The organism is Ideonella sp. (assembly GCF_044358605.1).
Lineage (GTDB): Bacteria > Pseudomonadota > Gammaproteobacteria > Burkholderiales > Burkholderiaceae_C > Ideonella.
In genome coordinates this window covers 1-57,671 of record NZ_JBIKNQ010000020.1, presented here as the reverse complement: position 1 = coordinate 57,671, position 57,671 = coordinate 1, and the positions used below count along the sequence as shown (strand labels likewise).

Sequence of the window (57,671 nt, the reverse complement as noted above, 5' to 3'; positions counted from 1 at the left end):
ACCTGGGCCATGAGTTCTTGATCGAGCAGGCCGCCCAGGCCTGCCAACACCTGCTGGTGCTGGGCTATAGCCAGCCCGAGCTGCCGGGCTGCGGGCGGCAGCGGCGTCAACGTTGGTTGGATGCTCGCGTCAACACTCGCTATGCGCATGTGCAGGCCATCGCCATTGACGATGCCTGGGTGCAGCAGCGCTGTGCAGCGGCCGGGTGGCCGCACAGCACCATGCCGCCCAATGACGCGGATGACGCCACCCACCAGCGCTATCTGGTTTGGCTCTTAACGTCGGTGTTGAGCGCTGAGTTTGCCCACACGCTAGATGCCTTGTTTTGCAGCGAGCCCTGGGGCCCCGCATGCGCGGCCATGCTCTCAGCCTCGGTGGGGTCGCTCGTGCAGCCTATGCTGGTGGACGTGGCCCGGGCCGCCCACCCCATCTCCGCCAGCCGCATCCGGGCTGAGCCTGCGGCGCAGGCACATCACCTGGCGCCGGAGGTCTGGGCCGACTGGCTGCCCCGTGTGGTGCTGCTGGGCGGCGAGTCCACCGGCAAGACCACGCTGGCCCAAGCCTTGGCCCAGGCTCTGCACACCGAATGGGTGCCCGAGTTTGGCCGCCACTGGTGGGAGCAGCGCGGCGGCCTCCTGGGGCCAGATGACCTGCTGCACATCGCCCACGAACAATGCCGCTTAGAAGACGACGCGGCGCTGCGCGTGGCCCGCGCGGGCGGGCGCGTGCTGGTCTGCGACACCTCACCCCTGACGACACTGGGCTATGCCGAGCTGGACAACAGCCCCGCCGCCAACGCGCTGCGGCCCTGGGCCATGCGCCCGTATGCATTGACCGTGCTGTGCCAGCCGGACTTTGGCCTGGTGCAAGACGGTACGCGGCGCGACCTGGCCTGGCAGCAGCGGCAACAGGCCTGGACGCAGCAAGCCTTGGCTGAGCGCGGCGTACAGGCCTTGACGGTGAGTGGCAGTGTGGAGGCGCGCGTGGCGGCGGTGCTCGCGGCCCTGCCGCACTCGGGCTAGCATCGGGCCATGTTCCTGCTGCGCTTGATGTCCTCTCTACGGCTTGGCGTCGGCCTGTTGGCGGCGGCGCTGTCGGCCTGCGGCCATATTCTGCCGACCAACGCCCCCGCTGAGGCGCCCGTGCCTGTGGCTGCGCCACCGGCCTCCTTCGACCCGCACTGGGTCCAACTGCCCTCGGGCGACGCCCAGACGCCTTCTCTTCCCGCTTGGTGGTGGCCTGTGGCAGGTGCCCAAGCCAGCCCGCTGGTGGTGGTGCTGCACGGCTGCGGCGGCATGTTCAGTGGGGCAGAGCGCGGCCAAGACCCCGGCAGCGGCGAGCGGGCTTTGTCGTCCCGTTTCAAACACTATGCCGCGCTGCTGCATGCCGAGGGTTGGCAGGTGCTGATCGTGGACTCGCTCACGCCACGCGGCGAGCGCGAGCTGTGCACTCAGCGCATGAGCCAGCGCCGCGTCACCCAAACCCACCGCCGTGCGGATGCCTTGGCCGCCCTGGCTTGGGCCGCGCAACAGCCCGGTGTGGACCCGCTACGCCTTGCGCTGATGGGCTGGTCTCATGGGGGAAGCGCGGTGCTGGCGGCGCTCAACGTGCGGCACCCCGAGGTGCGCCAAAGCCGCGTGCGCCCGGCTGCTGCTGTGGCCTATTACCCCGGCTGCGAAGCCGAACGGCAACGCGGCTTTGAACCCAGTGCGCCCCTGTGGCTGATGCTGGGTGCCGACGACGACTGGACCGCCCCTGAGCCCTGCCTGGCCTTGGCCCGCGAAGCCCAAGGCCCGCATGCCATCCAGCCCCAACTCTTTGCCGGCGCGGTGCACGGCTTTGACAGCAACGCCCCCGTGCGCCTGCGCCGCGATGTGCCCAACGGAACCCGCCCCGGCCAAGGTGTGCACGTGGGCGGGCAGCCAGAGGCCAAGGCCGAATCAGAAAAGATGCTGATTCGAGTCTTGCGCGCCGCAATGGCAGCACATGGGGCAGCACCCTAGCTCGGGTTGAGTCCAGCAATGTATCGCGGTATATTGCGGGCAATATGAACTACGTGCTGGACACCAACATCTTGGTGGCTGCCTTGCGCAGTCCCAATGGTGCATCGGCCGAGCTATTGCGGCGCGGGCTTCTAAGGCAGCTGCCGTTGATCTGCAGCGTGCCGCTGTTCTTGGAGTACGAAGACGTTCTGCTTCGTGCTGAGCAGCTTTCTGCGCTCCTGATTGAGCGTCAACAAGTGCTGAACCTCTTGGATGTTTTGGCGGGTTCGGTGAAACCGGTTGATATCCAGTTTCTATGGCGGCCCCAATTGCGGGACCCCAAGGACGACTTGGTGCTTGAGTTGGCGGTCAATGGACTTGGCCTCGGCAGTGCCGTTGCCATCGTGACCTTCAATCAACGTGACTTTCTGCCCCAGGCCAGCCATTTCGGCATCCAGGTGATCGGCCCCGCCCAGTTCTTTCAAGGAGTGTGAACGATGGGAACTCCCAGCAATTTCGCCCTGCGACTACCCGCCTCGCTGAAGCAAGGTGCCGAGCAGGTGGCGCGGGAAGATGGCACCACATTGAACCAGTTCATCGTCAGTGCCGTGGCAGAAAAGCTGTCTGCCATGCGAACTGCGCAGTACTTTGAAGAGCGAGCCCAGCGCGGCGATCTTCAAGCCGCTTTGACCTTGCTCGGGCGTGCCGGTGGCCTGCCCCCCGTCGAAGAAGATCGCCTGCCTGGTCAGAGCTGAGCGACCCATGCTGCAACTCGCGTTGACAAGCCCGCAAAGCCCCCTGCATACTGGCCTCATGAGCTTCGCTTTGTCGCAACCCCGCGCCCCCCGCTTTGATCTAGCGGCCCACCTGTTTGGTGGTGTGTTTGCGCACGTGTGCGCCGTCGTCACCCTGGTGATGGCCCACCCCCAACCCCCCTCCAGCGCGTAGCGAGCCCGCAGCTTTCCTGGCAGTGACCCTGCCAACTTCCAAGGCCCGCCACCACAGCGGGCCTTTTTATTTGTGTCTCCAAAACCTGAAGGAGCTTTGATGTGAACCCCGCCCGATCTGCCTCAACGTCCGAGATCAGCATCCGCCGCAGCCGTCCAGACGACGCTGCAGCCCTGGCCGCCTATATGGCCGACCCGGCTGTGTTTGGCCAACTGCTGCAACTGCCACACCCCAGCGAGGCGATGTGGCGCGAGCGCCTGTCCACCCCTGCGGTGCCGGGCAGCATGGACATCTCTCTGGTGGCAGAACTGGGCGGCCAAGTGGTGGCCAGTGCGGGCTTGTTTGGCACATCGCCCATGCTGCGGCGCAGGCATGCGATCGGCCTGGGCATCTCGGTGGCCGTGCCCGCCCAAGGCCAGGGCGTGGGTGACGCGCTGATGGCCGCGCTCACCGACTATGCAGACCACTGGACGACCCTGCTGCGCATTGAGCTGACGGTGTTTGCCGACAACGCCCGTGCCATTGCGCTCTACAAGCGTCACGGTTTTGTGGAGGAGGGCCGCTTGCGCGGCTATGCCATCCGCCACGGTGAATATGCCGACTGCCTGGCCATGGCCCGCTGGCGGCCTGAAGCGATGGCGCTGCAGCAGTAAAGCCCGAGCCGCGCTGAGTCGTGGCTCGCGCCCAAACGCCCGCACTGAGGCGCGGCTCTCTGCCATCCATCGGCCCCAGCGCCACCCTGTCGCAGCCCGGCAGACGTGGCGCGCGCTGTCGGCCACACTGCGCGCCACATCAACGCATGGAGGACAACCCCAATGACGCCCACCACCACCGCCCGCCGGGCCACCGCGACGCTGCTGCTGTGCACGGCTGCCGCCTTCAGCGCCGCCCACGCCCAAACGGCCCCACCTGGCGCAGGCAACATCACCGACACGCCCGAAGCCCTGTTCGCCAGCCTCAAAGCCATGGACGACACCGTGTTTGAACAAGGCTTCAACCGCTGCAACATCCCTGCCATGACCAGCGCGCTGCACCCGGACCTGGAGTTCCTGCACGACAAGAGCGGCGCCAGCCGCCACGATGACTTTCTGCAGTCCTTCAGCACCGGCCTGTGCGGGCGGGTGGGCTATCAATCCACCCGCCAACTCATCCCCGGCAGCCTGCAGGTCTTTCCTTTGCGCAACAAAGGCCAGCTCTATGGCGCAGTGCAAATGGGCGAGCACGAGTTCTATGAAACCACCACCGGCCAAGCCCCACGCTATGGCTCACGCGCCCGCTTTGTGCACACCTGGCTGCTGGTGGAGGGGCGGTGGAAGCTGTATCGGGTGTTGAGCTTTGACCACCGGCCCTGACCTTGGCCGCTGGCATACTGTTTTGCATCTCCAGCAAACAGGCCGCCTCCACCATGATCGTCTCTAACCTCGAAACCCTGCCGGGCCAGCACGTCGTCAAACACCTGGGGCTGGCCCAGGGCAGCACCGTCAAAGCCAAGCATGTGGGCAAAGACTTTTTGGCGGGGCTCAAGAACATCGTCGGCGGTGAACTCAAGGCCTATACCGAGCTGATGCAGGACGCCCGCGAAGAAGCCGTGCGCCGCATGGTGGCCGAGGCCACCTCTATGGGGGCCAATGCGGTGCTGAATGTGCGCTTTGCCAGCACCTCCATCACCATGGGGGCGGCCGAGATCCTGGCCTATGGCTCGGCCGTGGTGGTTGAGCCGCTGCCCACCGCCGCCACCGCCGTCACCCCCCAGGCGTGACGCACGGAGCCACCCCATGGAATGGTTGAACTTGGCGCAGTTTGTACTGCCGCTGATCTTGGTGGTGGTGGGTTGGGTGGTGGGCCGCATCTTGGAGCGCCGCCACTATGCCTCCATCCGCCAGCGCGAGCAGGAACTCGCCCATGTGCTCGTGTTCTCCACGCGCCTGCCACCGCCCCAGGGCAGCGGCCACCGCAGCAGCTTGGTCACAGGCAGCGTGGTGGTGTCGTCGGACTACTTCAAAACCTTTATCTCGGGCCTGCGCAACCTGGTGGGCGGCAACTTCAAAGGCTATGAAACCCTGATGGAGCGCGGCCGCCGCGAGGCTCTGCTGCGCCTCAAGGCCGACGCCCTGGCCCAGGGCTCCACCTTGGTCATCGGCCTGCGCTTTGAAAGCTCACGCATTGCCGGCAGCCAAACCCCCTGCATGGAAGTGCTGGCCTATGGCACCGCGCTAAAGGCATAAATAAGCCGCCCCATGCAGCTTGAAAACCGCCCCCCGGCTGAAGGCATCAACGCCGAGCCTGAGCGCCTGGGCTCAGACGCCATGTGGCTGGTGGCGGGCACCTTAGGGCTGCTGCTGGCCCTGGTGCTGGGCCTGCACTATGCCGCCACTTGGCTGGCGCCCAAGGTGCCCTTCAAACACGAAGTGGCCCTGGCCGAGCAACTCTGGGGCCCAAGCCCAGACACCAGCCGCCCGGAGGCTGAGCAGGCTGCCAACAAAGCCCTGCAAGCCTTGGCGGACAGCCTGCGCGCGCCGCTGGGCATTCCGCCCGACATGCCCATCAGCGTACGGGTGGACGACAACAAGGCCATCAACGCCTACGCAACCCTGGGGGGCAGGGTGGTGATCTTCAAAGGCCTGCTCGCCCACCTGCAACGCGAAGATGAGCTGGCCGCGCTGCTGGCCCACGAGATGGCGCACGTCAAACACCGCCACGTGGCCGCCAGCATGGGCCGGGGTGTGGGCATCGCCCTGGTGCTGAGCATTGTGTCGGCCAGCGCCGGCAGCGAGGTGGCAAGCGGCGCCCTGGGCCAAACCACCGGCCTGCTGCTGCAAGGCTACAGCCGCGAACAAGAAACCCAGGCCGACGAAGACGCCGCCCGCGCCGTGGCAGAGCGCTATGGCCACGTGCAAGGCCTGCTGCGCCTCTTTGCTGTGCTGGAGGCCCAAGCCCCCAGTACCCCCAACGCCCCGCAATGGCTGCGCAGCCACCCGCACACCCACAACCGCCAGGCCACGGCGGTGGCGTGGGCTCATGGGCAAGGCGTGGCGGTGCAGGGGGAGGCGGCGGAGGTGCCGCAGGTGGTGAGGGTGTGGGTCGAGCGGTAGCTCGGCGTGTGCTTGAACCTGCGCTTTGCTTTGTGTGACACTGTGCCCATCTGCCCTGCCAAGAAAGGAGCGCACCATGGCTGAATTGACCATTGCCGTGCCAGACGAGCTGGCTCGTTTGGCCCAATGCCGTGCGCTGCAAGAAGGCTCGTCATTGCAGGCCAAGATCGAGGAGATGCTGGCTGAGTATGTGGCGGGAGAGGCACTGCCAGCGAACGAACCCGTTGCAGCGACCCCGTCCGATTGGGTTCAGCGTTTGCGAGCCGCCGTTGATGAGTTTGGCGGTATCGATGATGAAGAGTGGCAGCGCTTGATTCCTCCGAGAGGTGCTGGCCCGCAACGGCCCCCGCCTGACTTCGGCGAGCCGAAGTGAGCAACCAGCCAGCAGCTGGCGGCCATGTGGCGGAGCCCCTTGCCGCCTATTTGGGCACGCGTTTGCTGCTGGATACCAATGTCATTTCCGAATTGCTTCGACCACAGCCTGAACCCCGCGTGCAGGCGTTTCTGAACACACCCGCTCTGCCCTTTGTGCTATGCACGGTGGTTTTGGCGGAGCTCTGGGCTGGCCTCGCACGATTGCCTGACGGACAGCGCAAGCAAGGCCTGAGGCAGCGTAGCGAACAGGTGCTCTCAGAGTGGACGACTTTGGAAGCACCGCTGGCCTTTGACCTTATGGCAGCGCGACGGTATGCGGATTTGCTGGCGCACCGAGAGCTCCTGGGGCACCCAATCAGTCATGAAGATGCGCAAATTGCCGCGATAGCTTATGCCCATCAATGCACGTTGGTGACGCGTAATGTGAGAGATTTCGAGGGCTGCAACATCGTACTGTTGAACCCCTGGCTTTAGTCACCATGTTGGACATGGCGTTCCCTCAGGCTGCGCTCTTGCCTCTTGTTCCTTGTTTTGATTTCACCAACCCCCGGAGCCCCACCTCATCATGCCCATCACCCTCACCTCCGCCGCCTTGCCCGTCTTCAAAACCGCCCTCGCCAACTTGGCCCATTGCCTGAGCAAGGCCGAAGCTAACGCCCACATGCGGCAGTTCAACCCCGATGTGTTCGTGGGCCTGCGTTTTGCGCCGGACATGCTGCCTTTTGCCGCACAGGTGCGCATTGCCTGTGATGCGGCTAAGAACGGCACGGCGCGGTTGAGCGGCTTGGCGGCACCCAAGTTTGCGGACGATGAAACTACGTTTGCGCAATTGCAAGAGCGCATTGCCAAGACCTTGGCCTGGCTGGAGACGGTGCCTGCGGATGCCTTTGATGGGCGCGAGGAGCAGGACGTGACCTTCCCGGTGGGCAGGGAGACCACGCGCACCATGAAGGGCGAGGCCTATGTGAAGCACTGGGCGATCCCCAATGTGTACTTCCATGTGACCACCGCCTATGCGCTGCTGCGCCACAACGGGGTGGACCTGGGCAAGGCGGATTACTTGGCGTGTGCGCAGGCCGAGGCCTGAGGGACAGGGCCTCTCCATGCACAGCGCCAGTTCATCTCCCACGATTCGGCCCTTTGAGGCGGCCGACGAGGCGGCGGTTATCGCCCTGTGGCACCGCTGTGGCTTGGTGCGCGCCTGGAACGACCCGGCCAAGGACATTGCCCGCAAGCTGGCCGTGCAACCCGAGTTGTTTGGGGTGATGGTCGATGAGCGCCCGGGCCACGAGGGGGCGGTGCTGGGCACGGTGATGGCGGGCTACGAGGGCCACCGGGGCTGGATCAACTACCTGGCGGTGGACCCGGCCGCCCAGCGCCACGGCCTGGGCCGCGCGCTGATGAACTGGGCCGAAGCCCGGCTGGCCGAGGCCGGTTGCCCCAAGATCAACCTGCAGGTGCGCGAGGGCAACGAGCCGGTGCTGGGCTTTTACGCCGCCATTGGCTTTACCAATGACGGCGTGGTGAGCTTGGGCAAGCGGCTGGTGAGCGACGAGGGCGAGTCAGGCGCCCGCTCGCACTGAGCCCGCCCACCCCCGTTCGCCCTGAGCTCGTCGGAGGGCCATGACGAGCTCAGCCCGAACCGTTCGGGCGCGCTCAGCGCGCTGTGTCCTCCGATATCTGGAGCAGGGCTCGGGTGTTGCCCACCATCGCCATGAGCTGAATCGGGAAGCCGCCTTCCGGCACCGCAGCAATCACCAGCGAGTTGTCTTCGGGCGTGTAGCGAATCCAGGCGGGTAAGGGGCTGCCGTCGCCCAGGGTCACTTGGATGGGTGTGCTGGACGCGGCCAGCTCGGCGGGCAAGGCCACCACAACGCCCAGGCCCGAGGTGGCCGTCCCCAAGGGGACGGTGATGGCCACCAAGCCCGCTGCGACGTTGGACGGAGCCTGCACCAGCGAAACGCGGACCCCGGCTGAGCTGCCGGTAGTGACCGAACCGGCCCCACTGCCGGACGAACCACCGCCGCTGGCGGCCTCACCCCCCGCACTGCCTGCGCCTCCGCCTGGGCTCTTGACAGGCACCACCGTGCTGATAGGGGCTGGCGGCGGCTGAACAATGGCCCCGGTGCCCGGAGCCGGGCTCACCGGCGGGGCCAACGGCGGTGGGCTGACCGGAGCCGGGCTAGGGGTGGGGCTCGGAGCAGGGCTCGGCGCAGGAGCAGGCGCAGGAGCAGGAGCAGGAGCAGGAGCAGGAGCAGGAGCAGGAGCAGGTGCAGGTGCAGGTGCAGGTGCAGGTGCAGGAGCAGGTGCAGGTGCAGGTGCAGGTGCAGGTGCTGGAGCTGGAGCTGGAGCTGGAGCTGGAGCTGGAGCTGGAGCTGGAGCTGGCGCTGGGCTAGGCGACGGTGCAGGCGAGGGCGCAGGGCTCGGAGCTGGCGCTGGACTAGGCGATGGAGCAGGGCTCGGCGCAGGTGCAGGTGCTGGAACAGGCGCTGGAACAGGCGCTGGAGCTGGAGCTGGAGCTGGAGCTGGGGCTGGCGCTGGGCTAGGCGATGGAGCAGGGCTCGGCGCAGGCGCTGGAGCTGGAGCAGGAGCAGGAGCCGGAGCCGGAGCAGGAGCAGGAGCAGGAGCAGGAGCAGGAGCAGGAGCAGGAGCAGGAGCAGGAGCAGGAGCAGGAGCAGGAGCAGGAGCAGGTGCAGGTGCAGGTGCAGGTGCAGGTGCAGGTGCAGGTGCAGGTGCTGGTGCTGGTGCTGGCGCTGGCGCTGGAGCTGGAGCTGGAGCTGGAGCTGGAGCTGGAGCTGGAGCCGGGCTGGGTGGTGGGTTCACAGGCGCGGCCACCTCGAAGCGCAGGCTGGTGGTCGCGCTGCTGCTGACGACCCCTCGGGCTGCGGACGCGGTAAACAGGTGTTCACCCGAGCTGAAGGCCGACCCAGCCTGCCAGGTCCATTGGCCTTGATCATTGGCTTGAACCTCGCCTACGCTGACGCCGTTGTGGAACACGGTCACTGTTGCCCCTGGGCTGGCTTGTCCCGTCACCACGGGCCACTGAGCCAGCGCGCCGGGGCCCTGGGGGGTGACCGAGCTGAGGCTGATGGGGGCCAAGGCCAAGCGTTGGGCGCTGGAGAGCTGGGCAATTTGAGGGGCCGTCAGCGCCGCCACTTGCGCGCTGCTGAACTGAGCCAGTTGGCTGGTGCTGAGCCCTGCCATTTGGGTGGCCGAGAAGGCCGCCACTTGGCTGCTGGTCAGCGCGCCAATTTGCGCGACAGACAGGCTGGTCATCTGGGTTACCGACAGGCCGCTGAGCTGAGTGGGCGAGAGCGCGGCGACCTGCGTGGTGTTCAGGGCTGCAAGCTGCGCGGTGCTGAGGGCCGCTACGTCGGCGGCACTCACACCAGCGATCTGCCCGCTGGACAAACTGGCCCATTGGGCGGGTGACAGGGCCGCGAGCTGGGCCGTGCTCAGCGCGTCGATCTGGTTGCTGGTCAAGGCGGCGAGCTGTGTGGCTTGCAAGGCAGCCAAGGCGCTGGGGGCCAAGGCGGCCAGTGCGGCATCGGTCAGCGCGGCCAGTTGGCTGGCGCTCAGGTCCGCCAGCTGCACACCGCTGAGGCCCGCTACTTGGACGGCACTGAGGCCGGCGAGCTGTGGCTGGCTCAGGCCCGCCAGCTGCGTGGCCGAGAGCGCCTCAATCTGGCTGGCAGAGAGCGCGCTGATTTGCTGGGCGGTCAGCGCCGCCAGTTGCGCGGCCGACAAAGCGGCCATTTGCGTGGCGGTCAGGGCTGCGCGTTGCGCGTCGGCCAGGCTGCTCAAGTCGGTGGGGCTCAGGCCCCCGATCTGGGTGGTGGACAAGCCTGCCAATTGGGCGGGTGTCAACACGGCAAGCTGTGCGGGGGTCAGCGCATCGATTTGGGCGGCGGACAAGGCACTCAGTTGCGAGGCTTGCAAGCTGGCCAGGGCCGTGGTGGGCATGGCCGCCAAGCCCGCGTCGCTGAGCGCGGCAATCTGTGCGGCGCTGAGGCTGGCCCATTGGCTGTCCGTCCACAGACTGAGTTGTGCCGGGCTGAGGCTGGCCAGTTGGGCACCTTGCAGGCCCGCCAGTTGGCTGGCGCCTAGCGCAGCCCATTGCGTGGACGACAAGGTCGCCAACTGGCTGGCCGTTAAACCTGCGACCTGGGTGACCGACAGGGCCGCCATCTGCGCGGCACTCAAGGCGGCCGTTTGGCTGCTGCTGAGTGCGCCAATTTGATCGGCCGTCAGTCCGCCCACCTGGGCGGTACTGAGGGCCGCCACTTGGCTGGGGCTGAGCGCGGCCAACTGGTTGAGGGTCAGGCTGGCCAAGGCCGCAGGGCTGATGGCGGCCCATTGGGTGGGCGACAGCCCGGCCAAGATGACGGGGTCCACGGCGGCCCATTGGCTGCCCTGCAGCCCGGCAATTTGGGTGGGCGACAGCGTCACCCATTGGCCCGCGCTGAGGCTGGCCAGTTGCGTGCCACTCAGGCCACTCAACTGGCTGGTGCTGAGTTGGCTGAGCTGGCTGTTGCTCAGCAGGGCTACTTGGGCGGGGGTCAGCGCTGCCATTTGGCTGGCGCTCAGGGCGGCCAGTTGGGCGCTGCTCATCCAGGCCAGTTGCTGGCTGCTCATGGCGGCCACTTGCGCGCTGCTGAGTTGTGCGATCTGGGCGGGGCTCAAGGTGGCCCACTCGGCCGAGTTGAGAGCCGCCACCTGGGAGGGGCTCAGCGTGGCGACATCCACCGTGTAGCCCACCGACAGCGCACCGCTGCCGCTGAGGGTGGTGGCCCCGGTGTAGCTCAGTGCGCCCGCCAGCGTCAACGCGCCCGCTCCGGCTTGCTCTAGCGTGCCCGTGCCGGAGATAGCGTTGGTGAAGGTGGTGGCGCTGCCATGGTTGACCACCATGCTGGCGTTGTTGACGATATCGCCCGCCACCGCACCGGTGCTGCCGCCGTTGCCCAGTTGCAGCACGCCGCCGTTGATGGTGGTGGTGCCGGTGTAGGTGTTGTCGGCCAGCAGGCTCAGTCGGCCTGGGCCCTCTTTGGTGAGCGAGCCTGTGCCCAAGGCGATGGGGTCAGCCACCTCGGTGTTGCCACTCCCACCGATGGTGAGTGAGTGGTTGGCGGCGGTGATGGCATCGCCGCTGCTGACGTTGAGGCTGAGCAGGCCCGCATCGCTTTGGATGCGGCTGTCGCTTCCCAGTGTGATGGGGGCGCTGAGGCTGTTGTTGCCGCTCAGGCTGCGCAGGGCCCCGCCGCCGTTTAGGCCGCTGCCGTTGAGGGTGAGGGCCTCCGCAAGGGTCACGCCGCCTTGCAGGGCCAGGGTGGCTCCGCTGGCCACGGTGGTGCCACCCGCACTGCTGCCCAGGGCATTGTTATGGGCGGCTACCAGGGTGCCGCCGCTCACCGTGGTGGCACCGGTGTAGCTGTTGGCACCCGCCAGGGTGGCGGTGCCGGTGCCGCTCTTGGTGAGCGTGGAGGCACCTGTGGCAATGACCCCCTGGATGTTGACATCGCCCGCGCCCGAGAGGCTGAGGTTTTGGTTGCCGCTGATGGCGTTGCCGCTGCCGGGGGCCAGAATCAGACTCCCCGCATCGACGGTGATGGTGGCGGCAGCACCTGTCAGTACCACGGTGCTGGTGAGGGTGTTGTCGCCCGACAGATTGCGCAGCGTGCCGCCTGAGGCAGGGCTGGCCGCGCCCAGGGTGATGGGGGTGGCCAAGCTGATGTCGCCGCTGAGGCCTAGGGTGGCACCGTTGCGGACGGTGGCGCTGCCGCTGCCCAAGGCGCCGTTGTGGGCGGCCACCAGGGTCGCGGTCGTCACGGTGGTGCCGCCGCTGTAAGTGTTGGCTGCGTTGAGGGTGGCGCTGCCCGTGCCCGTTGAGCTGATGTTGAGCGCGCCGCTGCCCAGTTGCAGCGCACCGTTGACCACCAGATCGCCGCCATTCACGGCGATGTTCAGGGCCGTGTTGTTAGCGCTCAGCGCTGGCCCGCTGGTGGGGGCCAGGGTCAGCGTGCCGCTGCTGATGTCGAGGGTGGTGTTGCCACCGGCGGTGATGCTGCCGGTGAGCGTGTTGTTGCCGCCGACATTGCTCAAGGTGGTGGAGCCGGTGGTGGTGATGGCCTCCGCAGAGCTGCCGATATTGAGCAGCTCCAGCCGCGCCCCGGCGGCCAGGGTGGTGCCACCTTGGCTGCTGCCCAGCGCGTTGGCCCCCGAGGCCAGCAGGGTGCCGCCGCTGCCCAGCACCGATGTGGTGCCGGTGTAGCTGTTGTCGCCCGACAGCGTGACTTTGCCGCTGGTGCCGGTGCTCTGGAGGTTGCCACTGCCTGAAATGGCACCCGACAAATTCAGCGCGCTGTCGGTGCGCGCCACAACCAAGGTGCCGTTGTTGACGATGTCGCCCACCACGCCGCCCGTGCTGCCGCCACTGCCCAGTTGCAGCGTGCCTGCGGCAATGGTGGTGCCGCCGCTGTAGCTGTTGTCGGCGTTGAGCACCACGCTGCCGCTGCCGTCTTTGACCAGCGCACCGCTGCCCAATGCCAGCGTGTCAGCCACGGAGACGTTGCCTGCGCCGCCCAGGGTCAGTTGCTGGGTGCTGCCCGTCACGGCTGCGCCACTGGCGACATCCAAGGTCAAGGTGCCGGCATCGCTGCTGATGCGGCTGTCTGCCGCCAGGGTGATGGCACCGCGCACGGTGTTATTGCCCGAGAGGCTGCGCAGTGCGCCTGCCCCGTTGGCCCCGCTGCCGCTCAAGCTCAGCGGCTCGGCCGCCAGCAAGATGCCGCCTTGCAGGCCGAGGGTGGCCCCGTCGGCCACCGTGGTGCCGCTGGCGGTGCTGCCTAAGGCATTGGCATGGGCGGCTGTCAAGGTGCCCGCGCTGATGGTGGTGGCACCGGTAAAGGTGTTGTTGCCCGACAGCACAAGGCTGCCGCTCCCCGCCTTGGTGAGGCTGCCGCTGCCGCTGATGACGCTGCTGGTGCTGAGCGAGCCTGTGGTGTCAAACACCAAGCTGCCGTTGTTGGCCACCGCCCCCGTCAGCGAGCCGCTGCTGCCGCCGTCGCCCACGCGCAGCGTGCCGCCGCTGTTGATGGTGGTGAGGCCGGTGGAGGTGTTGCTGCCGGTCAGCGTGAGGGTGCTGCCAGCGGTCACGTTGAGTGTGCCCGCACCGCTGACGTTGCCGCTCAGAGTCACCGGCGTGCTACGGTTGACGGCCAGGCTGCCGCTGTTGACGATGGCACCCGCCACGCTGCCGGTGGTGCCGCCGTTACCCAGGGTCAGGGTACCCGCACTGACCGTGGTGGTGCCCGTGGCCACAGAGTCGCCCGTGAGCGTGAGATTGCCCGCCCCCGCCTTGGTCAAGCGGTTGGCACTGCCCCATAGCGCACCACTCATGGTGCTGGCTGCGCTGTGGGTCAGGCTGAGGAGACCCGTGCCGTCGAGGGTGACATTGGCACTTTGGGTGATGGCTGCGCCGCTGATGGTCAGGGCGGAGAGCGGGCTGCTGCTGCCCACCGCACCGGTGAGCGTGACGTTGCCGGTGCCTGCATTGACCGTCAGGCTGCGAGGGCTGCTGTCGCTGTCGATGGTGCCGCCCAGGGTGATGGCTTGATTGCTGGTGGACACGGTGGCATTGCCCAGCACGGTCAGCGGGCCGTTGAGTGTCATGGCCCCGGTGCTGCTGAGGGTGCCCCCCAGGCTCGCTGGCCCGGCAAACGTGAAAGCACCCGTCAAGGCCAAGGTGCCTGCGCTTTGCTGCAAAGCACCGGCTTGCAAGCCCGTTGCGCCAATGTTGAGCGTGCCGCCGGTTTGCGCCAGTGTGCCTGTGCCCAGGTTCAGGCCGGTGATGTTGACGGCGGGCTCGCCCCCAGGTGGGTTGAAGGTGATGAGGGTGCCCGAGGGCGCGGAGACCAAGGCCACGTTGCTGCGGTCGGGCACGGCACCGCCGGCCCAGTTGGCGCTGTCGAACCAGTTGCCGCTCAGTCCACCCGTCCATGCCACTGAGGCCAGTTGGGTGATGTTGGCCGTGAGGCCGGTCGGGTTGGTGAGGCTGTAGTTGGACGCGGCCGAGCCACTGAGGCTTAGGTTGCTCACGGTTACAGCTTTGGCCGTGCCCACGTTTTTGTCTGCAAAGCTGGCGCTGTGGCCGCCGCCAAAGCTGACCTGGCCGATGTCACCGGCCAGCACACCGGTGAGCGTGCCGATGCTGCTGAGTGTGGCACTGGCGGTGCCGTCATAGGGCTTGTGCGCCACCGTTGTGCCACTGAGCGTCAAAGGCTTGGGGGTGATGGTCCAGAGCGTGGCGTCTCCGGCCCCCACGATGCTGAAGCTGGCGCTGTTGAAGCTGAGGCCACTGCCGTAGTTCAGCAGGTAACTGCCCACTGAACTGCTGGCGGTCGGCGGGGTGCCGCTCAGCGTGAGTCCACTGACGGTGTAGTCGATGAAAGGGGCTGCGCCCACGCGCAAGCCGCCGCTCGCAGCGGTATAAAAGCCCAGCGTGTAGTCGGGGGTGCTGCCGTAGACGCTGCTGAAGTCGCTGCCCGTTGGGTCATTGAACCGCACGTACAGCGGCACCGAGGCGGCGACCAGCTTGGTGCCCGTCACGCCGCTGTAGTCGCCGGTGAAGCTGCCGCTGCCGATGAGAGCCAGGCTGCCGCTGCCCGCGAGCGCCTTGGCCCAAGTGATATTGCCGTTGGCCACCAGAGTCAGCACCTTGTTGGCCGCGATGGTTTGGCTGCTCCCCCTGGCCGTGAAATTGAGCGAGGTGCCTGCATCGACGCTGACGGTGGCGTCGCCGCTGAGGGTGACGGCCCCGGCGTAGGTGTTCTGACCGGCCACATTGTGAACAATGCCGCCGTCAGCCAAGGTCAGTGCTTCAGCGCCGATGGCCAGGTTGCCACTGCCGCTGCCCAGGCGCAGCACCGCGCCCGTGGCCACGGTAGTACCACCGGCCGTGGTCCCCAGGGCAGTGTCGGATTGAGCATGCAGCACACCGCCGCTGACGGTGGTGGCCCCGGTGTAGGTGTTGTTGCCGGACAGTGTGAGGCTGCCTGCCTCTTGCTTGGTGAGCGTGCCAGTCCCGATAGCCACAGGCCCGCTGATGCTGATGTCGCCTGCGCCGCCTAAGGTCAGTGCAAACGCGCCTGTCACGGCATTGCCGCTGCTGGGTGCCAGGGTTAGAGTGCCCGCATCACTCTTGATGCTGCTGGCGGCCGTTTGCGTGACCGTGCCGGTGAGGGTGTTGTTGCCGCTGGTGCTGCGCACCGCCCCACCGCCACCAACGCCGCTACCGGCGATAGACAGGGCCTCGGCCAGGCTGATGCCGCCGCTGAGCTCCAGCGTGGCACCGCTGGCCACCGTGGTGCCGGCAGCAGTGGTGCCCAGAGCGTCAGAATGGTTCACGCCAACCTTGCCTGCGCTGATGAGCGTGCTGCCGGTGTAGGTGCTGGCACCCGCCAAGTTGAGCGTGCCGGCGCCGTCCTTGGTCAAGACGGTGCCGCTGCCCGTGCCGGCAATCGGTGCCATGACGCTGGTATTGCCCGCACCGCCGACGGTCAGGCCGTTGGTCCCCAAATTGATGGCATTGCCGCTGAGTGCTTGCAGACTCAATGTACCGGCATCGGAATTAATGCGGGCGGCACCTGTGGCGGTGATCAGACCAGTCAGTGTGTTGGTGCCCGACAGATTGCGTATCGCGCCGTCTGACGCGGGGCCCTGGCCGGTGATGTTGATCGCGTTACCGAGCGTGATATTGCCTTGCAGGGCCAGTGAACCACTGGCACTGACGGTGACCAATCCGCTGCCGATGGCAGAGCTATGGGTGGGCACCAATCGCCCACCAGTCACGGTGACGGAAGGCAGGGCGTTTTGGCCCGAGAGCGTGAGCGTACCCGCCCCGGTTTTGCTGAGCACCGCAGAACCGGTCAACGTCATGTCGGAGGCGACCACGGCGTTGCCAGCGCCACTGAGGCCACTGGTGAAGCTCAAAGACGGGGTGCCGCTGGCAGCGCTGATGGTGGCGCTGCTGGCCAGGTTGAGGGTGCTGGTGCTGCTGATGCCGATCGTGCTGTTGCCAGTGAGGTTGATGGGGCCGGTCAGGGTGTTGTTGCCGGAGATGCTGTGCAGGCTGCCTTGGCTGAAGTAACCGTTGCCGGCCAAAGACAGACTGTTGGCCACGGTGATGTTGCCCTGCAGCTCGGCGCTGCCTGTGCCGGTGACGGTGACAGCACCGCTGCCAAAAGCATTGCTATGGCTGGCGATCAAGCGGCCTGAGCCTATGTTCACTGGTCCGCTGAAGCCGCTGTTATCGCCCGATAGGGTGAGCGAGCCATTGCTTGCTGAGCCGACGCTGAGAGTGCCGTTGCCGGACAACTGGCCGGCGTAAGTCCAGAATTGATTGGAGCCCGGCACCACAGACAGCGTGCTGTTGTTAACGATGTTACCGCTGTGTGAGCCCGCCATAGTCAGCGTGCCGGCCGCCACGGTGGTGGTGCCGGTGTAGTTGCGGGCACCGTTCTGAACCAAGGTGCCCGTGCCCCACTTGGTCAGACTCCAACTGCCCCCGCTCTCGCCGATGGCACCGTTCAAGGTCAACGTCGCAGCGCCGCTCGCCCCCAAGCTAGCGTCCCCCGTCAGCGTAATGCTGTTGCCGGCACCCCAGGTGTTGGTGTCAAACACGGCACCGCTGTTGGCAACGCCGTGGCCCGCGATGAGCAGTGCATTTGAGGGCGGGCGGCTGTTCAGGTTCAAGGCCCCGCCGTCGGTGATGGTGATGGCGCCTGAACCCCAAGATGCAGCTGATTGCTCGGACGTGACGATGCCGCCGGCGATGACAAAGCCCCCGAGGCCCAAGCCGGACCCGAGGATGTAGCCCCCGACGGGCATCGATCCGGTGCCCAACTTGGTGAGAATGCCGGTGCCCAGCTGGGCGTCATACAGGGAGAGACTACCGCCGCCCGTGATGGTGAGGTTGGTATTGGAGCCGGTGAAGATGGTGTCCAAGCGTGCCGGGGTGTCGATAAACACCTTGGCATTGCCGACAAGGGAAATGTTTTGTGAAGTGGCGTAGGTGGTTACCAAGTAGCCGCTCAAAACCTGGAATGCCCCAGCGTTATCCACTCCGTCGCCGCTCAGAGTCAGGGTCTCTAAGAAGTTTTGGAACGTGGTGCCTCCACCGTTGAACTGCAAACTGGCCCCATCGCTGACGACCGTGCCATTGGTGCTGCCGCTGGCCGTGCTGCCCAGGGCATTCCAGTGGTTAGCGCGAAGCGTGCCTTCGGTGATTCGGGTGATCCCGGTGTAGTTGTTGCTGGCACTGAGCACCAAGCTACCCGTGCCTGATTTGGTGAGACCACCACTGCCCGAGACCGCGCCTGATTGCGTGAGGGTCGCGGCGCTGCCGACGTTGACCATCGCACTGCCACTCAAGGCGAGGGTGCCGGTGTGGGAGGCGCTCCCAGAATTGTTGGACAGAGTGCCTGAGACGGTGAAGGCCTCAGCACCAATGCTTAAGCCCCCAAGGTCTAGCGTGGCCCCGGCGCTGACTGTGGTGCCGCTGCCCGTGCCCCCCAAGGCGCTGGTATGCCCCAGCGCCAAGGTGCCACCTGAAAGTGTGGTGCTACCGGTATAAGTGTTGGCACCCGTCAGTGTCAGTGTGCCTGAGCCTTGCTTGTTGAGACTGCCACTGCCTGAAAGTACGCCGCTGTAGCTGCCGCTGCCGGCCAGGTCCAGCACGAGCGCGCCACTGGCACCGATGCTGATGTTGCCGCTGCCGCTGATGGCCCCGCCCGCAATCAAGGTGAGCGTGCGGCTTGATGGGATCGTCACACTGTCACTGACCACGATGTCACCATCGCCCACCGCCGGGGCACCGGCATAGCCTGCCCCACTGGCGCTGCTGGTCAGAATGCTGATGTTGGCACCGCTCAGCGCTGTGCTGAGCTGGGCGCCGGTGAGCTGGCCGCCGTTGGGGGCGATCAGGTAGTCATACGGGTCCAGCAGCCACAGGCCCGCACCGCCCTGAGCGTCGCGGGTGTCGACGCGCAGGCTGGCGGCGGTGGACAGCCGAGCGCCCGAGGTTTCGACCCGGCCACCGCGGCCTTGGCCCGCACCACGGGCGGCGATCTCGCCCGCCGCTTGGGTCAGGCCGTCTTCGGCCTTCAGGTCACTCCACAACACGGCTTCGCCGCCCGAGCCCTCGCGAGTGGCGGAGACATCGATGCGCGCGCCTTCGGCCATCGTCACTTGGCGGGCTTGGGCCATGTTGCCGCTGCCTTGCCAGCCCCCGCCCACGTGAACGGTGCCACCGCCCGTGGCACCAGTGGCCGTGGTCACGCTGGTGCTGGCCAGGCTGATGTCGTCGCCTTCTAGGACGATGCGCCCGCCTTGGTTCAGCAGGCTGGAGGCGTTGAGCTCGCCGCTGCTGCGGATCACACCTGCTTGCAAACGGCTGGCTCCGCTGGCCGACAGAATGATCAGGCCGTCGGGGGCCAGCACCGCGTGGCCGTTGTCCACCAGCGTGGCAATGGCCGACGGCGTGGTTTGAAGGCTGGCTAAGCGCTTGTCGCCCTCAAAGCGCAGGGAGATGGTCTCACCACTCGCCATGGCCACCGTGCCGGCTTGGGCCAAGACCACGCCTTGATTGCGAACTTCGGGGGCTAGCAGGGCGATGTAGCCACCGAGGCTGCTGCGCAAGTCGCCTTGGTTGACCACGGCCCCGGTGCTGCCAGCGCGCTGCAACTCGGTGCGCCCTGCCATGAAGGCGCTGTCGTCGATGCGGTGGGTGGTGGCCAGCAAGCCGCCCACATCGACGCGGGCGCTGCGGCCGAACAGCACGCCGTCGGGGTTGCTGATGAAGACCTGGCCAGGGGCGCTGATCTGTCCCAAGATGGTGCTTTGCCCGCCACCCAATACCCGGTTCAGCGTGACGGACTGGGCCGACGGCTGTTCAAAGCGGAGACTGGCCTGCTGGCCGAGGTTGAAGGTGTCCCAGTTCAGCACCGCGCGGTGGCTGGTTTGTTGAATGGTGAGGCTGGTGGCATGGGGGGCCTTGATGACGGTGGCCTGACCCGCCACCACCTGAGCCCCTGTAGGCAGGGTGAGTGGGTCAATGGCCGAGAGCGCTTCAGCCCAGGCCGAGGAAGGGCCGAAGGCCGCCATGAGGGCCGCCGCCACCGCTGCACTGAGGCGTGTCGCCCGCCCCGACTTGCCACGACCACGGGCGGTTTCAGGCACGGCCTGCCAACGTTGTTGGCGGGTATTCCAGACTAGGCGGTAGATGTGGTTCAAGCTGTGCATGGTGGTGGGGATCGGTCAATGGGGAGAGGCGAGGAAAGAGCGGTGTCGAAGAAGATGACTCTTGTCCTGGTATCGACATTGCCTCGCCGTGGTTGAGGGGTTTCTGCGCCGCGGCGGCCTGATGCGCCAACCTCAGAAGCTGAGGGTGGCGCTGAACCAGGCTTGAATCGCTCGGCGTGAGCCATCTTGATAGGCACCGCTGGCCGATGGGCTCGGGTGCTGGCCGATGCGGCGTGCCACGGTTGCCTGGAGCTGTGCCGAGGGCAGGGGTGTCCAGATGGCATAGGCACCGGCACCGCTGAGCCCGTAGTTGTTGGGCGCGCCTGTGTCGAGCAAGCTCTGGCCGCTGGGCGACAAGGGTTGGGCATAGACGCGGATGCGGCCGGTGTCATAGAAGCCGGCCAGCACCCATTGGTCGGTGAGGCGGCGTCGAAACTCCACGCGCACCAACTGCCCGCTGGAGCCACTGGCTTCGTTGGCCGGGTAAGCGCGCACGCCCGAGAGCCCGCCCAGGCTCATGCGCTCGGCAGAGTCGAGGTTGCGAGCGCTGTACTGGGCGGACGCACTGATGAAGAGGCTGGCGTCGCCCGGCAGGTTTTGCTGGCGCGTGAGCTGCACATTCCAACGCTGATAGCGCCCTGCGGTGCGGGCCGAGACTGCATCAGCCGCTTGGTTGGGAGACCCAGCGAGATCGATCTGGCCTGCGGTGGCGCTCACGGCGGCGCTGTTGGCCCCGCCGCCCCATCGGTTATCGAACAGATTGCCCGACAGCTCGGCTTGCAGGCTGCGGCCACCATAGTGTGAGCTGACACTGCCTGCGGCACTGTTGTGGTAGCGCTTGGACTCGCCCATGAGGCTGACATTCAGGTTGGCCATGCGGCTGCGCAGCACGGGCCAGGTGGCCGACCCGCCCACGGTGCTGGAGCGACCACGGGCCTGGAGTCCCGCGAAGTCGGCGCTGATGACGCGGTAGTCCACTTGTGAGGCCCAGGCCTGCACACGCTGGCCACCCGGCCCCAGGGGCAGGCCGTAGCCCAGGCGTAGATAGCGGCTGCCCTCAGACACCAAGGCGTTGAGCTGGGCTTGGTCGCCCCAGCCGAGAGGGCTGTTGAGTGAGAGTTGCAGGGTGACGCGCTCAGCGCCTACTGAGCGGCTCCCGGCGTTGTCCAATTGCGCGCTGCCCGACAGCAGCACATCGTCGGCCACTTCTAGCACCAGCTCGGTGTCGCCAGGGCGCTCACCAGGGGCTAGGCTGCCGGTGACGGCCACGCCCGGCAGGTCGTCCATCAGAAGCAGCGCGCGGTTCATGGCATCGGTGTCCAGAAGCTCACCGGGTCGCAATTGGGCCGCCGCAAAGTCCAGCAATTGTTGGGGCCGCACCCGCTCAGGGAGCTTGCCACCCATGCGGGTGGCGGCAAAGCGGGCCTCCTGGATGTGGATGGTGAGCACACCGTCGGTCACATCTTGTCGCCCCAATCGGGTGGTGGCCATGCGGCCGTAGCGCTGGTAGGTGGCTGCGACGCGCTCAGCGGCTGATTGCAGCCCGGCCAGGTCCAAAGGGGTGTTGAGCCAAGGGAGTAGGGCGGCCTGCAAGATCTCGTCGCTCAGCGCCGTTTGACCATGCAGCACAAAAGAGCGAATCACCACGCTGGCGGCCCCGGGGCGCGGCGGCGGTGGCCCGTCCAGCTCGGTGGGCAGGGGTTGGCGAGTGGTCTCTGTGGGCCTGCTGCTGTCGAGCTGCCGGGTCACACTGCCAGCATCGGGCAGGGTTGGGGCCACTGAGGGGCTGTTGCTCTGCGCACCGGCGGCCACAGGCAGTGCCAGCAGCAGCGCTTGACACCATCTCAAGCCATTCGGCGAGCGGTGGTTATGGATGGCGCTAACGGATGAGCGCAGTCGCTGCGGCGTGTCGGCTTCTGGGGGGGGCATCATAGGTGGCGGCTCGCTAGGCGGTTGTTGAGTAGGCGAACGCCTGCCGCTCGGCCAAAACGAAGCGGCAGGCAAACGACACCATTGTGAACCCGCCCAGGGCTCAACCATCGCCGAATAAAGTCCTCAGTCATAGGGCATTTTCTGAACCAGCCTTGGGTGACAGGGGCCGACGAGGAGAGGCGAGCTCCGTCGGCCTTGCCTGATCAGGCGAAGCTGTCCGCCATCAGCGCTTTGAACCAGGTGTTCATCTGGTCAAAGTTGTCGCCGCTCCAGCCGATGGACGCGCCCGAGGCGTTGGCCACGGGGGTCATCAGGCGGGTCACCGGGTCGTACTGGAATACCGCCTCCAGCCATGAGGCTTGGGTCATGGTGATGGTGGAGAAGCAAGCCGAGTTGGTGACGGGCGCTGGGTCGGGTTGCTCGCCCGCAAAGGCGCGCACGATGGCGTCTGCACAGACCTTGGCCTCTTGGTTGGCAATGTGGCCGGCCTTGGGCTGGGTGGTTGCGCTGCTGTCGCCAATGATGTGCACGCCAGGGCTGACGGTGCTTTCGTAGTTGAGCACGCTGACGCCTGCAAAGCGGCCTTCGGTGGCGTTGGCCAGGCCGGTGGCGGCCACGATGGGGCCGCAACGCTGGCGCGGGATCAGGTTGATCACGTTGCCGCTGACCGGGCCGGTGGTGGTTTGCAGTGTCATGCTGGCGGCGTCGGCCGAGAGCACCTCGGTGTTGGTGCGGTACTCAATGACACTGCCGTGCAGGTTGAAGAAGGCGTTTGAGAAGTTGTCCTTCTCGGTCACAAAGTCGGGGTTGGCATCCAACACCAGCAGCTTGGCTTGGCGCTTGTTCTTCTTCAGCCAATCGGCCAGCAAGCAGGCGCGCTCGTAAGGCCCAGGGGGGCAGCGGTAGGGCACTTTGGGGATGCTCATCACCACGGTGCCGTTGGAGGGCATGGCCAGCAGTTGTTGGCGCAGGGTGGTGGTTTGCACACCGGCTTGCCAAGCGTGGGGCATGGCCAGCGGGTTGGTCAGGCCGGGTACCGGGTCAAAGCTGATGCCGGGCGCCATGACGATGCGGTCGGCCACCAGCACTTTGCCGCTGGCCAGGGTCACTTTTTTGCCCGCAGGGTCCACGGCCAGCACTTCATCGGTCAGCACCTTGACGCCGTACTTTTGCTTCAGCGTGGTGTAGGCGTATTGCAGGCTGGTGATCGTGCGCTGCCCGGTCAGCACCAGGCTGCTCATGATGTTGCTGGTGTACTTGGCGTTGCGGTCGATCAGGGTGACATCGATGTTGGTGCCCCACAGGCGCAGGTACTTGGCCAGCGTGGTGCCTGCCATGCCGCCACCGATGATGATGACGCGGGCGTTGGCCTTGAGCGGCCCGGTTTGCGCATAGCTCAGGGGCAGCAGGCCTGCAGCGGCAGCGGCCATCAGCCACTGGCGGCGGTTCAGGGTGGGGTGGCTCATGGGGCGCTCCTCAGGGCAGTTTTGGGTTGTTGCGCAAACCAGGTGGAGAGGGCGCGCAGTTGGTCGTCGGTGTAGCCCCAAGAGTGCTTGGCCATGATGCCGTTGCCTTCTTTGCCGGACTGGAACTCTTTCATTTCTTCAAAAATCTCGTTGGCCGACTTGCCCGCGATGCGGTCAAAGCCCGGGCCTGCGCCATTGGTGCCGTGGCACTGAAAGCAGTTAGAAGCCAAGAGGCGGCCCGCCGGGACGGCAGACACGCCCGGGGCCTGCAAGGCGGTGCTGAGGGTCAGGCTGGCAAGTGCCGAGCCCAAGAGGAGGGGGATGCGCATGGATGGATCTCCGGTGAAGTCTTGGCGGCTGGCAGGGGCCCTGTCAGTTTCAAGAAAGTGCATATTGCACATCATAAATATTAGAACTGAACGAAATATTAAGTGTGTGGCGGCTTGTAAGTGCCTGGCGGGGTGTGAACGCGGCCACCCATGCGACACTGTCAGCCCACTGACACAGCCTGGAGCACCCCGTGGCCGAGCCCCGCATGAGCACCCCCGATGAGATCGAAGCCCTGGACGACGTCTGCCGCCAAATGGCGGGTTTTGAAGAGGCGGTGTCTGTGGAGTGGCTGGACGGCTATATGACGGCCCTGGCCGCCGGGCCGCGTCGCATCCCCATGGATGAGTGGCTGGAGAAAATGGCCGACGGCGTGTTCGCCCGCGCCTTTGCCGACCCCGAAGTGGCCGTGCCTGCCCGAGCAGCCTTGGAGCAGCGCTGGGAGATCATCCTGGAGCAGTTGGACCCCGAAGAGCTAGTCGAGCACGAAGATGTGATGCGCTTGGCGCCGCTGATGATCGAGCTGACCGAAGAAGACAAGCAGCGCTTGGTGGCTGAGGGCCACATCAAGCCCGAAGAGCTGGACCTGCTGGAGCCCACGGGCGAGGTCTGGGCCTATGGCTTCATGGAGGCCACACGTGACTTCCCCGCAGACTGGCCCGAGCCTGATGTCGAGACCGAAGACGGGCAGTTCTACGATGAATGCCTGATGCGTGTGATCTCACTGACCCTGAACGCTGAAGAGCTGAAGGAAATGGCCGAGGACATGTACGAGGGCGAAGAGCTGACCCGCGACGAGTTGGTGGAAGAGGCGCTGTACGGTGCCCAAGACCTGCGCGTTTATTGGCTGAGCCACCAACCCAAGCCCCCACAGCGCCGCGTGGGCGAGCTGCCCGGCCGCAATGACCCTTGCCCCTGCGGCAGCGGCAAGAAGTTCAAAAAGTGCCACGGCGCACAAATGCAATAAACAAGCCAGTGAGTGCGGCCATGAGCGAGCAGATTCAAGATCAAGACTTGGCGGGGCGGCACATCGTGCTGGGCCTGACGGGAGGCATTGCCTGCTACAAGGCGGCCGAGCTGACGCGCCTGCTCACCAAAGCGGGCGCCACGGTGCAGGTGGTGATGACCGAAGGCGCGCAAGCCTTCATCACCCCGGTGACCATGCAAGCCCTCAGCAACCGGCCGGTCTACACCAGCACCTGGGATGCCCGCGAGGGCAACAACATGGCGCACATCAACCTCTCGCGCGAGGCGGATGCAATTGTGGTGGCGCCCGCCAGTGCCGACTTCATGGCCCGCTTGGTGGCCGGTGTCACCGACGACCTGTTGAGCCTGCTGTGCCTGGCCCGCCCGCGCGACACCGTGCCCCTGCTGCTGGCCCCCGCCATGAACCGCGAAATGTGGAGCCACCCGGCCACCCAGCGCAATGTGGCCCAGGTGCAGGCCGATGGCGCGTACTTGCTGGCCCCGGCCTCGGGCGCGCAAGCCTGCGGCGAGGTGGGCGAGGGCCGCATGCAAGAGCCTGAAGAACTGCTGCAAGGCTTGGTAGCGTTTTTTCAGCCCAAGGTCTTGGCGGGGCGGCGGGTGCTGATCACCGCCGGGCCTACCTATGAAGCCATAGACCCGGTGCGTGGCATCACCAATTTATCCAGCGGCAAGATGGGCTTTGCGCTGGCCCGTGCTGCCGCAGAAGCCGGTGCCCAGGTGACCTTGGTCGCCGGGCCGGTGCACCTGGACACGCCCTTGGGCGTGACCCGCCTGAACGTGAAGAGCGCGCAGCAGATGCTGGACGCCGTGCTGCCCTTGGCGGCGGCCCATGATGTGTTCGTGGCCACGGCCGCAGTGGCCGACTGGCGGCCTGCCGCGCTGGCCGAACACAAGATAAAGAAGGACGGCTCGGGCCAGGTGCCGCAGATCGCCATGACCGAGAACCCCGACATCCTGGCCACCGTGGCCGCCTTGCCCAAGCCACCCTTGTGCGTGGGCTTTGCGGCGGAGAGCCAAGACGTGGCCCACCATGCGCGCCAAAAGCTGCTGCGCAAAAAGGTGGCCTTGGTGGTGGGCAACCTGGGCCCGGCGACCTTTGGCCAAGACGACAACGCGCTGCTGCTGGTGGACGCCCAGGGTGACCAGCCCCTGCCGGCCGATGGCAGCCGCGCCCCTAAGCTGGCGCTGGCGCGCGCGCTGGTACGCGAGATCGCGCGCAGGCTGCCCGCCGCCTGAATTCTTTCCTATCCGTGAGCCGGGGCACAAGCCAGAGGCACACGGCTCAACACGCTTGAAGACCGACCATGACCACTGTTGACCTGCGCGTGCTGGACGCACGCATGGACGCCCATTTGCCCGCCTATGCCACCCCCGGCAGCGCGGGCCTGGATTTGCGCGCCTGCCTGGATGCCGCCTTGGTGCTAGAGCCGGGGCAGACCCAGCTCATCCCCACCGGCTTGGCAGTGCACATTGCGGACCCAGGGCTCGCGGCCATGATCCTGCCGCGCTCGGGGCTGGGCCATAAGCACGGCATCGTGCTGGGCAATTTGGTGGGCTTGATCGACTCGGACTACCAGGGCCAGCTGATGGTGAGTTGCTGGAACCGGGGTTCCACGCCCTTCACCATCGAGCCCATGGAGCGCATCGCGCAGATGGTCATCGTGCCGGTGGTGCAGGTGGGCTTCAGGCGGGTGGAGGCTTTTGGTGAGAGCGAACGCGGTGCCGGGGGGTTTGGCTCCACGGGCACGCGCTGACAACAACGGCTCAGGAAGACGAAGACCGCCACAGAGGCATAGAGACACAGAGAGAGGCGGTGAAGCCTCTCGCTTTGGCAGAGTAGTGCGAGCTTATTCTTCTTCGGGGTCGTCGTTCGTGTCTTCGTCGCTCTGCGCCTTGGCGACCCGGGCTTTCAGGCCTTCTTCCAGGCTGCTGGCTTCGCTCATCAATTGCTCGGCCGGCACGCTGGCATGCCAGCGCAGCGCGGGCAGGGGCAGGGTGCTCATATAGGGCGCTTGCTTCAGGCTTTCGGTGCGCTGGTGCTGCATCACGGCGGTCACGCCCACACCGGCCAGGGTCAGAGCGCCGACTGTTAGGCTGACCATGCGGCTGCGGCTGGGCAGCACGCGCTGGCCGTGTTGCCACACCAGCACCGCCAAGGCCAGCGGCGCCATCAGGTGCACGGACTGCCACAGCACCGGCCAATCTAGGCTGGCTGCCACTTGGGGCAGCAGCAGCTCGGCCACTTGCACGGGCACCAGCACCTTGAGCACTGTGGCCATGTGCCCCCGAAAGTCAAAGCCATGGCGGAAGAGCTTGGAGGCCAAGGCCCAGATCAAGCACCAGCCCGCCAGGGCCAGCGGTAAGCCCAGCATTACGCCCAGCCATTGCGTCCACTCCCCACCGGGGTCGGTGGACACCCAATGCTCGGCCATCGCCATCAGCACCAGGGCCAGCATCAGGCCCGCCAACACGGCCAGGGGGGTGTCGGCCGTGGTCAGGGCTTGTTCGGGCGCTAAGGGCGTTTCGGCCAGGCGCAAGCGTATGCGGCTGTGGCCCAGCGAAAAGGTGTCCAGCCCGCCTTGCAGCGCGGCCTGACTGCCTGCGCCCAAGCGCTGGCGGCCGACCCGAACGCCATTGAGTGTGTCGCCCACGCGCAGCAGCACGGTGCCGTCGGCAGCGCGTTCCAGTTGCGCATGGTGGGCGGCCACATGAGGGTCGTCTAAGACCACCAAATTGCTGAGGCTGCGGCCCAGGCTGATGGGCCAAGCGGGCACATCGACCGTGCGCAGCACTTGGCCGTCACGGTCCAGTACCTCGATCAGCGCGACGCGTTCTGTGGGGCGATCCATCCGAATCCGTTGATGTAGTGTTGGGCCAGTTTCAGGCCGTTGTCGAAGCTCACGCCGACCGCATCGAGGCGGCCTTGCACGCCGCCTGTGCTTTGGTCCACCGTGGCCACCAGCACGCCCATGCGGTAGAGCCCGGGCAGCTTTTTGTAGGCCGAGATGCACACCACTGCGCGCAGCGGCAAGCCATTGGCGCCAGCGCCAGCCTGCACGGTGCGCTCTTTGCATTGGGGGGCGGTGGTTTGGCCCGACTTGAAGCCAAAGTGCTCGTTGCCAAAGCTGCCGGAGTGCCGCTCGGCAAAGCGCAGCGGGCCAATGCGCTTGCCGTCATAGACCTCGTGGCGCACGCCAATATGGCCAATGTCCAAACTGCCGTTGATGAACAGGCGGCTGTCCATCTCGCAGTTGGTGTGCTCAAACTGCAGGCCGCGGTTGCCACTGTTGCCCGCACCTTGGCCCCAGCAGCGCATGAAGGTCTCTTGCGGCACGGGGATGGTGTAGCGGCTGTGCCCGGCGGAGCGCCAGGGCTGGGCCATGAAGCGCTCGGTCAGGTGTTGCTGATGGGCCGTGATCTGCTCGGTGAGCTGCGGATAGGCGGGTGTGGTGATGGGCTTGCCGTTGCGCGCGTTATTGAGCAGGCTTTCCGCAAACTTGGCGGGGATCAAAAAGCTGACCTGCTCGCCATCCAGCCGCTTGGCCACGTTCACGCCTACCAAGCGGCCTTGTTCGTCCAGGGCTGGCCCGCCGCTCATGCCGGGGCTCATGGCGCCGCCAAAGAACAGGGTCTCGGTGAAGCTGCGCTCCACGGGGCCGTTGAAGGCGCCTTCATTCACGGCAAAGCCCACATCCAGCGGGTTGCCTAACGCAAACATGCGGGCACCGCGCTCCAGCGCCAAGCTGCTGGGCCTGAAGCTGATGGCACCGCGCCCGGCCAGGGCTTTGGGGTCAGCGGGCTTGAGCAAGGCCAGGTCGTGGATCACGTCCACTGCCAACAGGTCCAGCGGGCCTTGCTGGCCATCGGCCGAGACATAGACCAAGCGGTGCCGGTCAGGCTTGAGCGCGTACTGGCTGACCACGTGGTAATTGGTGATCAGGTGGCCTTCGTTGCTCACCAAAAAGCCTGAGCCCACCGAGGACTGGCTGTCTTGGGTTTTGAGCAAGGTGCGCACCTGCAGCAAGCGCGGCTTGGTCTGGCTGTAGATGCGCTGGCCCAGCGACGACGGTGGTGTGGCGTCGGTGGGCGTGGGCACTTCCAGCGCGGCGGCAGAGGCGGCCCCCGCTGCCGCTGAAGGGGCAGAAGAGGGCGGTGTGGCCGCCTGCACCGCCAGCGCGGCCCACAGCGCGCAGGCGGCCGCAGCCAGCAGGGGCGCGCGCCCAGGGTGGCGCGCGGGCGTCTTAAGGGGGAGCGTCATGGGGTGGTGCAAGAGGGCTCAGTGCAGCGAAGCATCGGGAGGCGCGCCGCGCATCAGGGCCAGCGGCGTTTCGCTGACCGAGCCTGCGCTTTGCTCGTCCTCGGTGGCTTCTCGCACATCCACCACTTTGAGCGCAATGCGCAGGGCCATGCCGGCCAGGGGGTGGTTGGCGTCCAGCACCACATGGGTGGGGTAGACCTCGGTAATGGTGTAGATCAGGTCTTGCGGCATGTCGGCGCTTTGCGCGCCTTCGGGCAGGCCTTCGACCTGCATACCGGCTTCGATCTGTTCTGGGAAGAGCGCGCGCTCTTCAAAGCACACCAACTCGGGGTTGTAGTCGCCAAAAGCGTGCTCGGGTTCCAGGTGCAGATGGGCTTCAAAGCCCTCGTGCTGGCCCAGCAGGACCTCTTCGACCTTGGGGAGCAGGTCTTCGCCGCCGTAGAAGAACTCTACGGGGTCGGTCAATTCATCGATGAGCTGGCCTTGGGCATCAGAAAGTACCCAAGTGAGCGTCACCACGCAAGGAGAAGTGATGTTCATCCAAGGATGATCGCACAAGGCCATGGACAATCGGGCTCATGAGCATCGATCCCACACGCACTTTGCCCCTGTTGGGGGGCCTCTCGCCCGCGCAGTTCATGCGCCGCTATTGGCAAAAAAAGCCTTGCCTGATCCGCCAGGCCATTCCGGGCGTGCAGCCGCCCCTGGCGCGCAGCGCTTTGTTTGAGCTGGCTGGCAGCGAAGACGTGGAGTCTCGCCTCGTTACCCGCAAAGCCGGGGCCTGGAAGCTGCGCCACGGCCCGTTTGGGCGGCGGCAGTTGCCTTCGACCAAGCAGGCGGACTGGACGCTGCTGGTGCAGGGCTTGGACTTGCACGTGCCTGCCGCACATGAGCTGTTGCAGCAGTTCCGCTTTGTGCCCGAGGCCCGGCTGGATGACGTGATGATCTCTTACGCCACGCCTGGCGGCGGTGTAGGCCCGCACACCGATTCCTACGATGTGTTTTTGCTGCAGGTCAGCGGCCGGCGCCGCTGGCGTGTCGGGCCGGTCAAAGACCACAGTCTGGTGCCGGGCATGCCGGTCAAGCTGCTGGCGCAGTTTGAACCCACCGAGGAATGGGTGCTGGAGCCCGGCGACATGCTGTATGTGCCGCCGCGCTGGGGGCACGACGGCATTGCTGAGAGCGAAGACTGCATGACCTGTTCGGTGGGCTTTCGCACGCCCACGCCCACGCAAACGGCGCGCGAGGTGCTGCAACGCATGATTGATGCGCTGGAAGCGCCCGAGCAAGAGCCGCACTATCGCGACCCGGCCCAAAGCGCCACGGACCAGCCGGGCTTGATCCCGGAAGCCCTGCAGACCTTTGCCGCCAAGGCCGTGATCGACGCTCTGAACGACATGAACAGCCTGCACTGCGCTTTGGGCGAGACACTGACCGAGCCCAAGGACATCGTCTGGTTTGCTGGTGGCGAGCCGGTGGAGCCCGGGCAGGGTGCGCGCTTGGATGCGCGCACCCGCATGATGTTTGATGCGCGCTGCATCTATATCAATGGCGAGTCCTTCCGCGCGGGTGGCAAAGACGCCCGCTTGATGCAGCGCTTGGCCAATGAGCGGCAACTCAGTGCCAAAGAGGTGGCTGGCTTGAGCCCGGATGCGCTCGAATTGCTCAACGATTGGGCTTGCAGCGGTTGGTTACACGGCCTTGAATAGCCCTGCAGCCACGGGGCTCATCGCAGTTTGTTGAGGTACTTTTGCGATGGAAAGTGCGCGTCGTGACGCGCTTTCACAACATATATCGACCACCAAGAGCATGGGCATGCAGCCTGTATAGGGTAGTTCCCTAATATGACTATAATCAGAGGCTAGGCTCAGGAAAGTACCTCGCTAGAGACACTAACTCTGGTGATCAGTGTCGTTTCTGGTCTGTGGTTCTCTGTGAGTTGTGAGGAGGAGGCGCGCCAAAGAGCGGGCTTCCATAATTACCGGTAATTTCGTTCGACCTATATTGAGGATTCCCATGAACAAGTCGCTCCTGTTGGCTTCCCTGATTGCTGTTGCTTCTTTGGCCGCTTGCGGTAAGAAGCCTGAGGCTGCTGCTGCCGACATGGCCGCTTCGGCTGCTGCTGTTGCTGCTTCGGCTGCTGCTCCTGCTGTTGACGCTGCTGCTTCTGCTGCTACCGCTGTCGGCGCTGCTGCTTCTGCTGCTACCGCTGCCGCTTCGGCCGTGGTTGACGCTGCTGCTTCTGCTGCTTCCAAGTAAGCTGCTCAGCACTTCGGTACGGCCCAGGCTGTACCGGGCTCAAAAAGCCGCCTTTGGGCGGCTTTTTTGCGTCTGGTGTTTGCTCTCTTGGGCCGGCGCGAATCCGTGTGGGTGAGTAGAGATTTCGCCGGGCATGAAAAAGGGGCCTCGCAAGGCCCCTGTCATGCACGCAGCTTGGTGCGTGTCATCAGAGTTTCAGTTCTTCAACCAGCAGGGCCACGATCTTCTGGGCATTGGCCGAGTTATCCGGCTGGCCTTGGCTGTTCTGCACACTGACTCGGGTATTGCTGCCGTCTGCAGTGACGACGATGCGATAGCGGCTCAGTGGGTTGACGGCGTCTTTGCTGCTGAACAGGCGGGCAAAGAAACCGTCGTCCTTGGCGACTTCTTTGGCGTCGACAAAGCGCACAAAGTAAGTGCCTTGTGCGCGGTCGCGGTCTTCGACGGTGAAGCCACCGCGGTCCAGTGCCAAGCCGACCCGACGCCAAGCACGCTCGATGGTGTCGTCCACCTGAAGTGCGGCCGCATCGCCAGCCAACACACGTGCCTTGGCGGCGGTGGGGGCTGTGGCTGCCACGGCGGTGCGAGCTGCTTCTTCACGCACGCCCAGGCTGATCATCAAGCGCGTCAACATTTCGGCTTCAAGATTGGCGTCCGGGGCGCGTTGGGCCCAGGCGGTGGAGCCATCTCGCACACGGTCGCCGGTCAGCACTTCTTCCAGGCCTTTGTGGCTCAGGTAGATCTCGGTGCCGGACTTGGTGCGCTCCAGGCGCACGCGGAACTTGTCGCGCTCGCCGGTGGAGTAGAGCGAGTCGATCAGGCGGCCCAGGGTGTTGCGGATCAGGTCGTTCGGCAGCTTGGCGCGGTTCTCAGCCCAGTCGGTTTCCATCACACCCGCTTCTGGGGTCTCGGTGCCGAGGGTGAAGCCGCGGTCCAGCCAAAACTGCTTGACCAGGGGCCAGAGTTGTTCGGGCGTGCGGTTGCTGACCAGCCATCGTTGGTTGCCCGAGCGCTCGATGCGCACATCGCCAGACTGGTTCAAGGCCACTGACTGGCCCGGGCTGCTGGGTTTGCCAGCGCCTTGCTGGAGGGCGTTGGCGCTGATGGCACCTGCTTGCGGCAGGTAGCGGCTGTCCTTGGCCAGCGGGGTCAGGTCCGGAGGGACTTCAAGCGGGTTGGTTTTGGCTGCACCGCTGCGGTAATCGATGCGATCACCCGAGGTCAGATCGCTGAGGGCAGAGCAGCCCCCTAGTGCCAGAGCCTGGGCAAGGGTCAAGCCCACAAGGGCGGTGCGCACAGGCTTGGTGGCGGTCGGTTGGGTCACTTGTAGCGTCTCCGATGAGCCAGGGCTATTGCCCGGCCGTGAATGGGCGAGAGAGAAAGGTCAGATCAGACCACAATCTTTGAGGGCAGCCTCAACGGTGGCTTGTCCTGCAGCGGTCAATTCAACCAGCGGCAGACGTACCGTGGGGCGGCAGCGGCCCAAGCGGTGCAGGGCCCACTTGGCCGGTGCGGGGCTGGCCTCGCAGAAGAGGTCGCGGTGCAGCGACAGCAGCTTGAAGTGGATCTCGCGGGCACGTTGCAACTCGCCAGACGTGGCGGCCACACACAGCTCATGCATCAGGCGCGGGGCGATGTTGGCCGTGACGCTGATATTGCCGTGGCCGCCCAGCAGCATCAGGGCGATGGCGGTGTTGTCATCGCCCGAGAAGATCTTGAAGCCCTTGGGCGCATGCTTGATCAGCCAGGCCGCGCGCTCGATGTTGCCGGTGGCTTCTTTGATGCCAAAAATGCCGGGCACCTGAGCCAAGCGCATCACGGTGTCGTGCTGCATATCGGCCACCGTGCGGCCGGGCACGTTGTAGAGCATGACCGGCAGGTCCACCGCCTCGGCAATGGCCTTGAAGTGGCGGTACATGCCTTCTTGCGAAGGCTTGTTGTAGTAGGGCACGACTTGCAAGCTGGCGTCAGCGCCCACCTGCTTGGCGAATTTGGTCAGCTCGATGGCTTCGGCGGTGCTGTTGCCCCCGGCGCCGGCCATGATGGGCAAGCGGCCGGCGGCGTGCTGCACGGCCACGCGGATGATCTCGCAGTGCTCTTCCACGCTGACGGTGGCGGATTCGCCCGTGGTGCCGACCACGCAAATGGTGTCGGTGCCTTCGGCGATGTGCCAGTCGATCAGGGACTTCAGGGTGGTGTAGTCCACGCTGCCGTCTTCGTGCATGGGCGTCACGAGCGCCGGGATGCTGCCTTTAATCCGGTTCATTGGGTTTCCTTCGGGATCGCTGATTTTAGCCCGCAGCGGAGGCCTCTTTGGCCAAGGGCCAGCCCAAGGTGCCAGAAGAAGGCTCGGGCTGGCGCACCGCAGCGATGCGCTGGATCACGCGCAAAGGCTGATCAACGGTGCCGTCTTCGTAGCCGATGACGCGCAGGGTGGCGCAGGCGCTCAAAAGCTCGCCCGGCTGCAGCAAAAAATCGGGTCTAGAGGGCCTGCCGACCCGCTCATGGCCGATTGCAAAAGTTTCGTAAAGCAGCACGCCGCCCGGTGCCACGGCCGCCACGATGGCTGGCAATAGCGGCCGCCAAAGGTAATTGGTGACCACCACGAGCCCAAATTGTTGGCCCGCCAAGGGCCAGGGCGCTTGCTCGATGTCCGCCGCCAAACACTTCACGCGGCCCTGCAACTCGGGGAGTCGCGCTAGGCTGTCCAGCGCCAGGGTGTCACGGTCCAGCGCCAGTACGGAGTGGCCTGAAGCAGCGAAGAAGCGGGTATGGCGGCCAGCACCACAGGCCAGATCAAGCACTTCGCAGCCCGGTGCTGCCAAATGGGCCCAGCGCGTCACCCAAGGCGACGGGGCAGCGCCCGCGCCATGACCGACGGGCTGCAGCACGACGCCGCTCAAAAGCAACTCCAGACGCGATTGGCCAAGTCCACCACCAAATGGGGGCTGAGGTAGGCCTGGGCCACCAGCAGCAAGGCGGCGGCCACGGTCGCCCACACCAGCAGCGCTAGCCAGCGGCGGCGGTGGGGTGTGGGGCTGCCGGGCATGGTGAGGCTCATGCGGCGGCAGGCACGCGCTGCAAGGCTGCCTCGCGTACCGGCAGGTTGGCCAGGGCAGCAAATACGCCCAAGGCGACAGAGATCCACCAGACGATGTCATAGCTGCCAGTGGCGTCATAGAGCAAGCCGCCTAACCAAACGCCGGCAAACGAGCCGATCTGGTGGCTGAAAAACACCAAGCCGCCCAGCATGGACATGTATTGCACGCCAAAGATTTGCGCCACGATGGCATTGGTGGGCGGCACGGTGGAGAGCCACAAAAAGCCCATCACCGAGGCGAACACATAGACACTCCAGGCCGTGAGTGGTGCGAACAAAAAGATGACGATGGCCACGGAGCGCAAGGCGTAGATGGTGGAAAGGATGTACTTCTTGGGCATGCGCTGGCCCAGGCTGCCCGCGATGTAAGTGCCAAACACATTGAACAGACCAATCAGCATCAAGGCGGCCGTGGCCACCTCAGGGCCAAGCCCCTTGTCTTTGAGGTAGCTGGGCATGTGAATGGCAATGAACACCACCTGAAAGCCGCAGACAAAGTAGCCGGCCGTCAGCCAACGGTAGCTGGGGTTGCCCAGCGCCTCTTTGAGCGCCGCGCCTACGCTTTGCTTGGGCTGGCCCGAGCCGCTCGCAAGGGCCGGCTCCTTCAAGCCAAAGGCCAGCGGGATGATGAACAGCGTGGCGCAGCCCAACACAAACAGCGCGTTCTGCCAGCCGGCATAGCCGATCAGCCAGCTTTCAACCGGCACCATCAAGAACTGGCCGAAGGAGCCCGCTGCTGCGGCCACACCCATGGCCCAAGAGCGCTTTTCAGGCGCCACATTGCGGCCAATCACGCCGTAGACCACGGCATAGGTGGTGCCGGACTGCGCCATGCCCAGCAGCACCCCGGCACTCCCGGTAAAGGCCAAGCCCGAGGTCGCCAAGCCCATCAGCACCAAGCCGCCGGCATACATCAGTGCGCCGACGATCAACACCCTAAAGGCGCCAAAGCGGTCCGCCAACATGCCTGCCACCGGCCCCGCTGCGCCCCAGGCCAGGTTCTGAATCGCCAATGCAAATGCAAAGGTCTCGCGCGTCCAGCCTCGCTCGGTGGTGATGGGGGCCAGCCACAAGCCAAAGCCGTGGCGAATGCCCATGGACAACGTGACGATGGCCGCGCCGCAGAGCAGCACTTGGAACATCGACAGCGTGGCTGGGGTGGGGGAAGGGGTCGCGCGCATCGCGGGCACTGTAGCCCATGCGTGGCGGGCTTGCTGGCGCCTTGGTGACGTCGGTCGAATTCAGCCTCTCTTTGATGCCATTGAATCTCCCTGTGGTGAATGAAATCTCGGCATCAAGTTTTACTGCCCGTGAGTGCATGAAGGGGTATTTGAGGTCATGTGTCAGAGGCGGGTGATCTGTCACGAAACACCCTCGTCGCGGCGTGTGCGACAAGGGGGCGACGCCGACAATGGGGCCACATGAATGACCTCGACTTATTCCTTCCTCGCGCACTGTTGTGCGGGGTGTTGTTGAGCTGCGCGGCGTGCAGCCCCAGCCACGGGCCTGAGCCCCAATCTGCGGCCGCACCTGCCCCCGTGGCCTTGAGCGTGGAAGTGGTGCAGGCCGCTTATCGCGCAGTGCCAGAGTGGCTGGAAGCCAGCGGTAATGTGGCCCCCCGAGAAACCGTCAGTGTGTCGACGGAGCTAGGCGGCATGCGCATTGCCCGCTTTCATGCCGAGGTTGGGCAGTCGGTGAAACAGGGCCAGTTGCTGGCTGTCTTGGACGATTCACTGCTGCGCAGCGAGTGGGCCCAACTGCAAGCGGCTGCCGATGAAGCGCGCATTGCCCTGGGCACTGCCCAGCAGCAGCTGAGTCGCGCCAAAGAACTGGCCGATCAAGGCATGGTCAGCCAGCAGGCCTTGCTCAATGCGCAAGCAGCAGAAGCTGCGGCCCAGGCCCGTTTGCGTCAACAGCAGGCGGGCATGTCGGGCTTGCAGCAACGCATGAGCCGGGCGCGGGTCACCGCCCCGACGGATGGTGTGATCACCGCCCGCCTAGGCATTCAAGGCAGCGTCGTCGCCCCGGGCCAAGACATCTTCAGGCTGACCCGCCAGGCGGAGCTGGAGTGGCAAGCCGAAGTGCCGGCGCAGAGTGTGCATCGCCTTCAAGTGGGCAGCGAGGTGCTGCTGATGGCCGACAACCAAGCCGAGTTGCGCGGCCAGGTCAGCCGCATTGGCCCGGTGGTGGACCCGAGCAATCGGCGCATCGTGGTTTATGTGGCCTTGCAGCCCTCAGAGGCCGTTCGCCCCGGCAACTTCTTGAAGGGGCGGATTGCCCTGGGCGTTCAGCAAGCGTGGTGGCTGCCTTCTACCGCCATCGTGCTGCGCGGCGATGCGGCCTGGGTCCTTGCCGTCGATGCTGAAGGCTTGGTGCGTGAGCACCGGGTTCAGGTGTTGCGCACGCAGGGGCGCGAGACTGCGGTCGAGGGCGTGGACGGGCAGCTCCGCATCGTGGCGCAAGGCGGGCCCTACCTCAGCCAAGGCGACCGCGTGCATGTGGTGGCATCCGTCAGCCCCCCGCAGCCGCCGCAGGTCGCAGCCCAGCGCCCCCCAGGGCTGCGTGGCCTGAGCTTGGAGCCCTGATGCCATTGCAGCTTTCAGCCCAGCCCACTGATGGCGAGGTGTGGCGGTGAACCCCGTGCGTGAGCCCTCAGCCCCCGAAGGCGCCTTTAGCTTTGCCACCTGGTCCATCCGCAACCCGTGGCCGACCTTGCTGTGCTTCATTGCCCTGACCGTGGCAGGCCTGTGGTCCTTTCAGCAACTCAAGGTTCAGAACTACCCGGACTTGGACCTGCCAACGGTGACCACCTGGGTGGCCATGCCTGGGGCCAGCCCGCCCTTGCTGGAAACCGAGGTGGCCCGCAAACTGGAAGACGCCTTGGCCCCGCTGACAGGGGTGAAGCACCTCTACACCAGTGTGTTGGATGGCGGCGTGGCCGTCACGGCGGAGTTCAAGCTGGAGAAGGACATCCAGACCGCCATGCAGGAGGTGCGTGATGCCGTGGGCTTGATCCGCGCCGACCTGCCGCCACAGATCTTGGAGCCTGTGATCAGGAAGATCAACATCACCGGCATTCCCATCCTCAGCTATAGCGTGAGCAGTACAGTCCATGATGAGCTGAGCTTGTCATGGCTGGTGGACAGAGATGTGCAGCGCGTGCTGGCTGCGGTGCCCGGTGTGGGTGAAGTCTCTCGCGTGGGTGGCTTGAACCGCCAAGTGCAGGTGGAGCTGGACCCGTTGCGCTTGGCTGCGCTGGGGGTCACTGCCATCGAGGTCAACCAGCGCCTCAAGGCCATGCAGCTCGAAGCCCCGGCCGGGCGCTTGTTGTCTGCCGGGCAGGAGCAGTTGGCTCGCACCTTGACGGGCATTGGCTCGGCGGCGGAGTTGGCGCAGATGAATGTGGTGCTGTCGGGTGGGCGGCACATTCGGCTCGACGAAGTGGCCACGGTGCGCGACACCCATGCCGAGCGCAGCAGCATGGCCTTGCTCAATGGGCGACCTTCGGTAGCGTTTGAGATCTCGCGCGCCCGCCGCGCCAGCGAGCTCGAAGTCCGAGAGGGTGTGCAAAAGGCCTTGGCGCAGTTGCAGGCTCAGCATCCGGGGCTGCATTTCGAGTCGGTCTTCGACCAAGTCACCCCGGTGGCCCAGAACTACCAAGGCGCCATGGCGTCCTTGCTAGAGGGGGCGCTCTTGGCGGTGGTGGTGGTGTGGTTGTTCCTGCGGGACGGCCGTGCCGTGGTGGTCAGTGCCGTGGCTTTGCCCCTGTCCATCTTGCCCACCTTCATCGGCATCCATGCGCTGGGCTTCTCGCTCAATATCGTCACTTTGCTGTCGCTGTCCCTGGTGGTGGGCATGTTGGTGGACGATGCCATCGTTGAGGTCGAGAACATCATGTGCCACTTGCGGGCCGGCAAGTCGCCCTATGTCGCAGCGATGGAGGCCGCGCAAGAAATCGGCTTGGCTGTGATTGCCACCACCCTGACCTTAGTGGCCGTGTTCTTGCCCACCGCCTTCATGGGCGGGGTGCCGGGGCTGTTCTTCCGGCAGTTCGGCTGGACGGCTTCCTTGGCGGTGCTGGCCTCCTTGCTGGTGGCGCGCTTGCTCACGCCCATGATGGCCGCTTACTTTCTGCGCCCACCCAAAGGTGCGGACCCGGGGGCGGACGCAGCGTGGCTGCGCACCTTGCTGCACGCCACGGCCTGGTGTTTGCAGCGGCGGCGCACCACGGTGCTGGCCAGCCTGCTGTTCCTGGTGGCCTCTGGTCTGCTGGCCCTGAGCCTGCCCACGGGCTTCATGCCGCCGGCCGACACCAGTTTCACCCAGATTCGGCTGGAGCTACCCCCAGGCAGTCGTCTAGAAGACACCCATGCGGCAGTCAACCGCGTGCAGGCCTTGCTGCGGGAGCAGCCCCATGTGGCCAAGGTCTACACCTCCATCGGCGCCGGTGCCACCGGCAGCGACCCTTTCTGGGGTGGCGGCATTTATGAAGTGCGTCGCGCGGCCATGACCCTGACCTTGGTGCCACCTGAAGAGCGCCGCGGGGTGAGCGCCCAGGCCATTGAGGCCCAACTGCGCGAGCGCCTTCGGGCACTGCCCGGCGTGCGCACCAAGGTGGGTTCGGGGGCTTCGGGCCAGCGCTACATGATGTCGCTCACGAGCGACGACCCCCAGGCCTTGGAGCAGGCTGCTCAAGAGGTGATCCGTGGCCTGCGCGCAGTGCCGGGCTTGGGCAACATAAGCTCCTCCACCCAGATCACCCGCAAAGAGCTGGTGGTCAAGCCTAACTTTTCGGCCCTGGCCGACCTGGGCGTAGACACCTATGCCTTGGCTGAAGCCTTGCGGGTGGCCACTGCGGGTGACTATGCGCAGTCTTTGGCCCACCTGAACCTGGACCAACGCCAGATCCCGGTGATGGTGCGCTTGGGCGAAGGCGCTCTGGCCGACGAGGCCACGTTGCGCGCCTTGACGGTGCCGGGGCGCCAGGGCGTGCCGGTCAGCCTGGGCCAAGTATGCGACTTCGAATGGGTGGCCGCGCCCGCGCGCATTGACCGCTTGGATCGGCGCCGCACCATCAACATCGATGTAGAGTTGGGCCGGGTGCCCATGGGCGAGCTGGCGCAAAAGCTCGACGAGATGCCGGCCATGCGCCAGATGCCTGCTCAGGTCAACCGGGTGAACCTGGGTGATGCGGAGGTCATGTCCGAGCTGTTTGCCAGCTTTGGCTTGGCGCTGGCCATGGGCCTGTTGGCCATTTACGGGGTGCTGGTCATGCTCTTCGGGCGGCCCTTGCAGCCCATCACCTTGCTCGTGGCCTTGCCGCTGTCCTTGGGCGGCGCCTTCGCGTCGCTGTTGGCCACCGGCGGCTGGCTGGCCCTACCCAGTTTGATCGGCGTGATCATGCTGATGGGCATCACCACCAAGAACTCCATCTTGCTGGTGGACTATGCCTTGATCGCGCAAGCTCAAGGCATGCCGCGCACCGAAGCCTTGCTGGACGCCTGTGCCAAGCGCGCCCGCCCGATTGTGATGACCACGCTGGCCATGGCCGCCGGCATGCTACCCATAGCGCTGGGCTTTGGGCCTGATGCGGCCTTCAGACAATCCATGGCGGTGGCGGTCATCGGTGGGCTGATGAGCTCCACCTTGCTCAGCCTCTTGGTGGTGCCGGTGTTCTACACCTTGATGGACGATCTCTCGCAATGGCTGGCACGGCGCTGAACCCCGAAGGCCAGGCCTTGCAGACCCTGCTGCAAAGCCTATTGCCCGCTGCGGCCGCCTGCCGAGTGCAGGCGCTGGCCGACACGCCGCTCAGCACGCTGTGGCCGGCTGAGGCCGCTGCCTCGCACAGCTGGCATCCGCGTCGGCAAGTGGAGTTTGCAGCAGGCCGCCACGCGGCGCGTGCCGTGTTGGCTGCGCTGGGCCAAGCAGCTTGCGACTTGCCCCCAGGCCCACAGCGAGTGCCCGCGTGGCCTCCCGGCGTTTGCCTGAGCCTGACCCACACCGACGGCTGGGCTCTGGCTGCGGGCTTGCCAGCACCGCCTTGGCAAGCGTTGGGTTTGGACCTGGCGCAGCTGAAGCCTTATGCGCCGGGCGTGGTGGAGCGCATCCTGCACCCGCTTGAGTGTGACGCCCAGGCGCGGTGGCCTGCGGCCTTGAGTTTTTGCATCAAGGAAGCGGTCTATAAAGCGCAATGGACGCTGAGCCAAGCCTGGATGGACTTTCATGACGTGGTGCTCGTCATCGAGCCTGGCCGCTTCAGCGCCAAGGTGGTGGGGGGGCGAAGCCACCCTTGGCCGCTAGGCCACTGTTTTGAAGGGCGCTGGGTGCTCAACGACCGCCATGTGCTGGCGGTGGCGCTGATCCCCTGATGGGCGCAGCGCCAGCCCAGCGGGCTCAGGCCTTGTCCAGCAAGTGCCACCACTGGCCGAGAGAGTGCGGCCGTGCGCGGTAGGCGGGGTCGGTTTCCAGCCAGGCTTGGTGCGCCAAAGCTTGGGCTTGGGGGCCTAAGGCGGGGTACTCATGGTGGACCTGGTGGTAGCAGTCCTGTGCCGGGAACAGCAAGGCCCGCAGCCAAGCTGAGGCCACGATGCAATTGCGGCTGCGCTCGGGCCGGGTGGGCGCGCCATAGATGCCGGCATGGTCCAGCAGGTCGGTGAGATAGCTGACCCAGACCCGCGTCACGCCCCAGGTCAACACCCACGCCAGCGCCGCCCAGGCCCAGTTGAAGGCCAGCAGCGTGAGCAGCAGCAGGCCATGCAGCACGGTGGCCTGGGCTTGGCGACGGCTGCCAAAGCCCCAGGGCAGGCGATAGGCCCAGAGCAGGCGCCAGTTCAGCAAGTCCGCCAAGCGCGATGCGCGGCTGCGCACTGCGGTGATGTCGAAGGCGGCCAGCTTGATGAAGTCGCGGTCTTGCGCCAAATGGCCCAGGTGGGCGTGGTGGCTGAGGTGGTCGCGGCGGTACTCATCTAAGGTGGTGAACAAGCTCCAGGCCAGCCACTCGCCCAAGTGGCGGTTGGTGCGCCGATTGCGACACAGCGCGCCATGCGAGGCCCAGTGCAGCAGGTTGCTGACATGACGCAGGCGCGTGCCCATGAAAAGGCAGAGCGGTGGCAGCAGCCAGGGCAGGCGTTGAATCAGCGCCATCGAGAGGGCCATCCACAGCCACGGTGACAGCGCATGCAGCACCGCCATGCTGCTGCGGTGCTTGTTTTGCAGCCGGTAGAGTTCGGTCGGGCTGGGTTTCATCGCACGGAGAGGGGGCGCATATCGGTCCATTGGGCTTCCACCTCCTTCAAGGCGGCCTCTTTGCTCATGGCAGGGCCGTGGGCCTGCCAGCCGGCAGGCAAGGGCAGGTGCTCGGGCCAGATGGCCCACTGAGCTTCGTCGTTAAAGGTGGCGATCCACTGCCAGCCTTGGGCCAGGTCGTCGTCTGAGTCATGCATGGGGTTCACCGTCTTGGGCTTGGATCCAGGGAGCCAACCAGTCGGCCAAGCTGCGGGCCGCTGGGCCTGTCATCAGGGTGTCGTGGCGGGTTTTGAGCGTCAGGGTGGGCACGGGCTGTTGCAGCCAGGGCTGCCAATCCACCGGGGGCTGCTGGCCGTCATCGGCACACACCTGCAGCCAGGTCTGCACCTGTCGAGGGGGCTGCAATGCTTGGGAGCGGCGCGCTGCCTCCAACATGCCGCTGGCCACGTCAAGCAGGCGCTGTACGTCGTCGCGCGACAGCGCCGTCCCTGCGGGCAAAGTGGCGGCCAGTTGCGCCTGCAATTCGTCCAGCGTGGTGGGCAGTGCTGCTGGCGGCAGATGAGGCAGCAAGCCTTGCACTACATCGGCCAGCACCTCGGTGTGGCCGCCCACGCCTTGTCGGTCGTTCGGCAGGCCGGGCAAGGGGCTGTCCAGCAAGGCCAACAAGGCCACGCGTTCTCCTGCAGCCTCGGCCTGGGCGGCCATCTCCACCGCGATCAAGCCACCCATGGAGTAGCCCAGCAGGTGCAAGGGGCCCTCAGCCTGCACGCTGCGCACCTGCCGCAGGGCCAAGGCGGCCATCTCGGAGAGGCTGCGCAGCGCCACCTCGCCGGGCTCCAACCCTTGGGCCTGCAAGCCCCAGACGGCACGGCCCTGGGGCAGCAGGCGAGCCAGCTCGGCATAGCAGAAGGAGGTGCCGCCATAAGGGTAGACAGCGAACAGCGGGGCCTGGGTGTTGCCCTGCATGGCGGGCCGCAGCGCCAACAAGCCTGAACCGCTCTGCGGGTGGGCGGCTGCTGTGCGCAGTGCCTCGGCCTGGCTGGCGATGGTGGCATGTTCAAACAGCAGGCGCAGCGGCAGCGCTTGGCCCAGGCGTTCGCTCATGCTGGCGTGTAGTCGCAGCAAGGCCAAAGAGTTGCCGCCCAGCTCAAAGAAGTCATCGTCCATGCTGATGTCGGCCTGCTCCAGCACCTGCTGCCACAGGGCCAGCAATGTTGCTTCTGTGGCGTCACGTGGGGCGGTGAGGGCACGGCTCAGGTCGCGCTGGCTGCTGAGGTCGGGGGTGGGCAAGGCGGCCAGGTCCACTTTGCCGTTGGGCGTGCAGGGCAGGGCATCCAACCAGACCCAAACGCTGGGGCACATATAGGCCGGCAGGGTCTGCAGACAATGCTGGCGCAACTCCGCGCTCGCGCAGGCCTCACCCTCCAGATAGGCCACCAAATGGGCTTGGCCTTGTGCGCCCAGGTGTTGGACGCGCAGCACCACGCGGCGCACGGCCGGGTGGCTGAGAAGGCGCTGCTCGATCTCGGCCAACTCTATGCGGTGGCCCCGCAACTTGACCTGAGCGTCTTGGCGGCCCAAGAACACCAGTTGGCCGTCGCTTTGCAGGCTCACCCGGTCGCCGGTGCGGTACATGCGTGAACCCGGTGCTCCCCAGGGGTCGGGCACAAAGCGTTCGGCCGTCAGGGCGGGCTGATGGACATAGCCGCGCGCCACGCAGGCCCCACCCAGCCACAGCTCGCCGGGTGCTCCGGGGGGCACCGGTTGCCAGTGCGCGTCCAGCACATAGGCTTTGTAGAAAGGCATGGCTTGGCCGATGGGCACTTGGCTGGCCTCTGGGGGTAGCGCTTGCTGCGGTGGTAGCACCCAGGCCGTGCCATCGATGGTGGTCTCCGTAGGGCCATAGACATTGAGCAGGCGCACTCTTGGCCAGGCCGCGCGCAAGCGCCGCACCAACTGCGGCGTGATGCGCTCGCCGCCCAAGGTGGCTGACACCAAATGGCTGGGCGCGGGGCCTTGCAGCAAGACCTCGTAGAAGGAGGGCACGCCGTCCACATGGGTCACCCGGTGTCGGCTCAGCAGGGCACTGAGTTGCGTGGCATCCAGTTCTCGTAGCGGCGGCGAGACCACCACCGTCGCCCCACGGTAAAGCGGCAGCAGCAATTGCCCCATGGCAATGTCAAAGCCGATGGAGCTGGTGGCCAGCACCACATCGCCAGGGTGCAGCGGGTCGTTCACGTGGCGCGAGGCCGACAGGTGTGCAAGCGCCGTGTGCGGCACCGCCACGCCTTTGGGCTGGCCGGTGGAGCCCGAGGTGTAGATGATGTAGGCCACATCTTGCGGCACATGGCGAGCCTCGGTGGGCTCTGCCGTGCTGGGCGGCAGCTCGTGCCAGACGGGCACCCGCCAGTCCCGCGTGGCTTGGTCAGAGATCATACACAGCGCTCGGCTGTCTTGCAGCATGGCGTTGAGCCGCTCCAGCGGGTGGCTCACATCCAGCGGAAGGGCGGTCATGCCGGCCTCATGCAGGGCCAGCAGCCACAGCACCACCTCGATGCTGCGTTCCAGCGCCAGGCCCACAACAGCTTCTGGGGTGGGGGCCAGCCCAGCGCGGGCTTGGCGCAGCGCGCGGGCGCGGCGATGCACTTCATGCGCCACTTCGCCGTAGCGCATCTGGCGGCGCTCATCGCACAAGGCCAGCGCCTCGGGGTGGCGCTGGGCAGCGGCTTTGAACAGTGCTGCGCCATGCAGGGCCACCGGGGCTTCGGGCAGCTTGGCCGTCGCTTGGGGCAGCAGCGCACTGTGCAAGGGCCAGCTCAACAGGGGCCGCGCTTCACCCAGGTGTTGACTCAGCAGGGTCAGCGCTTCTTGCAGCAGCGCGGCCAGCGGTGCAGGGTCCAGCCGGCCGTCGACCTCCAGGCTCAGGGTGAAGCCCTCGCCCTCATCATCCACGGCCACATCGATCACAAAGGTGGCGCTCTCGCTCATGGCCAGCACCTCCAGGCCCGGCCAATGCTCGGCCAGGCTCACAGCCTTGTGGTCGCTGTGGCGGTAGTTCAGCAGGCTGGTGAACAGCGGCTCTTGGGGTGGCAAGCCTGCTGCGGCCAGGGCCTGGCTCAAAGGTGCTTGTTCATGCGCCATCAGGCCAGCCAAAGCCTGATGCACGGCGTGCAGCGCGGCCGCAGGCGTGAGATTGCCCAGGGCCAGGCGCAGCGGCAAGGTGTTGATGAACATGCCCATGGTGAGCGCGGCGGTGGCATGCGAGCGTCCCAAGAGCACGGTGCCGGTGACCACATCGCTGTGCCCGCACACATGCACCAAGCAGCGCAGCCACGCCAGGTGAAAGACCGCGGCTGGGCTGACGCCCTGCTCTTGCGCCCGCTGGCGCAGGGCCGCGCTCAAGGTGGCGCTTAAGCCTTGGCGCAAGCGGCGCCCCGCAGGCTCGCGCTCCAAGCTGGTCAGACCATAGGGCACGGTGCCGCGTGTCACGCCCTGCAGGGCTTGGGCGAAGTAGGCGGCGGCGTTGCCCGAGCGCTGGGGCTGTTGGCGCGCCATCCAGTCTGACAGCAGACCGGGCTCAGGCAGCGGCAGGCCTTGGTGGTGGGCGACTGTCTCGCGTACCAGCAGCGCCATGGACTCATGGTCCATGATCAGGTGGTGGCAGCTCAGCACCAGTTCACACGCCTGGTCGGCCTCGGTCTCCTGCAGGGCCACGGCCATTAGCGGGGCGTGGCGCAGGTCCAGGCGGGGAATCTCAGGCGCTGCAGGGTCCCAGTGCCGAACGGGCAGCGTCACCTCGCGCAGCACCATCTGCACTGGCTGTGGCAGGCCTTCCCAGCGCAGCGCGGCACGCAAGGCTTGATGGCGATTCAGCAGATGGCGCAAGGCCTCCACCATCGTCAGCGCATCATGGTGGCTGGCGAAGCGCAGGTGGATGATCTCCTGATAACCGTCATCCTGAGGGTGCAGCACATGGTGGAACAGCAGGCCGTGCTGCATGGCGGTGAGCGGCAACAGGGCTTCCACATTCGCTGCCCCCCCGGGCGCAGCAGCCACCACCTCGGCCCACGGCGCTTGCTCCAGCGGCAGCAAGGGGGCTGAGGGCGCCACGGCGGCCAGGGGCGTGAGCTGCTGGGCCAAGGCGGCGATCGTGGGGCGGCCGAACAAGGCCGCCATATCGACGGCCCAGCCGCGTTGGCGCAGTTGCTCGGCCAGGCGCACCAGGCCCAAGGAGTGGCCACCCAGCGCAAAAAAGCTGTCGTGGCGGCCGATGTGGGGCACGCCCAGCAGCACTTGCCACAGCGCCGCCAGTTCTTGCTCAAGGTCCCCTTCAGGCGCTTCGTGGGCCTGGGCTTGCACCAAGTGCGCCAGCCCGGGTTCGGGCAGAGCGCGCCAATCCAGCTTCTGGTTCACCGTCAAGGGCAGGGCCGCCACGGCCACATAGGCCATGGGCAGCATGTACTCCGGCAGGTGCTGGGCCAAGGCGTCGCGCAGGCGGGCCGGCGTCCAGCCTTCGCCTTGCCAGTAGGCCACCAAGGCCGGTTCGCCGTCTTTCACCAAGGGCCGGGCCAGCACCACCGCATGGGTGACGCCGGGCAGGGCGCTGAGGGCGGCGGCAATCTCGCCGGTTTGGATGCGAAAGCCGCGCACCTTGACTTGGTCGTCGCGTCGGCCGAGAAACTCGATCTCACCATCGGCCCGCCACAGGCCCCGGTCGCCCGTGCGGTACATGCGGCTGCCGGGCAGGCCAAAGGGGTTGGGCACAAAGCGCTCCGCCGTCAGGCGGGCTTGGCCCAAATAGCCTCGGGCGAGACCCGCACCGCCGATGAAGATCTCACCCACCACACCGGGCGCGGCCAGGCGCCATTGGCTGTCCAACACCATCACTTGGTAGTTCAGCAAGCCGAGGCCTATGGGCATGGCTTGATGTGTGACCGCGCCCTGCAGCGCCTGGGGGTGGTCGTTCAAAGCCCACTGGGTGGCGTCAATGCAGGTCTCAGTCGGGCCGTAAACATTCAGGATGCGGGTCTGTGGCAGGGCGTGCATCAAGCGGCGCGCCAAGGAGCGCGTCAGCGCCTCGCCGCCCACGATCAGGCTGCGCGGGGTGCTGAGTGCCGGATGGTCCAGCATGGCCTCCATCACGCTGGGTGTGGCATTCAGGTGGCTGATCTCTTGTTCGCTGACCAAGCGCCAGAACTGCTCGGGCGCCAGTCCGCGCAGGGGCGGCGCCATGACGATGCACGCCCCTTGCGCCAAGGGCATCAGCAACTGGCTGATCGAGACATCAAAGCCCACGGCATTGGTGGCCAAGACCCGATCCCCAGGGCCGACCGCGTAATAGTGGGCACGGGCCTGCACCAAGTTGCACACGGCGGCATGCGGCACAGCCACCGGCTTGGGCTGGCCGGTGGAGCCCGAGGTGTAGATGAGGTAGGCCAGGTGCTGCGGCTGGCCTGTGCCCGTGCGCAGGGAGGGGCCGCTCGGCGGCACCTCGGGCGCTGCATCACTGGGCCACCAGGGCCCGGGCCAGTCAGCCGGGCAGGGGCCAAGGCCAATGCTCAGCACCGCCCCTGCATCCTTGACCATGAAGTGTTGCCGGGCCGCTGGCAGGTGGGGGTCTATGGGCAAGATCACCGCCTGCGCTTGCAAGATCGCCAGCATCCAGATCACGGTGTCGGCACTGCGGGCTTGGCATAGCGCCACCACGGGTTCCGGGCCGGTGTGGGGCTGTTGATCCAGCCATGTGCGCAGGCACTGGGCGCGCTGGCTGCTGAGCCGCTGCAGGTCGGCATAGCGCCAGCGCTGCTCGCCCTCGATCAAGGCCACAGCCTCGGGCTGGGTCAGGCAGCGTTGCGCGATCAAATCCTCCAGCCTGTGTGCTTGGGGCAGGGGCAGGGGCTGCAGCAGGGCCGCGTGCTCTGCGGCGGTCACGGCGGCTTGCTCAAACAGCCAGGTGTTGCCAGGGCTCGCAAAGGCCTGCATCAGGCTGCGCAACTGGGCTGCCAAGGCCGCGGGCTCAGCCGCATCCAGCAGGTCTGGCCGGTGGCACAGGGCAAAGCTCAGATGGCTGCCCAGGTGCTCCATCACGTGCCAGCCCAAGGCGCCGATCTCCACATGCGGGGTGGCCAGGGTTTGGATGCTGAGGTGGCCGATGCGCACGGCCGTGGGGCTGGCCGGAACTTGCCGCAGCGTGAGCGCGGCCTCATACAGCGGCTTGGGCTCGTGGCCTTGCGCCACGGCCCGCGCAATCACATCGGTGGGCACGGCCTGGTGCCGGAAGTCGGCACTCATCTGTTCGGCCACCCGGGTCACGCTGCGCTTAAGCGTGCTCAGAGGGTCGAGCTGCACCCGCACCGGCAGTGCCTTGGAGAACATGCCGATGACCTGGTTGTGCGCGAACTCGCGGCCATGCAGGGCCAAGCCCACGGTCACATCCCACTGGTCGTAGCGGCTGGCCAAGGCCACGGTGTAGAGGCCTTGCAGGGCTTGCTGGGTACTCAGCTTCTGCGCTTGGCAGGCCTGCACAAAGCGCTGGTAATCCGCCCCGTCCAAAGTCCACACCTGATGCTGGGCGCTGGCGCCTGGGGTGCTGGGGGGGCTGAAGAGCGGTGTGCTGCTGCGCTGGGCCAGCCGCTCGCGCCAGTACTGCAGGTGGGGACGCAGGGCCGGGTCATCGCTGCTGCTGTCGGACTCAGCGGAGGGCAGGTGCTCGGTGTAGCAACTGCCGGCGGGCAGCTCTTGTGGCGTGTCCTCGCTCAAGACTTGGCAGGTTTGCAGCCAACGCTGCAAGACCAAGTCCAGGGACATGCCGTCAGCGATCAGGTGATGAAAGCGCCATAGGAGCATCGCGCGGCTGACCGAGACCCGAATCAGGTCAAAGGCGAACAAGGGCGCCTCACCCAAGGGCAGTACCTGGGCCAGCAGCGCCGCGCGCTGGCTCACCGCCTGATCGTTACTTTGCGCAGTGTGCAAGTTCAAAGGCGCGATGGGTTCATCGTGCAGCCATTGCACAGGGCGTTGGGCCTCGACCCGCAGGCGCAGGGCGTCGTGCCGGGCGGCCAGCAAGGTCAGGCTTTGTTGCAGCACGGTTTCGCTGAGCGGGCCGTCGATCCAGCACGAGCCTGTGAGCTGATAAGCCAAGGGCTTGGCCGCCAGTTGCAAGTCCAACCACACAGCGCGCTGCGCGGGGTGCAGGGCCCAGTGGCGGCGGTGGGCTTCAGGGAGGGCCGGCAAGGCCTGCAAGGAGGGCGCGTTCATGTCAGGGCCTAGGGATAGAGGCAGAGGGCGCGGTGCGCTGCTGCAGCAACACCGCCATGCCGAACAACTTGAGACCTGCGGTGCAGACCACGACCAGCAAGGCCTGGTGCAGTTCCGGCTGAGCCGATTGGCTCCAGACCCACAGGCCCAGGACCTGGGCGGCCGAGCACAGCAGCTGAACCGCCAAGGTGGACCACAGTACCTGCAATGAGCGCAGACCAGAGGCCAACACCGACGACAGGCCATCCAGCACCATGCCCGCGCTCGTCAGCGCCACCCACAGGGCTATGGTGTCGGCCGAGAGTGCATGGTCCGCAGGCAGCAGCAGCGCCAGGGTTTGGGGCCACAGCGACCAGGGCAGGCAGGCCAGGGCCAAGGCGGCACTGCACACGCCACCCAACACCCAGGCGGAGCGCCGCACAGCGGCTGCGTCATCCAGGCCGGCAGCAGCCGCCAGCCGCAGGCTGTAGGCGTCGGCGAGGCCCCACGACAAGATGCCCAAGGGCAGCACGAGCAGCCACAGCGCCGCCCAATGCGACCAGTGCGTCAGGCTCAGCCCAGCGAGGATCAAGGGCGTGATCAGACTAAGCATTTGCGTCAGCGTGCTCTGGGCGGCTGAGGACAGGCCTCGCGATACTTGGACGCGACGGGTCAGGCCATGCTCGCCCGCGCCGTCGCGCCGGGCCATGCGCCAGGCCAGCGCGGTCAGCACCAAGGCCATCATCCAGCGCACGGCCGTGGTAGCCCAGGCACAGCCCTCGGCACCTGCCACTCCGGGCCACAGCGTGCCGCTGATGAGCAGGCTGTTCAGCCCGATGTTCACGAGGTTGGCCAGCAGCACCATCACCACGGGGATGAGGGGGCGACCCATGGCCTCCAGATAGCCGGCGCTGGCCAGGGCCAACAAGGCCGGCACAAAGCCCCAGGCCAAGGCTGTGGCGATGCTGTCGGCTTGGGCAGAGACGGCGCCAGCGCCTGGGCTCAGGGACAAAAGCCAGGGCATGGCCGGCATCACCGCCATAGCGATCAAACCCGACCACAAGGACAGACGCAGGGCCCGCCGCCAAACGGCTGCTGCGATGTTGGGCAGACCTTGCGCCCGCGATTGCGCGACCAAGGCCAAGCCCGGCATCACAAAGGCCACCGCAATGTCCAGCGCTCGGCCCAGGGTGCTGTCCACCAGCGACCACACCGCCAGTTGGCCGCTGCCGTTTTCACTCAGGCGGGCAATCATCCAACCGTCGGCCAGGCTCATGCCGGCGAGGCCCAGGCGCGACACCACCATAGGCCCGGCCAGGGCCAGGAAAGGCCAGAGAACGGACGGCCACAGAGGTGCCCCGCCCTGAGACCGCACAGCGCTGTTACGCATGGACATGGCGCATCAAGGCTTGGCCGCCACGCTGGCGTCGGCCGCCGGGCTGCGCCCTTGGGCCAACATGCCCAGCAGCAGGTCGGCAATGGCCTGCGCATTGCCCGCCTGCAGCATTTGCATCACCGAGACTGGACGGCCCATCTCACGCTCCAGGCCGTCGGCCAGCTCCACGGCCATCAAAGAGTCCAAGCCCATGTCGGACAAGGCCTTGGTGGGGTCGATCTGCGCCGCGCCCGTACCGAGGATGCGGCCCAGGTGTTGGCACAGCATGTCCACCACCGCGCCCTTGTGGGTCTCTGGGGCGAGCTCTGCTAAGCGGTCGGCCAAGGTTAGGCCTTGCTGGCCCAGCGCATCGGCCATGCCCTCAGGGGCCAGCGGCAAGAAGCGTGGCGTGCGAGCCAGCGGCATGAGCTGCGCCATGCGCTGCACATTGAAGGGCGCGACGCAGGCACGGTCCACCCCCAAGGCCATGAGTTGGCCCAGCTCGATGAGCGCGGCTTCCGAGGTGACCGAGCTGATGCCGGCACGGGCTTGCAGTTGCGAATGCAAGTCGCCAGAGCGAGTCAGCACACCGACATCCAAGATGCCACCCCAGCCCACCGACAGTGCGGGCAAGCCCTGGCTGCGGCGCAGCAGTGCCAATGACTCCAGGTAGAGGTTGGCGGCCACATAGTTACCCTGGCCAGGGTTGCCCATGGCCGTGGTACCCGAGGAGTACATGACAAAGTGATCCAGCGGGTCGTGCTGGGTCAAGGTGTGCAGATGCCAAGCGCCCAATATCTTGGGCCGCATGACCTGCAGGATGCGGTCCTCGGTCAGCTTGCTGATCGGCGCATCGTCCAAGACCATGGCCGCGTGCAAGGCGCCACGCAGTGGGGGGCCGTCCTGGCGAATCGCCTCCAGCACGGGGGCCAGGGCTTGCGCATCCGTCACGTCCACGGCCAGGGCCTTGACCGTGGCGCCCATGGCTTGCATGGCGGCAATGCCTTGCTGGGCCTCTTCGGTGCTGGCACCGCGACGGCTGAGCAGCACCATGTGCCGGGCACCTTGCGCCACCATCCAGCGGGCAGTGGCCAGGCCAAAGCCGCCCAAGCCGCCACTCACCAAGTAAGTGGCATCAGCGCGCAAGCGCAGTGTGGGCTGGAACAAGTGCGGACTGACCTCGGCCACGCTGGGGATGGTCAACACAATCTTGCCCACATGGCGCGATTGCTGCATGCGGCGGAAGGCGCTCACCGCCTGCGTCAAGGGCATGCACTGGTGGGGCAGGGCGTGCAAGGAGCCGTCCTCGAAGGCCGCCATCAGTTCCTTGAACAGACGCACAGCCAAGGCGGGGCGTTCGATCAACAGCGTGTCGGCATCGATGCCGAAGTAGCTGAGGTTGTTGCGGAAGGGGCGCAGGCCAATGCGGTTGTTGGCATAGAGGTCGCGCTTGCCAATCTCCAACATGCGGCCAAAGGGCTTGAGCAGTTGCAGGTTCTTGGTGATGGCCTCACCGGCCAAGGAGTTGAGCACCACATCCACACCGGCGCCGCCCGTGAGGCGATTTACGTCTTCGGCGAAGGCGAGTGAGCGGGAATCCAGCACGTGATGCACGCCCAGGCGCTTGAGCAGACGACGCTTGTCTTCGCTGCCTGCGGTGGCAAACACTTCGGCGCCGGCGTTCAAAGCCATCTGCACGGCGGCCAAGCCCACGCCACCGGCTGCACCGTGGATCAATATGGACTCTCCCGCATCCAAGTGCGCCAGGTGGTTCAGCGCATAGTGGGCGGTGATGAAGGTGGTGGGCACGGTGGCCGCTTCTTCAAAGCTCATCGCGCTGGGCAGGCGCACCACCGCTTTGCGAGCGGTGTTGACATGCGAGGCAAAGCAGTCAGTGGCAAAGGCCATCACGCGGTCGCCGACTTGAAGGTCATGAACCCCGGCGCCGACGGCGGTGACCACACCCGCGCACTCCATGCCCACGGTGGCTCCGGCAAAGCCATGCTCTACCGCCTCTTCTGGCAGGATGCCCATGGCCCACAGCACGTCGCGGTAGTTGAGGCCGGCGGCACGCACCGCAATCTGCACGTGGTCGGCTGCTGGCGCCGCCAGATTCATGGCTTGAAGTTGCAAGGCATCTAAGCCACCGCCATGCGTGGGGGCCACCAGGCGGAAGCCTGCGACCTGACTCACCGGCAGGGCTTGGTAGTCGGTAGCAGCCGCGGGCTCCATGCGGTTCACATAGCGGCCATGCGGGCTCAGCAGAATTTCACTTTCTTTGTCGTCTTGCAGCAGTTCTTGAGCCAGCGATAAGGCTTGATCGGCGGGAGCCACATGCAAGTCGACGAGCTTGGGCGCGTAGCGTGAATGCTCGTTGGCCAAGACACGGGCCATGCCCCACACCGCAATCTGCGATGGGTCCAGCGGGCCTTGGCCGCCGGGGGCGGTGAAGGCGCGGTGGGTCACTACATGCAGCTTGGCGCTCAGGGTCTCGGCCTGGGCTTCCAGCGCATGGCTGAGCGCCAGCAACACGGCGCAGCGGCGATGCGCTTGCTGCAATTGCGCGTCGGCCTCGGGGGCGGCAGCCGTCAGGCCTGCCAGGTGAACCACCTGCAGCTCACCAGTGCCCAGGATCTCCGGGGTGAGGGCTTCGCTGGCTATATGGATGCTGGCTTGCTGGTTTTGCGCGTGCAGCGCATGGGCCAAGGCGTTGGCCAGCGGGCGCTCTGCCACATCGGCCAACAGCAACCAGCGCTGGGTGGTCGCGGTGCTGGGGGCACTGGGCAGTGCTGCGGAGGCGGCCTGTTGCGGCGCGCGTTGGGCCACCATCAGCACCAGGCCTTGCGCCTTGTCGGCGGGCGCCAAAGCCTTGACCTGTGCGAAGCCGGCCTCTTGAGCGCGGGCTTGCCATACGTCAAGGTCAGCCCCGGCTTCGCCCAGCAGATGCAGCCAGGCCTGAGGCAGGGCTGCGACCCAGACCAACAAGCCGCCGGGCACCAAGGCCTCATGGGCACGCTGTAGGCACTGCGGGTCGGCCAGCGGGGAGCCTACCGCTTGGTGGCAGAGGATCAGGTCCAGCGACTGGCTGGGCAGGCCGTCATGGCGCAGGTCCAGCACGGGGGTGCGAAGTTGGCGGCGCTCGCTCAGGCGCTGTGCCACGCCATCCACCGCGGCTTTGTCGGCGTCGGTGAACTGGTAGTCCAGGTCCGGACCGCGCAGCGCCTCCAGGCTGCGAGCGCTCATGGTGCCTTGGTGCCCGGCCAGTTCCAACACGCGCAGAGGGCGGCCTTGCGGCCAGTGCGCGCACAGGGCTTGCAGGGTGGCGCAGCTCTGCTGCTGCACTGGCCCAATCCAGGGGGCTGCATCCAGCAGCCCGTCGTGCGAGAGCACAGGTGACTCACTGGTCAAGCGCTCACCAAAGCTGCTCAGCCATTGCGTCAGCCAGATCCACTCTCGGTGGCTCGCTCCATGCTGGCGCCACGCCTGGCGCCATTGCGCATCCAAGGCGGCTTCGCTGTCCGCCGCTTCGCCTTCAGGCAGGGAACGCGCAGCGCTCAAGGCTTGCTCCAACAGCGTCAGGGCGGCATCGGGCAGGCGCAGGCGGCGTTGCAAGCGCTCGGGTTCCAGCGCATGCCACGGGCCTTGGTTCAGGCTGTTCAAGGCGGCACGGGCGTGCAGGGCGCTGAGGCGGGCCAAGGCCTGCTGTGCTTGTTCCTCGGTATGGGTGGCGGCAGGGGCTGCGGGCAGCCAATCGGACAGCGGCGGCAAGTTCAGCGGCAAGGCCACCGCAGGCAAGCCGGCGGGACGCCAATGTTCGATCAAGCGCGGCATGACGCGGGTGGGGTGGTGAAACTCCACTTTCTGGAAGCGGGCTCCTTGCATCTCCAGCAGCACACGGCCGCTGTCATCCAGCAGAGTCAGGTCGGCCATGCCGGAGCGCTGCAAATTGCTGCGCAGCGAGACATGGCAGAAGAAGCGCTCAGGCAACGGCGCATGGCTGCGGATGTGGTCCACCTGCACCGGGATGAAGGCCAGGGGCTCGGGCACCAAGCGGCTCATCAAGGTGATGACGCTCTGCAAGCAGGCATCCAAGAGCACCGGATGGGCGCGCCAGGCTAGGCGGGTCGCCAAGGCATTGGCGAGTTCGGCGTTGTCGCCTAACTGCGCTTGGGGCTGGGCTTGATCATGCAAAGCCTGGGCGATCGACGTCGGGGCCACGATCTCGGCCAGCAAAGACGGGGCGGCCTCAGGTGCTGACAAGCCCACTTGTCGGACGGCCTGAAAGTTGGGGCCGTAATTCAGGCCGCGACGGCGGGATTCAGCATAGTGCGCCTCAGCGTCGATGACCTCAGTATGCTGCGCTTGCAGCTCGGCCATGTCCACGGCCGTCGGGGTCGGGGCGGCGGCGCGGGTCAGGCGGCCACGCACATGCAAGGTGGTGGGTGAGGGGTGGTAGATGCTGGGATGCGCCGGGTGGCTGCTGATGTCAAAGCAGCCGTCCATAGGCTCCAGATTGGTCAGCACGGTCTGCACGTCTTGCAGCACCAAGGGCTTTTGCACCTGCAGGTCTTCGATGTCGTAGGTGGCGTCGGCGCCGAGCAAGCGCTGGGCCGCGCCCAAAGCCATTTCGATATAGCCGGCGGCTGGGAAGACGGCAGCGTCTTGCACCTGGTGGTCTTTGAGCCAGGCCTGGTGATCGGGGTCGATCACGCTTTCCCAGTGGTGGTGCAGGGAGCCGGCGCGCCAGCCCAGCAAGGGGTGTTCGCGCAGGAACGGGGCCACCACATCGGGCAGGTGGTTCCAGCCGCGCCAATGGCTGCTGCGCTGCCAGGGGTAGCTGGGCAAGTCGAGGTGCTGCTGGGGGGCAGGCAGCAGTTCACGCAGGCTCATCAAGCCTTGGGTGTGGGATTGCAAGACCACCGACCACAGCGAGGCCAAGTCGTCCTCTGGCGCCGCAGAGCCCGGCCGACGCAGCGTGCCAATGGCGCTGACGCTGACCGAGCGGGCCTTGGCGCATTGCGCGACATAGTCCTTCAGCACCGGATGCGGGCCGATCTCAATGAAGTGGGTGATGCCTTGATTCAGGGCCTGGGCCACCACTTGGGCAAATGCGACGGGTTCGCGCACATTGCGCCACCAGTAGTCGGCGCTCAGTTGCGCGCCGTCCAGGGCTTTACCTTCGACGCTGGAGAGGAAAGGCGTGTGGGCAGCGCTGGGCTGCAGGTCGGCCAAGGCGTGGGCCAAGTCCTCACGGATGCCGTCCATGGCGCTGGTGTGGAAGGCGTAGTTCAGCGTGAGCAGACGTGCAAACTTGCCCATGCTCGTCACCCGTTCGCACAGGCGCTCCAGCAGGGCGGGGTCGCCCGCCACAGTGACGGCCTTGGGCGCGTTTACCGCAGCCAGCTCCAAAAAGCCGGGCTGGCCAGCCAGCACTTCGGCCATCACCGCCTGGGCCTCGTCAGCCGAAAGGGCAATCGCCGCCATCTTGCCCAGGCCGGCGGTCTTGGATTGGGCCAAGCTGCGTTGGTGAATGACCTGGGTGGCTTGGGCCAGGCTGAGTGCGCCGCTGGCGTAGGCGGCGGCCACCTCGCCCACGCTGTGGCCAAACACCAGTTGCGCGCTTTGGCCCGCATTGCGCAAGACGGCCATCACACCAACTTGCAGCGCAAACAAGGTGGGTTGCGCCACCTCGGTGAGGTGCATGCGGCTCTCTGCCTCGGGGGCTTTCAGAGCCGCCTCGATGGACCATCCTGCCTGGGGCGCAAACAGCGCATCCACCTCGCGCACGGTCTGCGCAAACAGGGGCGAGCTTTGCAGCAACTGGCCCCCCATGCCTTGCCACTGCGGCCCATTGCCCGAGAACACCCAGGCCACTTTGGCCTGGCCTGAGGCGCTGGCGCGGCCTTGCTCCCAACCACCACGCTGCTGGCTCAAAAAAGCCTGTAGCCCAGCTCGTGCCTGCGCGGCTGAGCTGGCTTGAAGCGCCAAGCGTTGGGGCAAGGCTTGGCGGTGGTGGGCGGCTGCCGCCCTCAGGGTGGGGAACTCGGCCTCGGGTGCGTCTTGCAAGCGTGCGGCCCAAGCCTGGGTTTGCTGCTGCAAAGCCTCGGCGGTTTGGGCTGAGAGCATCAGCACCTGGGCCATTTCTGCAGGCTGTCCGGTCAGCGCAGCCGCCGGAGCTGCGGACCCTGTGGGCCGGTACTCTTGGACGACGGCGTGCGCATTGGTGCCGCCAAAGCCAAAGGAGTTGATGCCGAAGATCAAGGGCTTGTCGGACGTAGGCAGTTCAAGGTGCTCGGCCACAACCTTGAGCTTCCAGCCCTCGAAGTCGATCTTCGGGTTGGGTGTCTTGAAGTGGAGATTGGCCGGCACCGTGCGGTGGCGCAGGGCCAGCAGTACCTTGGTCAGCCCCGCAATGCCAGCGGCAGGTTCCAGGTGGCCGATGTTGGACTTGATGGAGCCGATGTAGAGCGGCTCAGGCCGCAGCCGAGCCTGGCCCAACACTTCGCCAATGGCCTTGCACTCAATCGGGTCGCCTACAGCGGTGCCGGTGCCATGCGCTTCCACATAAAAGAGGTCGTCGGGGGTGATGTTGGCCTTGGCGTAGACCTCGTTCAGCAAGGCAGCTTGGGCCTCGGTGCTGGGCATGGACAGGCCCATGGTTTTCCCATCGCTGTTCACACCGGTGGCCAAGATGACGCCCAAAATCTGATCGCCATCGCGCTCGGCCGCCGCCAAGGTCTTGAGCACCAACATGCCGCCGCCTTCGGCCCGCACATAGCCTGCGCCCGAGGCATCAAAACTCTTGCAACGCGACTCTGGTGAGAGCATGGACGCTTGGGCAAAGCCCAGCCAGGGCAGGGCGCCGATCAACATATTGCAGGCGCCAGCCAGCGCGACATCGCTTTCACCCTGGGCCAGGCTTTGGCAGGCCATGTGTACGCCCACCATGCCGGACGAGCAAGCCGTGTCCACGGTCATGCTGGGGCCCTTGAGGTCCAGCACATAGGAGATGCGGTTGGACGCAATCGCCATGGACATGCCTGTGTTGGTGTAGGCATCGGGGCTTTGCGGGCCGGTCAGCTCGGCATAGTCGTGGTTGGACAGGCCAATGAACACGCCCGTGCGGGTGCCGCTCAATTGCCGTGGCGGCACGTGAGCATCTTCCAAGGCTTCCCAAGCCAACTCCAGCAGCAAGCGTTGTTGTGGGTCCACTTGCCGCGCTTCGCGCGGGGAGATGCCAAAAAACTCGGCATCGAACTGGTCGATCTGGTCCAAGAAGCCCGCTTCAAACGCGTAGAAGCGGTTATTGGCCTCTGGATTGGCATTGTGAAAACCTGCATCCCAGCGGTCCCCCTTTGCTTTAGAGATACCGTCTTTCCCTGAGACTAAATTGCACCAAAGTTCCTGCGTAGAGTTTGCCCCGCCGGGATATCTGCCGGCCATGCCAATAATGGCGATGGGAGTTGAATGTAGGGGGTGGTGGTGGGGCATAATTATTTTCAGAAAAAGCCGATTCATGCCGAATTGAAAAATCCAGCACAGATCAATCTAGGGATCTGATTCGGCGCTTCTATCGTGTTGAAGCGCACTACAGAGCACAAGCCAGCAGGGCTAAGAACGTGGAGTAATCAATGGCTGAACGATGGGCCTTGTGGACATGCAAGTAGGTGTCACGTCTCATGTGATCATTGGCCGATTCGAAGCTGGCCGCTACTTCAGGCCAGAGCTGTCCTGAGCGAGTTGCTGGCTTCGATCCCAGAGAGTTCATCATAGCCAGATCGCATGAGCCA

39 protein-coding genes (1 of these 39 running past the window's edge) are annotated in these 57,671 nt (G+C 66.0%); 22 read left to right on the top strand and 17 right to left on the bottom strand.

Going from position 1 to position 57,671, the window contains the following annotated elements; genetic code table 11:
- The 14 genes from ACIQ3Q_RS09270 to ACIQ3Q_RS09205 form a co-directional block, all read left to right on the top strand.
- Positions 1-1,022 carry the 3' portion of an AAA family ATPase gene (locus tag ACIQ3Q_RS09270; protein ID WP_396268792.1) on the top strand. 55 nt of this gene lie to the left of the window's left edge, so the window shows 1,022 of its 1,077 coding nt (coding positions 56-1,077); the start codon falls outside the window, past its left edge; it ends in the stop codon at positions 1,020-1,022.
- A 9-nt stretch (positions 1,023-1,031) separates the two neighbouring features.
- On the top strand, positions 1,032-2,003 hold the full coding sequence (locus ACIQ3Q_RS09265) for a dienelactone hydrolase family protein (RefSeq protein ID WP_396268791.1): 972 nt from the start codon (positions 1,032-1,034) through the stop codon (positions 2,001-2,003).
- Positions 2,004-2,047: 44 nt separating this feature from the next.
- Positions 2,048-2,476, top strand: a complete 429-nt coding sequence (locus ACIQ3Q_RS09260) for a putative toxin-antitoxin system toxin component, PIN family (protein ID WP_396268790.1) — start codon at positions 2,048-2,050, stop codon at positions 2,474-2,476.
- Between the two features lie 3 nt (positions 2,477-2,479).
- Positions 2,480-2,737 carry a pilus assembly protein HicB gene (locus tag ACIQ3Q_RS09255; RefSeq protein ID WP_396268789.1) on the top strand — a complete coding sequence of 86 codons (258 nt, stop codon included), beginning with the start codon at positions 2,480-2,482 and terminating at the stop codon, positions 2,735-2,737.
- A gap of 58 nt (positions 2,738-2,795) precedes the next feature.
- Entirely contained in the window at positions 2,796-2,930 is a 135-nt protein-coding gene (locus ACIQ3Q_RS09250) for a hypothetical protein (RefSeq protein ID WP_396268788.1), read from the top strand.
- Between the two features lie 101 nt (positions 2,931-3,031).
- Positions 3,032-3,583, top strand: a complete 552-nt coding sequence (locus ACIQ3Q_RS09245; RefSeq protein ID WP_396268787.1) for a GNAT family N-acetyltransferase — start codon at positions 3,032-3,034, stop codon at positions 3,581-3,583.
- Positions 3,584-3,745: 162 nt separating this feature from the next.
- Positions 3,746-4,282 carry a nuclear transport factor 2 family protein gene (locus ACIQ3Q_RS09240; protein ID WP_396268786.1) on the top strand — a complete coding sequence of 179 codons (537 nt, stop codon included), beginning with the start codon at positions 3,746-3,748 and terminating at the stop codon, positions 4,280-4,282.
- Between the two features lie 2 nt (positions 4,283-4,284).
- Positions 4,285-4,689: a YbjQ family protein gene (locus ACIQ3Q_RS09235; protein ID WP_396268785.1), complete on the top strand. Its 405-nt coding sequence runs from the start codon at positions 4,285-4,287 to the stop codon at positions 4,687-4,689.
- 16 nt (positions 4,690-4,705) lie between these two features.
- The gene (locus tag ACIQ3Q_RS09230; protein ID WP_396268784.1) at positions 4,706-5,155 is read left to right on the top strand and encodes a YbjQ family protein; all 450 of its coding nucleotides are present in this window, start codon (positions 4,706-4,708) and stop codon (positions 5,153-5,155) included.
- A gap of 12 nt (positions 5,156-5,167) precedes the next feature.
- Positions 5,168-6,022: a M48 family metallopeptidase gene (locus ACIQ3Q_RS09225; RefSeq protein ID WP_396268783.1), complete on the top strand. Its 855-nt coding sequence runs from the start codon at positions 5,168-5,170 to the stop codon at positions 6,020-6,022.
- 76 nt (positions 6,023-6,098) lie between these two features.
- The gene (locus ACIQ3Q_RS09220; RefSeq protein WP_396268782.1) at positions 6,099-6,395 is read left to right on the top strand and encodes a hypothetical protein; all 297 of its coding nucleotides are present in this window, start codon (positions 6,099-6,101) and stop codon (positions 6,393-6,395) included.
- A 62-nt stretch (positions 6,396-6,457) separates the two neighbouring features.
- Positions 6,458-6,871, top strand: a complete 414-nt coding sequence (locus ACIQ3Q_RS09215; protein ID WP_396268781.1) for a type II toxin-antitoxin system VapC family toxin — start codon at positions 6,458-6,460, stop codon at positions 6,869-6,871.
- Positions 6,872-6,962: 91 nt separating this feature from the next.
- The gene (locus tag ACIQ3Q_RS09210; RefSeq protein ID WP_396268780.1) at positions 6,963-7,484 is read left to right on the top strand and encodes a DUF1993 family protein; all 522 of its coding nucleotides are present in this window, start codon (positions 6,963-6,965) and stop codon (positions 7,482-7,484) included.
- A gap of 16 nt (positions 7,485-7,500) precedes the next feature.
- Entirely contained in the window at positions 7,501-7,980 is a 480-nt protein-coding gene (locus tag ACIQ3Q_RS09205) for a GNAT family acetyltransferase (protein WP_396268779.1), read from the top strand.
- A 73-nt stretch (positions 7,981-8,053) separates the two neighbouring features.
- Here the strand turns inward: ACIQ3Q_RS09205 and ACIQ3Q_RS09200 are convergent, their stop codons facing one another.
- The 4 genes from ACIQ3Q_RS09200 to ACIQ3Q_RS09185 all read right to left on the bottom strand — a co-directional run bounded on the left by ACIQ3Q_RS09200 (position 8,054) and on the right by ACIQ3Q_RS09185 (position 23,420).
- Positions 8,054-19,693: an autotransporter-associated beta strand repeat-containing protein gene (locus tag ACIQ3Q_RS09200; RefSeq protein ID WP_396268778.1), complete on the bottom strand. Its 11,640-nt coding sequence runs from the start codon at positions 19,691-19,693 to the stop codon at positions 8,054-8,056.
- Between the two features lie 132 nt (positions 19,694-19,825).
- Entirely contained in the window at positions 19,826-21,625 is a 1,800-nt protein-coding gene (locus ACIQ3Q_RS09195) for a ShlB/FhaC/HecB family hemolysin secretion/activation protein (RefSeq protein ID WP_396268777.1), read from the bottom strand.
- A gap of 203 nt (positions 21,626-21,828) precedes the next feature.
- The gene (locus tag ACIQ3Q_RS09190) at positions 21,829-23,091 is read right to left on the bottom strand and encodes an NAD(P)/FAD-dependent oxidoreductase (RefSeq protein ID WP_396268776.1); all 1,263 of its coding nucleotides are present in this window, start codon (positions 23,089-23,091) and stop codon (positions 21,829-21,831) included.
- A complete protein-coding gene (locus ACIQ3Q_RS09185) occupies positions 23,088-23,420 on the bottom strand; it encodes a c-type cytochrome (protein WP_396268775.1) in 333 nt (110 codons plus the stop codon). The genes ACIQ3Q_RS09190 and ACIQ3Q_RS09185 overlap by 4 nt, the downstream gene beginning before the upstream one ends.
- 206 nt (positions 23,421-23,626) lie before the next feature.
- Here ACIQ3Q_RS09185 and ACIQ3Q_RS09180 point away from each other — a divergent pair, with 206 nt between their 5' ends.
- The 3 genes from ACIQ3Q_RS09180 (at position 23,627) to dut (ending at position 26,159) form a co-directional block, all read left to right on the top strand.
- Positions 23,627-24,385: a UPF0149 family protein gene (locus ACIQ3Q_RS09180; RefSeq protein WP_396268774.1), complete on the top strand. Its 759-nt coding sequence runs from the start codon at positions 23,627-23,629 to the stop codon at positions 24,383-24,385.
- A gap of 20 nt (positions 24,386-24,405) precedes the next feature.
- Positions 24,406-25,641, top strand: a complete 1,236-nt coding sequence (coaBC, locus tag ACIQ3Q_RS09175) for a bifunctional phosphopantothenoylcysteine decarboxylase/phosphopantothenate--cysteine ligase CoaBC (protein ID WP_396268773.1) — start codon at positions 24,406-24,408, stop codon at positions 25,639-25,641.
- 68 nt (positions 25,642-25,709) lie between these two features.
- Positions 25,710-26,159 carry a dUTP diphosphatase gene (gene dut / locus ACIQ3Q_RS09170; RefSeq protein ID WP_396268772.1) on the top strand — a complete coding sequence of 150 codons (450 nt, stop codon included), beginning with the start codon at positions 25,710-25,712 and terminating at the stop codon, positions 26,157-26,159.
- A gap of 93 nt (positions 26,160-26,252) precedes the next feature.
- Here the strand turns inward: dut and ACIQ3Q_RS09165 are convergent, their stop codons facing one another.
- Genes ACIQ3Q_RS09165 through ACIQ3Q_RS09155 form a run of 3 tightly spaced genes read right to left on the bottom strand, consistent with a single transcriptional unit; the run spans position 26,253 to position 29,203 of the window.
- Positions 26,253-27,254, bottom strand: coding sequence for an FHA domain-containing protein (locus ACIQ3Q_RS09165; RefSeq protein WP_396268771.1), 1,002 nt, complete (start codon positions 27,252-27,254; stop codon positions 26,253-26,255).
- Entirely contained in the window at positions 27,224-28,663 is a 1,440-nt protein-coding gene (locus tag ACIQ3Q_RS09160; protein WP_396268770.1) for a serine protease, read from the bottom strand. The genes ACIQ3Q_RS09165 and ACIQ3Q_RS09160 overlap by 31 nt, the downstream gene beginning before the upstream one ends.
- Before the next feature lie 18 nt (positions 28,664-28,681).
- Positions 28,682-29,203: a peptidylprolyl isomerase gene (locus ACIQ3Q_RS09155; protein WP_396268769.1), complete on the bottom strand. Its 522-nt coding sequence runs from the start codon at positions 29,201-29,203 to the stop codon at positions 28,682-28,684.
- A 44-nt stretch (positions 29,204-29,247) separates the two neighbouring features.
- Between ACIQ3Q_RS09155 and ACIQ3Q_RS09150 the strand changes: the two genes are divergently transcribed.
- Complete coding sequence (locus ACIQ3Q_RS09150) at positions 29,248-30,372, top strand: JmjC domain-containing protein (RefSeq protein WP_396268801.1); 1,125 nt, start codon at positions 29,248-29,250, stop codon at positions 30,370-30,372.
- Between the two features lie 307 nt (positions 30,373-30,679).
- Positions 30,680-30,922 (top strand): hypothetical protein, encoded by a 243-nt coding sequence (locus ACIQ3Q_RS09145; RefSeq protein WP_210810368.1) that lies wholly within the window; start codon positions 30,680-30,682, stop codon positions 30,920-30,922.
- A gap of 187 nt (positions 30,923-31,109) precedes the next feature.
- Here ACIQ3Q_RS09145 and bamC read toward each other — a convergent pair whose 3' ends face one another.
- From bamC to ACIQ3Q_RS09120, 5 genes are read right to left on the bottom strand one after another with little or no spacing between them, the layout of a single operon-like run.
- Entirely contained in the window at positions 31,110-32,246 is a 1,137-nt protein-coding gene (gene bamC / locus ACIQ3Q_RS09140; protein ID WP_396268768.1) for an outer membrane protein assembly factor BamC, read from the bottom strand.
- A 60-nt stretch (positions 32,247-32,306) separates the two neighbouring features.
- A complete protein-coding gene (gene dapA / locus ACIQ3Q_RS09135; protein ID WP_396268767.1) occupies positions 32,307-33,188 on the bottom strand; it encodes a 4-hydroxy-tetrahydrodipicolinate synthase in 882 nt (293 codons plus the stop codon).
- Positions 33,189-33,213: 25 nt separating this feature from the next.
- Positions 33,214-33,825 (bottom strand): class I SAM-dependent methyltransferase, encoded by a 612-nt coding sequence (locus ACIQ3Q_RS09130; RefSeq protein ID WP_396268766.1) that lies wholly within the window; start codon positions 33,823-33,825, stop codon positions 33,214-33,216.
- Positions 33,822-33,983, bottom strand: coding sequence for a hypothetical protein (locus tag ACIQ3Q_RS09125; RefSeq protein ID WP_396268765.1), 162 nt, complete (start codon positions 33,981-33,983; stop codon positions 33,822-33,824). The genes ACIQ3Q_RS09130 and ACIQ3Q_RS09125 overlap by 4 nt, the downstream gene beginning before the upstream one ends.
- Positions 33,980-35,203: an MFS transporter gene (locus ACIQ3Q_RS09120; RefSeq protein WP_396268764.1), complete on the bottom strand. Its 1,224-nt coding sequence runs from the start codon at positions 35,201-35,203 to the stop codon at positions 33,980-33,982. The genes ACIQ3Q_RS09125 and ACIQ3Q_RS09120 overlap by 4 nt, the downstream gene beginning before the upstream one ends.
- A gap of 240 nt (positions 35,204-35,443) precedes the next feature.
- On the opposite strand from ACIQ3Q_RS09120, the gene ACIQ3Q_RS09115 reads away from it, so the two are divergent.
- The 3 genes from ACIQ3Q_RS09115 to ACIQ3Q_RS09105 are packed head-to-tail and all read left to right on the top strand — an operon-like array spanning position 35,444 to position 40,393.
- Positions 35,444-36,607 carry an efflux RND transporter periplasmic adaptor subunit gene (locus ACIQ3Q_RS09115; protein WP_396268763.1) on the top strand — a complete coding sequence of 388 codons (1,164 nt, stop codon included), beginning with the start codon at positions 35,444-35,446 and terminating at the stop codon, positions 36,605-36,607.
- A 55-nt stretch (positions 36,608-36,662) separates the two neighbouring features.
- Positions 36,663-39,743: an efflux RND transporter permease subunit gene (locus ACIQ3Q_RS09110; RefSeq protein WP_396268762.1), complete on the top strand. Its 3,081-nt coding sequence runs from the start codon at positions 36,663-36,665 to the stop codon at positions 39,741-39,743.
- Positions 39,725-40,393 (top strand): 4'-phosphopantetheinyl transferase, encoded by a 669-nt coding sequence (locus ACIQ3Q_RS09105; RefSeq protein ID WP_396268761.1) that lies wholly within the window; start codon positions 39,725-39,727, stop codon positions 40,391-40,393. The genes ACIQ3Q_RS09110 and ACIQ3Q_RS09105 overlap by 19 nt, the downstream gene beginning before the upstream one ends.
- A 25-nt stretch (positions 40,394-40,418) precedes the next feature.
- Here the strand turns inward: ACIQ3Q_RS09105 and ACIQ3Q_RS09100 are convergent, their stop codons facing one another.
- From ACIQ3Q_RS09100 to ACIQ3Q_RS09080, 5 genes are read right to left on the bottom strand one after another with little or no spacing between them, the layout of a single operon-like run.
- A complete protein-coding gene (locus ACIQ3Q_RS09100) occupies positions 40,419-41,270 on the bottom strand; it encodes a fatty acid desaturase (RefSeq protein WP_396268760.1) in 852 nt (283 codons plus the stop codon).
- Entirely contained in the window at positions 41,267-41,467 is a 201-nt protein-coding gene (locus ACIQ3Q_RS09095; RefSeq protein ID WP_396268759.1) for an MbtH family NRPS accessory protein, read from the bottom strand. The genes ACIQ3Q_RS09100 and ACIQ3Q_RS09095 overlap by 4 nt, the downstream gene beginning before the upstream one ends.
- Positions 41,460-48,527 (bottom strand): amino acid adenylation domain-containing protein, encoded by a 7,068-nt coding sequence (locus tag ACIQ3Q_RS09090; protein WP_396268758.1) that lies wholly within the window; start codon positions 48,525-48,527, stop codon positions 41,460-41,462. The genes ACIQ3Q_RS09095 and ACIQ3Q_RS09090 overlap by 8 nt, the downstream gene beginning before the upstream one ends.
- Before the next feature lies 1 nt (position 48,528).
- Positions 48,529-49,902, bottom strand: a complete 1,374-nt coding sequence (locus tag ACIQ3Q_RS09085; protein WP_396268757.1) for an MATE family efflux transporter — start codon at positions 49,900-49,902, stop codon at positions 48,529-48,531.
- A 6-nt stretch (positions 49,903-49,908) separates the two neighbouring features.
- The gene (locus tag ACIQ3Q_RS09080) at positions 49,909-57,372 is read right to left on the bottom strand and encodes an SDR family NAD(P)-dependent oxidoreductase (RefSeq protein ID WP_396268756.1); all 7,464 of its coding nucleotides are present in this window, start codon (positions 57,370-57,372) and stop codon (positions 49,909-49,911) included.
- Between the last annotated feature and the right edge of the window lie 299 nt (positions 57,373-57,671).

Excerpts from the sequence above, each read along its gene's own strand:
- ACIQ3Q_RS09115 (WP_396268763.1), top strand. The coding sequence starts at position 35,444 with ATGAATGACCTCGACTTATTCCTTCCTCGCGCACTGTTGTGCGGGGTG.
- ACIQ3Q_RS09145 (WP_210810368.1), top strand. The coding sequence starts at position 30,680 with ATGAACAAGTCGCTCCTGTTGGCTTCCCTGATTGCTGTTGCTTCTTTG.
- ACIQ3Q_RS09165 (WP_396268771.1), bottom strand. The coding sequence starts at position 27,254 with ATGGATCGCCCCACAGAACGCGTCGCGCTGATCGAGGTACTGGACCGT.
- dut (WP_396268772.1), top strand. The coding sequence starts at position 25,710 with ATGACCACTGTTGACCTGCGCGTGCTGGACGCACGCATGGACGCCCAT.
- ACIQ3Q_RS09230 (WP_396268784.1), top strand. The coding sequence starts at position 4,706 with ATGGAATGGTTGAACTTGGCGCAGTTTGTACTGCCGCTGATCTTGGTG.
- ACIQ3Q_RS09260 (WP_396268790.1), top strand. The coding sequence starts at position 2,048 with ATGAACTACGTGCTGGACACCAACATCTTGGTGGCTGCCTTGCGCAGT.
- coaBC (WP_396268773.1), top strand. The coding sequence starts at position 24,406 with ATGAGCGAGCAGATTCAAGATCAAGACTTGGCGGGGCGGCACATCGTG.
- ACIQ3Q_RS09200 (WP_396268778.1), bottom strand. The coding sequence starts at position 19,693 with ATGCACAGCTTGAACCACATCTACCGCCTAGTCTGGAATACCCGCCAA.
- ACIQ3Q_RS09100 (WP_396268760.1), bottom strand. The coding sequence starts at position 41,270 with ATGAAACCCAGCCCGACCGAACTCTACCGGCTGCAAAACAAGCACCGC.
- ACIQ3Q_RS09250 (WP_396268788.1), top strand. The coding sequence starts at position 2,796 with ATGAGCTTCGCTTTGTCGCAACCCCGCGCCCCCCGCTTTGATCTAGCG.
- ACIQ3Q_RS09240 (WP_396268786.1), top strand. The coding sequence starts at position 3,746 with ATGACGCCCACCACCACCGCCCGCCGGGCCACCGCGACGCTGCTGCTG.
- ACIQ3Q_RS09090 (WP_396268758.1), bottom strand. The coding sequence starts at position 48,527 with ATGAACGCGCCCTCCTTGCAGGCCTTGCCGGCCCTCCCTGAAGCCCAC.
- ACIQ3Q_RS09120 (WP_396268764.1), bottom strand. The coding sequence starts at position 35,203 with ATGCGCGCGACCCCTTCCCCCACCCCAGCCACGCTGTCGATGTTCCAA.
- ACIQ3Q_RS09160 (WP_396268770.1), bottom strand. The coding sequence starts at position 28,663 with ATGACGCTCCCCCTTAAGACGCCCGCGCGCCACCCTGGGCGCGCGCCC.
- ACIQ3Q_RS09185 (WP_396268775.1), bottom strand. The coding sequence starts at position 23,420 with ATGCGCATCCCCCTCCTCTTGGGCTCGGCACTTGCCAGCCTGACCCTC.
- ACIQ3Q_RS09125 (WP_396268765.1), bottom strand. The coding sequence starts at position 33,983 with ATGAGCCTCACCATGCCCGGCAGCCCCACACCCCACCGCCGCCGCTGG.
- ACIQ3Q_RS09255 (WP_396268789.1), top strand. The coding sequence starts at position 2,480 with ATGGGAACTCCCAGCAATTTCGCCCTGCGACTACCCGCCTCGCTGAAG.
- ACIQ3Q_RS09085 (WP_396268757.1), bottom strand. The coding sequence starts at position 49,902 with ATGTCCATGCGTAACAGCGCTGTGCGGTCTCAGGGCGGGGCACCTCTG.
- ACIQ3Q_RS09265 (WP_396268791.1), top strand. The coding sequence starts at position 1,032 with ATGTTCCTGCTGCGCTTGATGTCCTCTCTACGGCTTGGCGTCGGCCTG.
- ACIQ3Q_RS09080 (WP_396268756.1), bottom strand. The coding sequence starts at position 57,372 with ATGCCCCACCACCACCCCCTACATTCAACTCCCATCGCCATTATTGGC.
- ACIQ3Q_RS09155 (WP_396268769.1), bottom strand. The coding sequence starts at position 29,203 with ATGAACATCACTTCTCCTTGCGTGGTGACGCTCACTTGGGTACTTTCT.
- ACIQ3Q_RS09105 (WP_396268761.1), top strand. The coding sequence starts at position 39,725 with ATGGCTGGCACGGCGCTGAACCCCGAAGGCCAGGCCTTGCAGACCCTG.
- ACIQ3Q_RS09220 (WP_396268782.1), top strand. The coding sequence starts at position 6,099 with ATGGCTGAATTGACCATTGCCGTGCCAGACGAGCTGGCTCGTTTGGCC.
- ACIQ3Q_RS09190 (WP_396268776.1), bottom strand. The coding sequence starts at position 23,091 with ATGAGCCACCCCACCCTGAACCGCCGCCAGTGGCTGATGGCCGCTGCC.
- ACIQ3Q_RS09205 (WP_396268779.1), top strand. The coding sequence starts at position 7,501 with ATGCACAGCGCCAGTTCATCTCCCACGATTCGGCCCTTTGAGGCGGCC.
- ACIQ3Q_RS09225 (WP_396268783.1), top strand. The coding sequence starts at position 5,168 with ATGCAGCTTGAAAACCGCCCCCCGGCTGAAGGCATCAACGCCGAGCCT.
- ACIQ3Q_RS09210 (WP_396268780.1), top strand. The coding sequence starts at position 6,963 with ATGCCCATCACCCTCACCTCCGCCGCCTTGCCCGTCTTCAAAACCGCC.
- ACIQ3Q_RS09095 (WP_396268759.1), bottom strand. The coding sequence starts at position 41,467 with ATGCATGACTCAGACGACGACCTGGCCCAAGGCTGGCAGTGGATCGCC.
- dapA (WP_396268767.1), bottom strand. The coding sequence starts at position 33,188 with ATGAACCGGATTAAAGGCAGCATCCCGGCGCTCGTGACGCCCATGCAC.
- ACIQ3Q_RS09180 (WP_396268774.1), top strand. The coding sequence starts at position 23,627 with ATGAGCACCCCCGATGAGATCGAAGCCCTGGACGACGTCTGCCGCCAA.
- ACIQ3Q_RS09195 (WP_396268777.1), bottom strand. The coding sequence starts at position 21,625 with ATGATGCCCCCCCCAGAAGCCGACACGCCGCAGCGACTGCGCTCATCC.